Raw genomic sequence first — 55269 nt, 5'->3', positions numbered from 1 at the left:
GAAAATGTTTTTATGGTACAAAAGGAACTAGCCCTCACACCCAAAAATAAGGAGAGGTACCGTCAGCATTTCGGAAAAAACCACGCTAATTACAAAATACAATAAGCTGTCCATATGGACAGCTTATTTACACAATTTTCGTTAGCGGAAGTCATTTTAAAATCTTACATGTGGACTTTTTCCTTATTCCAACGATAAACCACCAAACTAAGGCTAGAAGTAGCATGAGAAGCGGTATTCCCTGAATACAGAAGAATCCTTTCCAAAAATCAAGTTCAGTACTGTCTGGGGGAGCTGTTGCCATTCCACCTATAAAAAAAGCCGTTGGAATTGCGAGTATATTTATCCCTAAACAGATCATTACGAATGACAGGTTTTTTTCCTTGATTTTTTGTAAATCAGACTTGATAATTACAAATATTCCAGTGCCAAATATAAGAAACAGTATTCCATAAAATTTAATATAACCCATAATACCCCTCCATGACTTTAATTGTACCATCAGTAAGGACGATTTTGTACAAAATTGGATGAATAGGATATTCATGTAAAGTATCATTATCAGCAGTAACCAACTCCCAGAAAACCCTTCATACCAAGAGTCTTCCAGCCTTTCGTTCCTCCGCTGTATGCGGAATTTCATACATACCTGTCACAACAGCATTTAGTAATTTAAACGGTTCTCGTAGCCTGCATGAAATCCTGTATATCTTTAACGTATAAAATCCGTGTTTGGTTGTCAGTACCCAACAGGTTATTGTTGGAAATAAAAGTAAGTCTATGACCTGTTTTTACACGTTATCTCAGCTGTACCCCTTTATAAGGGTTCAACTCATCTTTTCTATTTTGGATACTTTGCTTCTTTACGAAAAAAATAATCAAATGCTTTTTTCAAACGTGCAAAAACTTCTTGCAACAGCTGAGAAGGCATTTCCTTTAGAAAAAGATACGTATTCTTGTCTAATGTAAGTTGTCTTTGTTTTGCTTAAATTTAGTTTTTATAAAAAAGAGCTGTATAAACAGCTCTCAATTCGAAACAAATGTTACTTTTTAAAAATGGATTATTCTTCTCTTGCCTATTTTTAATAACCAGTTCCCTCGTTCTAGAAAAGAAAAAAAGGTGAGTTGATCTTTTTCTGACAATAGTCTTGTATATAACTCCCCTTTTAAATCAGTCATATTCCAACCTCCATTACGCGATACCATATGCCCAAGTAATGCCCATTGTATTTCTGGGTATCGGCGGTAAAAACGATAATAAACGTGCGTTCGCGTCACATTATTTTTGTTGTGTCGTCTTGTTTGTTCTTTTATTTTATGAATTATCATTGTTTCTTCTTCTGTTAACTTCCATGTTTTAACGGGAAGTTGTTTGTTTTCACATTTTTTCTTTAACTTGTTTTTCACATCTAAAAGAGAATGCGGCATTGTTTTGGAAAAGTCGTTCCATTTCTTTTTCCGATCGTTGTAGTGCATTCCTCTTCCTCCCGTTAACATGAATGTTCTTGTATCATTTTATTACGAACGCTTTGAATAAATAATGACTGTTTCTTATCGCTATGAAGGGGTCACGTCACCAAAAGTAAAAAATCGTACATTATCAAGACTTAAATTGAAAAAATCCTAATAAAAAAGGACAATACATGTTTTATATAACTAATATGTATTGTCCTTTTTTCAATTAAAGATCCCTATTAGTGAAGTAACACAGGCAACACCTATATATTATTCAAATCAATTCGGAATCTGATGACCAAAGTATTTACCGATTTTCTCAAATTCAGACATTCTACGACTTATCCCAACTTCGGACAAAAATCAGTTTTCTTTGGTTATTCCATACCTGTCGATTACAGGCGAGACGAAGAAGTCAGTTTACTATTTTATGGTAGAATTTAGTTGTTTTTTGAACTCTTCCTAAATTAATTATAGCATTTAAAAAATGGTTAATATAGACTTTTTATTCTCATTTACTACTGCTAAAATCAATAGAACATTAATGATTAGGAGAGATGTAGAATGAGTTCTTTGGTTCTCGGTTTTCAGGAAATGGAAAAAACGCAGCTTTTGCTCGTTGGTGGAAAAGGGTTGAATTTAGGGGAATTATCAAAAATTGAAGGAATACAAGTACCAGAAGGATTTTGCGTTACAACAGTGGGATATCAAAAAGCCATCGAACAAAACGAAACGTATTATGCTTTGTTGGATCAACTAACAATGCTAAAATTAGAAGATCGAGATCAAATTGGTGAAGTCAGCAGGAAGATTCGACAAATCATTATGGAAGTAGAAATTCCTTCCGATGTTGTGAAAGCAGTTACTCACTATCTCTCCAAGTTTGGTGATGAGCATGCTTATGCAGTGCGTTCTAGCGCGACTGCTGAAGATTTACCACATGCCTCTTTTGCTGGTCAACAAGACACCTATTTAAATATCATCGGCAAAGAAGCAATCATGCAGCAGATCAGCAAATGTTGGGCTTCCCTATTTACGGATCGAGCGGTAATCTACCGTATGCAAAATGGATTTGACCACAGTCAAGTTTATTTATCCGTTATCGTTCAAAGGATGGTTTTTCCGCAAGTTTCAGGGATTTTATTTACTGCTGATCCGATTACTTCTAACCGAAAGCTGCTATCAATCGATGCCAGTTATGGGCTTGGAGAAGCACTGGTCTCTGGCTTGGTATCTGCCGATTGTTATAAAGTACAGGAAGAGGAAATCGTCGATAAGATGATAGCAACCAAAAAATTGGCTATCTATGGACTAAAAGAAGGCGGAACAGAGACCCAGCAGATCAATCCCGATCAACAAAAGACTCAAACACTTACTGAACAACAAATTTTACAACTAGCACGCATAGGAAGACAGATCGAAGCTTATTTTGGTTGCCCACAAGATATCGAATGGTGTTTAGTTGATGATACATTCTATATTGTCCAGAGTCGTCCAATCACTACTTTATACCCCATCCCTGAAGCCAATGATCAAGAAAATCACGTCTATGTATCTGTTGGTCATCAACAAATGATGACCGATCCCATGAAACCACTGGGAATGTCTTTATTCCAGTTAACATCTTTTGGACCCAGGTTTAAAGCTGCTGGAAGGTTATTTGTTGATATCACGCATAATCTGGCTTCGCCTGTCAGCAGAAAAACGATAATAGATACATTGGGACAATCTGATCCGCTCATAAAAGACGCACTCATGACTGTAATAGAGCGAGAAGATTTTATAAAATCACTACCAGATGATAAAAAAGAACAGAGTCCCAGTAAGAGCAATAAAAGTATATCGTCTTCAGGTTTTCAAGCAAAAATCGAAAACGATCCAACAATCGTTTCTAATTTGATTACGAGTAGTCAAATATCGATAGAAGAGTTAGAACAAAACATCCAAACGAAATCAGGATCAGATTTATTTGATTTTATTCTAGAAGATATCCAGAAATTAAAGAAGATTTTATTTGACCCACAAAGTTTGGGTGTGATTATGGCTGCTATGGATGCTTCAACATGGATCAATGAAAAAATGAACAAGTGGTTAGGTGAAAAAAACGTAGCAGACACGCTTTCTCTATCTGTACCAAACAATATTACTTCAGAAATGGGTCTGGCGCTATTGGATGTTGCAGATGTGATTCGTCCTTATCCAGAAGTAATTGATTATTTACAACAAGTAAAAGATGATAACTTTTTGGATGAACTGGTTAAGTTTGATGGTGGACAGGAAACACAAGACGCTATCTATGATTATCTCAGCAAATACGGCATGCGATGTACCGGAGAAATCGATATTACTAAAACTCGTTGGAGCGAAAAACCAACTACACTTGTCCCAATGATTCTTAGTAATATCAAAAACTTTGAGCCTAATGCTAGCAATCAGAAATTTGAGCAAGGGCGACAGGAAGCTTTGAAAAAAGAACAAGAGTTATTAGATCGATTAAAGCAATTACCGGATGGTAAATTAAAAGCCAAAGAAACAAAACGAATGATCGAACTAATCCGGAATTCCATCGGTTATCGTGAATACCCAAAATACGGCATGATTAATCGCTACTTCGTTTATAAGCAGGCTTTACTAAAAGAAGCTGAACAACTCGTAAAAGACGGCGTTATTCATGAAATTGAAGATATATACTACTTGGCTTTTGAAGAACTTCAAGAAGTCGTCCGTACAAATAAACTTGATTACCAGATCGTTTGCAAACGAAAAGACGATTACAAACTATATAAAAAACTAACGCCTCCACGTGTTATCACGTCTAATGGTGAAATTATTACGGGTAAGTACAAACGAGAAAATCTCCCAGCCAAAGCGATTGTAGGTCTACCTGTTTCTTCCGGAGTTATAGAGGGGCGAGCACGTGTCATCTTAAACATGGAAGATGCGGATTTAGAAGATGGAGATATATTAGTCACCTCCTTTACTGACCCTGGCTGGACACCATTATTTATATCCATAAAAGGTCTAGTCACCGAAGTTGGTGGACTGATGACCCACGGAGCAGTTATCGCACGGGAATATGGCTTACCAGCAGTTGTCGGAGTAGAGAATGCTACCAAACTGATAAAAGATGGGCAACGAATTCGCGTGCATGGAACAGAAGGGTATATCGAAATGTTGTAATCGCCGAATACGTCCAGATTTAATTAGTGGAGGTAGTACTAGCGTTCTTACAACTAGGGGCAAATTAGCATTCCATATAGGAGAAATGCTAATTTGCCTCTTCATAATGAATTTATATAGTTAACTTTACGAAAAAGGTCATTCATTGTTTAATTGAAGGATTATAAGTATGTCCACATTATTTATAATCCTCATGTAAAACACTATATATTTCTAAATCAACAATCCCCTTCCCAGACCATAATGTAGCTTGTCTTAATAATCCTTCTTTTATGAACCCGTTCTTTAAAAGTACCTTCTTTGATATATCATTTACTGGCATTACTTCAGCTTGTATTCGATTTATATGGACATCCTCAAATAAAAATTTTACAACTGTTTGAACCGCCTCAGACGCAATCCCTCTCCCCCAGTATTCTTCTGCTAAAAAGTATCCGATTGTGGCCATATTTACCTTGCGATTAAAATCTAATGTTTCAACAATTCCAACTAATGTATCACTTTTATTCTTTTGAAAAATTCCCCATTTAATTCTACTCTGCTTGTCATAGTCTCTCTCAAAGTGTTGAATCATTTTACTTACCGTCTTTATATTATGCTTCGGTATTATTCCACAGTATTCAAATACTTTATCGTTACTATAGATTGCATATAGGTCCTGCAAATGAACATCTTCAATTTTCTTTAATACTAAATTCGTAGATTCCAACATCGGAAATTCTTCAAAAACAATTTCTAAATCCATGTTATCCTCCTTCTTTACAAGAATTAAACTTTACTTTTGAAATATTTGATCACTAGGATAAGTAGATGGTAAAGAATTGATATAATCCCAGCTTATAATCGTCGCACTATCTCTTCCTTGCTGCTGATGTACATGCTGTAATACTTTTTCAATACAATCCGTTAGTTGTATAGTCTCTCTATTTGCATAGAGATCAGTATATAAGTTGCATGGTTTTTCGTAATATTGTTCACCGCATTCTAATACACCATCCGTCACCATTACAATACGGTTATGTCCAGTACGCAATTCTCGAACTCCAGATGAATAACAAGGAACTGGTAATGAAAATGTATTGATAAAGCCAATCCATTCATAGAAGTTTCGTTGATTCAAAGTATACTGACCTAATTTATGTAATTCATCATGCAGAAGATATACGAGACAATCTCCAATGGATAACCACCAGAGATAATTTTCTTTTCGTACACAAATTAAACAAGCTGTTTCTCCTTTTATACGCCGGCAAGATTGTTGAAATGATTCAGATTGAAAAATAGATAATATATGTTTTTCTACAGAGTTAAATACCGTTTCTATCGGCTCATTTAACAAGACTTTTAGATTAGAAAACTCATTTTGCATCGTTTTTACTAATAATGCTGTACTTTCCGCGCTATAGTGTGCATCTAAAATCATAGCAAGTTCCCAATCGTTATACGCCCACACTAATGCTCCGTCTTCGTTCTTTTTAGCACCAGCGATTTTGTTCCCGCCATATCTCCCAATTATTACATCACCGCATTGATCAATATTTACTTCATCGATACACATCTCTTCATTCCCTATCCATGTAAACTGCTGAGGTTTATCCATTATATTCATATACATTCACCAAATACATTTTAATCCTTTCACATAATTGTTCAATTTCTTTTTCTCTTCCTAGAGGCGCCCCTGGCCATGTTGCAATTTTTGTTGGAGACCAATATTCTTTTGGAGTGTTCGGATAGCGCGGAATAAGATGCATATGCATATGTGGTACGCCATTTCCAGATACAAATGCATAAATATGTTCCGCACCCTCGCATTCTTTTAAAGCACGGCTTACTCTACTAACAATGAGCCCGAATGTTTGCGCTTCTTTTTCATTTAATTCCGCCAATCCTGGTGTATGTCTTTTCGTATCGATCATCAAATAACCTAAATATGTTTCCTCTCCCTCCCAATACACATGTCCAACATAGACAAAGTCATCTTCGTAAATGACACCGCCTGGCACAGATATACTTCCTTCGTGTTTGTTACAAATAAAGCAATTTTGATCGTGAGAAAACATATATACTCCCCCTATTTGTATACTCCTAACAAAACTGGATCAAGTTTGAACAATCGTGCCTTTTTCATAAAAAAAAGAATACTTAAAATTACTCATTCATATGTGATTTGGTTCCCGTTACAGTTGATTCTAAAGCTTCGTTTCTCATCTCCAATATATATTCCTTTAACACACGCTCTCTTCCACCGTGTTTTTCGTACCAGTCATGAATCCGTTTAAGATGAGCCTGATCACTTCTAATTTTGGATTCAATTTCTACATAATCCTCATAACTATCATATTCCCATATAGCAAAAACTTCGGCGGTGCCATCACCATTATCTTTCATCCATCGCCCTATTAGCCGTGAACCGCATTTTAATTGATTAGGTAAGTTCGTTTCATTAAAATGAGTGTTAAAAATTTCAACAAACTCGCTTTTTACAATATAAAACTTCCTTCTATAAAACATAAAGGCCCCCTGTCGATGACAATACATTACCTAGTTTAAGATTTTAAGATTTCTACTAACTTGTCTAACGGCAATGCATGTACTTGTCTCTCTTTTTGTCCTGTTATCGTTTCTGCCATACACATAGAATTAACAATTGCTTCTTGAACAGATTCAATCGCCGCCTCAAAAATAAAATCTAACTGTTCTGATGGAAACATATCGAGAGGATAAGGAGTTTCATTATCGTAAGAATAGCAATTCCCCGTTGAAAAAGTTAGGAAGAAATCCCCACTACCTTCTTCTCCAATACCACCTAATTTAGCCATTGCTAGCGATGCTCTTTTTGATATTCTTTCACATTGTGAAGGTAATAACGGCGCATCTGTTGCTACTGTAACGAGAAGAGAGCCTGCATTTTCCGGAGTGCTCCATGGTAATGGAATTTCCGTTTCATTTAAGATACTGCCAACGGGTTTATGATTAAGAACAAAATCTTCTCTTCTACCAAAATTGGTTTGTACAAGAGCCCCGACTGTATAAGTCCCTGATTCACATTCAATAACGCGAGAAGAAGTGCCAATGCCACCTTTAAATTCAAAACAAATCATTCCTGTACCGCCGCCGACATTTCCTTCTTCGACCACGCCAGATTTGGCATGAGAAATCGCTTCTTCTAAATCCTCATATGTCATGGATGTTTTTTCTAAATCACTTAACCATCCATCCCACGTCTCTGCAACTATCCCATTTGAGAAAGGCTCTAAATTTTCGATTCTTCTTGTAGCACGTGACAGAAAATGATGTGCTAATCCAAGCAAATGACTACCAGTAAAAACAATCGGAGTTACAAGAGTACCTGTTTCATCAATCCAATGACTTCCTGTGAATTCACCCGTTCCATTAAAAGAGAAAAAACCTGCTGGAAAATGTGATCCAGCTAGATTCCCGTTGTTAGGGAGAATGACGGAAAGTCCAGAACAAACATCTTTATCTAAAATTGTTTTGTGACCGACGATAACACCTTCTACATCTGTAATTGCATTAAATGTTCCTGGTTTTAATTTTCCAATATGAATATCTAAATTTCTTAATCTTTTTCTTTGCATAGTAACCCCTTAAACAATATGTATTTTATATATTAATAAGGAAAAATATATAATATTTTCATTTTATTCCATGAATTGAGAAAATTCAATTGTTTATTATTCAAAAAGAGGTTATTGAACAATACCTTTCAATAACCCCTCTTCAGCTTTAACCGATAATCCCATCTACAATACCGTATGTTTTTGCCTCTTCTGCACTCATAAAGTAATCCCGTTCTGTATCTTTTGCTACTTTCTCAACTGGCTGTCCTGTTTTATCGGCAATAATTTGATTGATATGTTCTTTTAATTTCAAAATCCGTCTTGCTGAAATCTCAATTTCAGTTGCTTGCCCTTGCGTTCCGCCGAGTGGCTGATGAATCATAATTTCACTATTTGGCAAAGCAAATCGCTTCCCTTCTGCTCCCGATAGTAACAATAATGCTCCAAACGAAGCTGCTAGACCGATACATATGGTTTGCACATCTGGCTTAATATAATTCATCGTATCTAAAATAGCAAAACCTGCAGAAGTTGAACCGCCAGGACTGTTAATATAAATAGATATGTCCTTCTCTGCATTTTCTGCCGTTAAGAATAATAACTGCGCTACAACACTACTGGCAACTTGATCATTAATTTCTTGCCCAATCATAATAATTCTATCCTTTAATAACCGAGAATAAATATCATATGAACGTTCTCCAAGTTTCGTTTGTTCTATCACATAAGGAATCGCATTCATAAAAATCCCTCCATCATTTTTTGTTTAAGCAGCACATGAGAAACAGTTGTAAAAAGATTTTTTGTGTAATAAAAGGAATGGTTGTTGTTGTGAGATTTTTGAAAATTTCAGTGTTGGCATGAGTTCTATTAATAACTCTGGCCTTTGTTTCCGAATCGCTTTTACGAGTATTTCCATATCTTCTTCCATGTCTTTTGAAATTACAAAACGTTCCTCTTCTTTTATCGTTTTCAGTTTGTTACGTGTTCGAAACAAGGAAGCTTTTACCGCTCCTTCTGACATAGAAGTAATAGCTGCAATATCAGCTAAGCTATATTCAAACACATCCTTTAATAAGAAAATGACCGTTTGCATTTCATTTAAACAAGATAGTATCGTTTCGATTAAATCATATAATTCAGCAACATTTTCATGCGGTTCATAAGAAGCTTCTTTATCGCTTTCTGTTTCATATGCTTTTGTTCGCATTTGATCCAGCCATTGATTGCGAGCTACTTTGTACAGCAACGTTAAACAAATACTTTGCTTCCATTCCATATCCGTATATTTTTTTAACACTTTACATATTGTTTCTTGTGCGAGATCTTCTCCATCCCATTTGTTTTTCGTTAAAAACGTACAATAACGCTTTAGTTCTGCATAGTGTTTAATAATGATTGATCTATTAGATTGTTGAATTTCTAAATTAGGTTGTAACATCGACTTTCTTTTCGTATTCAAAGTGATCACTCCTTTTAAGCGCGCTTATTTAATAAACGATCCAACAAAGAAAAAAGTTACGGAAGTTTTGAAATTATTTATAATAAATTTTATTGCTCTTACGTTTACCTTTTACAGGGTAAGGTGATAATTATGTTATTCATATTTTATAGAAGGAGAGTATAAAATGCCAAAAATAACCGTTCTTGGAAGAGGTACTTTTGAAGTAGAAACAGGAACAAAATTAGTATTGGCGCTAGAAGACAATGGTGTAAATATTCTTCATCACTGCGGCGGTAAAGCTAAATGTACAACTTGCCGATTGGAAATATTAGATGGTGATTTTTGTGAGCCTGGTAAGGTTGAAAAAATTGCATTTGCGGAAAAAGGTGTAGAAGATCACTTACGCTTATCATGTCAAGTATATATAAATCCAGACATGACAGTTCGTCCTGTTTTAACAGTAGAAAACTCAGGAATGGATGCAGGACCACGACCTGCTGAGTAAACATGCTTTTTAGAACAATTTATAAAAATAGCTATAACGCTAAAAGTAACATGAAACATAGCGTACTTTCAGAGCCATAGCTTGTAATTTCATTTCCTTCTTAATTAAACATCGATCCTTTCTTCGTACAACTCTTTTGGAATTTGTTGAATTAAAGGTGAACATGTCCCCGAATAAAAAATCCATAAGTCATGTAGCGAGCGAGTACACCCGACATATAACAATTTTGCATCTTGCTTTGTTTGTTTATAATGAGTTTCATCTACATCCATAAGCAGTACTGCGTCAAATTCTAATCCTTTCGCTAAATAAACAGGAACGACTGAAATACCGCCTTCATATTTACTTTGATTCGCTTCTATTATATTTGTAGAAATACCAGCTTCTGTGAGTTTCCCATATATTTCACGGCATTCTTCCTCTGTACGTCCGATAATCGCAATCGTTTTTACATTTTGTTCTTGCATAGTCTTTACAGTAGATAGAATAGATTGCAATTGATCTTTTGTTGAGACGACTTTTACATTTTCACCACTGCGAAACACAGGATTAGCAAGACCTACTGGAATATTTGCTGTTTGAATCACTTCATTTGCAAAATAAATAATTTCTTTTGTTGAGCGATAACTTCTCGTTAATTCAAAGTACTGTGCGTTGTGATCAAATACATCTTGAAACTGTTTCCAATCATCGATACCTTGATACTCATGAATCGCTTGTGATAAATCACCTAAAATAGTAAAAGAATTACCTAGCGTTATTTCTTTTAAAACGGAAAGTTGAAATGGTGAGAAGTCTTGCGCCTCATCAATTACAACATGATGAAATTTCTGTCCAATCTTTATGCCTTCTAAATAGTGATGAATATAAATAAGCGGTGCTAAATCTTCTAGTGCCACTTCTTTTTTTCGGCAGTTTTTCGCTGTTTCTTGTACGAGTTCAGCTGGCAACACACTTACAATATCATCTTGTTTCATTAGCATACTGTAAAAGGATAATGCAGTCATCTTCGGCCAACATTTTAAATAACTATTCAGTCTTTGGGTTCCTTGTTTCTTAAGTTGTTTCTTTTTATTTGTATCTGAAATCATTTTGAGTTCCATCTCAATCCAACGCTTCATGCGAGCAACAATTCGCTCTCTTCGCTTTCCAACTGGATAATGTTTATATTCTGCTTCAAACCATTGCTGAATGATTTGTCCATGCAATACCGAACCATCCCAAGGTTCAAAATTATTCGTTGGCACTATACTTTTCTCGTAGTTGGGTAGACTTTGCTTGATATATAGTTGAAACGTGATTGATCCTTTTAATTTACCAGCCATGATATCATCTTTATTTTTATGAATGGAAAATGCTTGTTGTAATTGTTTATCGGTATTTTTTACAAGCGCACTATTTTCTAAAGTATGTAATGCCCAATCTTGAAACGTAGTTTGATAAATGTCGCCAACACCAAGCTCTGGTAACACGCTGGAAATATAATCGAGAAATATACTATTTGGTGCAAAAACAATCATTTTCTCAGCCTTAATTTGCTCTTGATATTGATAAATTAAAAAAGCAAGACGATGCAGAGCAATCGTTGTTTTCCCACTACCTGCAACACCTTGAATAATAAGAGGAACATTTTTTTCAGCACGGATAATATCATTTTGTTCTGCTTGAATTGTTGAAACAATATCTTTTAATTTGTTATCCTTATTTTCTCCTAAACGATAGAGAAGAAAATCATCTGCTAGTGAGAGATCCTCACTTCCTCTTACATATGTATCCACAACACGTTCGAGTGTTTGTTTCCTAACAGAAATATTGCGTTTTAAGTGAACAATTCCTTCAACGATTCCTTCTGGAGAATCATAAAAAGCTGCATCTTCTCCTCCTGTAAATGAATAAAACATACTGGCAACAGGCGCCCGCCAATCAACAACGATTGGTTGCTGCGTTTCTTCGTCAGAAGCACCTACTTTACCAATATAAACTGGTGCTGGCTCTGCATGCCCTTCTTCTTGAAAGTCTAATCGTCCAAAATAAGGTTCTTCACTGGCAATACGAAATCTTTGACGATTAGATTCTCGCATCGTTTCAAGCACTTGTTCTGTAAAATTTTCTCCATGGTAAACTGGAATACTCTCTAGTTTCTTCAATTGACGATTAATTTGTGAAAGCGTGTGATTTAATTTCCCTAACTCTAGTTCATAAATGTCATTCATTTTGGAATTCCCTCCCATTCGTTGGAATTTTCAGTCGAAGATTAATTGTATTAAAAATGGAAGCTATAAGTCAAGTATTTATAAAAGGTTTATCAAAAAATTCACATAACCGAGGTTATGTTTCACCTTCTTCAGGCCCAACAGACTAAAGCCCATAATCAAAAGGAGCTATTCTCAGAGAGATAGCTCCTTTTGAAATTCACTAAATTATTTTTCGTACTAATTCTTTACTCATGCATGTTCAATAATACGCTTCATTGCTTGAATTTGTCCTAAGTGATTTGCTTCATGCATTAACGTAAGACCTGCTAATTCTCCAAAAGTTTCAAGTCCCATAAATGGTTTTTCCAGCGTTTCATTTAACCGTTCAGCAGGAATTTGTTGAAGACGAACTAACTGATCTTTCAACTCTATAATAAGTGTATCTACGGTAGGTACATCATCTTTCCAATCAGCCGGCTTTGTACCGTTTCCAAATAATTCGATATAATTTGCAGGAAGTTGGGTCGTTTTATGTGGAAAGCCAAGCATAAACTGTTCAGCGACCGTTAATACATGGCCGATATGCCATTGAATCGTGTTATTAAAACCGTTTGGCTGCACACTTACTATTTCCTTCGAAAGTGATTCTACGTTTTTAATAAAATAACCTCTTGTCATCTTAAATTGTTTAAATACTAGTTTATTCATACCTTACTCCCCTTTCAAATTCCCCTCAATCCTTAAATATATGAGAAATCTAGATACATTAGAATAGATATAAAACAAATATTGATTCTACTTTATATAAATCAGTCATTACTTGTAAAGAAAAACGGGTTCATACATGTTATTCCCCCTTTCTATCACACTACTATTTCTTCATTTGTAAATAAGCGCGAATCATAAAATAACTTATATAATCAGGAAGTTGTTCTTTTATAGCCTTCAATCCACCATCAGCGTTCTTAATTGCAGTTGCAATCATAGATTCATATTCTTTCGGAACAAAACTTGGCCAATCTACTTCCATTCCTTCTTCAAAACAACGAATTAAATGACTTTCTACAGTTTGCAAAGACAACTCACGTAGTTCAGCAATATGAGAAAGTTCTTTCCCTTGTTCATACATTTCATATGTTGCATGATGAGAATTTTTCATTGCCTTTTTTGACTGCTTACGTTCAGTTATCACTTCCGTTGTAATCATTACATCTATATCAGGATGCTGTTCAATGAAATTTGTGATAACTTGTAAAAATATATTTCCATACTTATTAAGCTTATGTTCCCCGATTCCTTTTACTCCTAACATTTCCTCTGATGTTTTTGGTAGTTTTGCACACATATCTTGCAATGTTTGATCGGAGAAAATAACAAATGGCGGTACTCCTTCTCCTTGAGCAATTTCTTTACGTACATGACGTAACTCTTCGAATAGTGGATGATCTTTCACTATTTGTTTTGTTTCTACTCTTTCTTTTTGGAAAATAGGTTGGTTCCCAAGTAAAACATCTTTTCCTTTTGCCGTTACCTTTAATGTCGGATACGTACCATGTTCAACTGCAATCAGTTCTTCTGAGATTAAAAACTCAATGAACTCACTCACTTCTTTTACACTTTGATTTGATAGCAGTCCGTACGTTGGTAATGTATGAAAATTAAATTCCATTACCTTTTTATTTTTTGATCCTGTTAATACTTGCGCAATCATTTGCTTACCGAAACGTTGATTTGTTCGAATCATGCATGACAGTACCATTTGCGCTTCTTTTGTAACATCAACACTGTTCCGGTTGTCTGTACAATTGCCGCAGCGGCCACAATCTTGCTTCGGCTCTTCACCAAAATATTGTAAAACGAATGATTGCAAGCAATTCTCTGTATGGCAATAATCTGTCATATGTTGCAGTTTCTCTAATTCATTAGAAAATCGAGACGCTCCTGTTGATTGATCAATTAAATAACGTTGTACTTGCACATCTTGCGGTGAATATAGCAAGATACATTCACTATCTAATCCATCACGTCCAGCACGTCCTGCTTCTTGATAATAACTTTCCATGTTTTTTGGAAGTTGATAATGAATCACGTACCGAATGTTCGATTTGTCAATTCCCATACCAAACGCAGACGTCGCAATCATTACATTTACTTCGTCTCGTAAAAACCGTTCTTGTTGTTCATTTCGATCATTATCATTCATACCAGCATGATAACGTGCGACAGAAACGTCTTCTTTATTTAATTTTTCATACAGCGCATCAACAACTTTACGCGTCGCTGCATAAATAATTCCCGCTTCTTTTTTGTTTTGACGAATATACTCTGATAAAAAGGCATCACGATCCTGCCCCTTCACAACAGAAAACGATAAATTTTCTCGTTCAAAAGTTGTCATAATGGTATTTTGTTCTGCAATTTCTAAAGCATTACAAATATCTTGTCGTACTTGCGGCGTTGCTGTTGCTGTTAATGCAAGTACAATTGGCTGAACCGGAAGATAATCAAGAACTCGATGAATATGTAAATAGCTTGGACGAAAATCATGTCCCCATTGTGAAATACAGTGTGCCTCATCAATTGCAATTAACGGGATTTTCATATCAATGAGCTGATCGATAAAGTCAATCGAATCAAGGCGCTCCGGCGCAATATATAACAATTTATAATGGCCTTGTTTCGCTAACTGAATGCGCTGATTTGCTTCTGTAATTGAAATAGAACCGTTAATATATGTTGCCGGAATACCATTTTGGGTTAAGGTATCAACTTGATCTTTCATTAGAGAAATAAGTGGAGAAATAACTAATGTTGTTCCCTCTAACACTAATGCTGGAATTTGATAACATAAAGATTTCCCGCCGCCTGTTGGCATAATACAAACGGTATCTTTTCCATCCAATATATTTTTAATTGTGTCATCTTGCCCTCTACGAAATGACGAATAGCCAAAATAGGAAGCTAAAAGTTCTTGTGCTTTTGTAAACAAAAAAGATTCACCTGCTTTTCTTAGTCTTTCATCTATTAGCATTATATCATTTGTTAAAAGTCATTGTACTCTATACTTCTCCAACTAAATTAACAGATTCTTCTCTAAATCCACCTTACCCCTTTACATTTAGCATATATCGATATATTTTATTAGTATCTTTCTTTATACCGCATTTATAGGCAAAGAAATTAGTTGGGTGAAGTACTGCCCGTAAAAGTCCGTTTGTTGAAGGCTGGTTAAAGTTTCACTTTATATTTTATAGGAGGCATCATATTGATTAACGCAATAGGTATCGCTTTTATTCTTTCTAATAAGCCTGAAAAAAAGAAAAAAGTTTATCTTAATGATAGATTTGCACTAATAGACATTTTTGACTCTAAAGATGTATATGATTCTGAAGGTAACCCACTAGTAGAGCTAACATGTAAATATAGTATTTATTTAGATGAAAAATATTATTGTAAATCTCTTGAAGACTACACTGGGCAAGTATTTCCTTTCCTAAAAGAAAAAATCGGAAAAGGACTTGTTAGAAATTTAAATTATTACTCTTCACATATTGATATATACGATAAAAAACCACCAGTGAAAGAGATCAGAAATCTTATGGAGCAAGTGATAAACTATTACCAACATTTAGAATGATCTAAATAAAAATTCTCTTTAGAATAAAGGGGTTCCCAAATGCCCCTTTTAATAACTACTTATTAACCTTCCCCGTAAATCAAACTTTTTTACATTTACTGAATCTCATTATGATTTTCAACTGCCTTCTTCAGCCTCTGCAACATATATCCAATTCCTTTACAGCCTTCTAATGGGTAAGAAATGATTTCTTCTGGATATAACTTTGTCACTACTTCTTTATGCTTCTTACCTGCAAGCAGAACAATCTCATCAAAGTCTAGTAAGTCTTTATCCATCATCTGTTTTTTTAGTTGTTCTATACTAATAATCTCACTACTTTTCGAATTAAATGCAAGATCATAATTTTCTTTCACTATATCGGTTGGCAGTAAAAATCCATGCTTTGCGGATAAAATAACCCAGTGTGTAAAAAATTGAGAGGCATACATTTGGCACGCTTTTCCGAATGGACTAATGTATACTTCTCTCGCTTCTGTCGGCCCCATATCAGGGCACTTATCCCAAATCTTCTTTTTCCCACATGGAATTATGCATAGTCTTTTCATTATTACGTTCTTACCTCTTTTCTCTATACTCTGTAATAAAATCATAACAGTTTTCTTACATAGATAGAAATATCAGCTTTCACTTTTCTTTCTACTCAATTTCTATTTTTCTTTATGAAATATGGTAAAAATAGACTTTCATATCCGGGATTTTATCCTTCCTAAAAACAAAAAAGAACAAGCAGACTGTATATCTGCTTGTTTTTTTAGATCCAAAGTTACTCTTATAGAGCTTGGAATGTTTCTGTTAATACAGGAACGATTTGTTTTTTACGTGAAACAACACCTTTTAAAGTAGCTGTGTTGTTTTCTAAAGTTACCTTGTATGCTTTCTCAACAACTTGTGCTGCTTTACCAATTGCAAGGCCAACAGAGTCGTTTGTTAAAATATCTGTTACAACGAATAAGAATAGGTCTAAACCTTTTTCTTCAACTACTGCAGAAATTACTTTTTCTAATTCTGCTTGGTGTACAAGAACGTCATTTGTATCAACAGCGTTTACTTGTGCAATTTCAACTTTTGCAGTGCCCATTTGGAACTCTTTTGCATCAAGAGAAATTAATTGTTCCATTGTTTTACCGCTTAGGTCTGCACCAGCTTTTAACATTTCTAAGCCGTAGCTTTCCGCATCTACACCAGCGATTTCTGCTAGTTCACGAGCTGCTGCTACGTCTTGATCTGTGCAAGTTGGAGATTTAAATAGTAAAGAATCAGAAATGATTGCAGATAACATTAATCCTGCAACTTCTTTACGAACTGCAACGCCGTTTTCTTTGTACATTTTATTTAAAATTGTAGCTGTACAACCAACAGGCTCACAACGGTAGTATAAAGGATCGCTCGTTTCAAAGTTAGCAATACGATGGTGATCGATTACTTCTAATACACGAACAGACTCGATATCATTCGCACTTTGTTGACGTTCGTTATGATCAACTAAAATAACATTATCCACTTCGTTTGCTACTGTCTCAACACAACGTGGTCCTTCTACTTTGAAATAGTCTAAAGCAAATTGTGTTTCTCCGCTGATTTCACCTAAACGAACAGGCTCAGCATCCATTCCTAATTCTTTCTTTAACTCTGCATATGCAATTGCAGAACAAATTGCATCTGTATCTGGGTTTTTATGCCCGAAAATAAGTACTTTTTCCATGATTTCACCTCTCTACAAAAGGATATCTTAAAGGGCAAGATATGACAATATTTTAGGCGAATTTTTTTAGAAATAATCAAAGTTTCTTTTGATTTTACGCAAAAAATAGAGATTTCTGTACTATTGTGTAAATTTTCCCCATTCAAATACCCCAACATAAAAGAGGATTTTTAGATTTATATAAGAAACTTTGAATACACAGCTGAAATAAAACATATTTTCGAATATATTAACTTATTTTTTGAAAAGGAGACTTACGTACATGCCTTATTTAAAACTTGATAATGATGTGAATATTTATTATGAAGAGCAAGGAAAAGGAACCCCAATTATATTTATACATGGAGTTTGGATGAGCAGTCGTTTTTTTCATAAACAACTGCCGTACTTTAGTGAAAATTATCGCGTGATTTCACTAGATTTACGAAGTCATGGCCGTTCTTCACGCGTTCAATCCGGGCATACCATTGCAAACTATGCTCGCGATCTACAGGCATTTATCGAAAAATTATCCCTTGAGAACGTTATTTTAGTTGGCTGGTCTATGGGAGCATTTGTTGTTTGGGAATATTTAAAACAATTTGGAGAAAGCAATGTGATAGCCTCTGTTATCGTAGATGAACTAGCCTCTGATTTTAAATGGGGTGATTTTCCAATTGGGGCTTTTGATCTTCCGGCCCTTATTCATATTATGCGAGAATTGCAAATGAATCGAGTTGATTTTCTAAAAGAATTTATATCATTAATGTTCAAACATCCTCTTTCAAAAGATGATTTTGAGTGGATATTAAAAGAAGTAACAACGATCCCAGAATCTATCGCAAGTGCTATTTTGTTTGATCAGTCTGTTGTAGATTATCGGGACTTCCTAACTCAAATTACGATTCCTACTTTACTTTGTTTTGGCAGAGAAGAAAAGCTCATTCCTGTTGCAGCAGGCGAACATTTACACAAGCACCTCCAAAATTCTCAACTTATTATTTTTGAAGATAGTTGCCATTGTCCATTTTTAGAAGAAGCGGACAGTTTTAATAAAATAGTAGATCATTTTATTCAGTCTATAGATAGAAATGAAACACCGCATACTTTTAAGAGTTCCTTATCAAAACATCCTTAATCAATGCAACCTGTATACTCTTTTACAAACATAAAAACAGCTACTGAGATTGTTACATCTCAACAGCTGTTTTTCAATTACTCATATGATCTATTTAAATTCGCCAAAGCGATAATACCTTCTTCATCATGTAATTCAAGCTGTAATCTTACAGCAAATGGATTAATGTTATATTCCATATCAAGCCATAAGCGAAGTGCCTCAATTAAATTTGCTTGAATTAAAATTTGCTTACGACCGTTTACTTCTACTTCAGCTGAGAAACCATAATCGTCATCGTACATCAGTTCCACCGATACTTGTTCCGGAGCAACTTGACGTTTTTGTGCAATATATACACAAAGTGCGTTAATCAGCTCTTGTTCAGATATTTTCATCGTTTCCATGCTGCTTCTTCCACCTGTTTCTTACGTTGGTTTTTAAAATATTTAAATGCGCGAACTGCTAACATTACAATTCCAGCCATTACTAACATATTGACCATAAATGCTAATACAGAGCCAAGAGCTCCCATGTTAGCAAATAAGCTTCCCATTAATAAACCACCAAGACCACCAAGTAAAAGACCTTTCATAAAGCTTCCTTTATTACTTTTTGGTGCCGTATTTGTTGCTTTTGTTTTTGAATCTGTTGTTTTATTTGCATTTACATTAGAATCTTTTTTATTCAAATCTACTTTTGATTTTTGTGTTTGACTTGAACTTGGACTATATGATTTTTTACCAGATTTGTAGCTTTTTGCGTAAGCACTATCTACTGAAACGAAACTACTAGCAGCAAAGACAAACATAAATGCTGTCAATATTGTAACTATTTTTTTAAACATTTACTATTCATTCCCCTTCTTCTATAAATGTATATAATATCTATCCTTCTCTTAATTTATGAAAAAGATAGATGTTTTTAAAAGTTAATTAAAAAGTTCTTATGAACTTATTATATGAACTTTTATAGAAATAATCAAGAGTTATTTATTAAAATTATTAACTTAATTAACTACAAGAGCAATCATGAAAATAGAATTGACTTTATATAGAACAATGCATAATATAAGTTCATAAGAACCTTTATATTATTGGAGGTGAAAAGATGGAAACATTTCATCTCACACGTAGCGAAATGGGGATGCTCCTTCTTTCTCTTAGAGGATGGAATACAAAAAAGCCTCTTGTAATTTTACAAGAAGCCTGGGCAAAGTCACATAAAGAAGATATTGAAAGCGGTCAAAGTTTTACAGCCATTATTACAACTGCATTAGCACCTATTTTTGAAAAACTGATTAAAATTGAAGAAACGGATATTGGATTCTCATTAAACGAAATTGTAGCTCTAGGGAATCAAATTGAACATACTAACTTTTCTATTACAGCACTCCAAAATTGGGTGAAACGTGATATAAAAGAAATGATTGGTTCTCCGCAAAAAGGAAAAAAATATTCAATTGAACAAGCGGCCTTATTATTTATTGTAGAAGATTTAAAAACAACGCTCGATTTTGACTCTATCCGAAAGTTGTTAAAGCTTATCGTGAATGACCCTGCAGATCGCACTGATGATTTAATTAACCCTATACAATTATATGTTTTTTACTCTTCTTTATTTGAAAAATTAAATCAACGAGGTTACATTCAATTCAATACAACGAATACGATTTTTACTATTGAACAAACAATAAAAGAAAATGCGGATGAGTTAGCAGCTAAAATTGAGCATATAAACAAGGAACAGCGCGAAGCTATTCGAAATGCAATTGTTATTGCAACGCTATCAGTTCATACTGCGTATGTACAAAGATTAGCAAAACGATACGTATCAGCTACGCTGTTTTTACAGCACTTAAATGTAAATTAAACCTCTGCAAACCGCATATAACCGAAAACAAATGTTATCGGTTATATGCGGTTTTGTTGTTTGTTCGGCAAAGTACAAAACCACTTATCATATAAAGAATAGAAGCGACATAAAAAATCGTTCCAATCGTTAAAAAATCTACTAAATACCCAGTTAAAATAATGGCTATCGCTGCTCCTAAAGATGTCCAAACATGATATTTTCCAATTTCATACCCAGCCTCTTGACGTTCTACTTTTCGTGCAAGAGATGTTTTTTCTGCGTTTTTCTGCATAGCCCCTAACAATCCCATCATAATTTGCAAAATATATACATGCCAAACTTCTGTCGCGATTGGGAAACATAACATTAACACAGCCATTGACCAAGAATATACAATTAACAGTTTTTTATCACCAAACCGATCAGAAACCTTACCGATTAAAGGATAGGCAAGTGCTGCTGTTAATGCAAATAAACCATATGCCCATCCAAATTGTGAAAAGCTATTTCCTACGTTTCTTAGCAATAATACATAAAAAGGAAATACCATACTTCCTGCCATCATAATGAGACTTTGTGAAACTACAAATCTTGTATATGTCATTGACCATACTCCTTGTAAAATAAATTAACAAACCGTTCTTGCGGATCATATTCCCTCTTTTTTTGAAAAAACTCATTTGAACGTGAATAAGCTTTTTGTAACTGCTGTTTTTCCGGATATTGATAATATGGCAAATAGTAGCTGCCATCATGTTGTAAAGTAACGTTTATCATCTTCTGAATTACTTTTTTTGTTTTATCTATTTCTTCTTCAGAACGCCCTTGATTAATAAGAAGAACAAGAGCAAACATATCCTCTTTCGCATATGATAAAACTGCACTTTCGTTTTTTGTCACATATCGAATTGTAATATTAAGAAGATTTAGTTCTTCACGTTCTAATACGTCTCTTAAGTCATCTATATAGGTAGAAAAGTTATCAACTGGAATAAAGTACTCTTGTAAAATTTCAGTACGATTCGGATTTTCATATTCCATGAATGCACTATCTGATCTCATAACATTATTACGAGTTTCATAGGAGCCATCCGTATGTTCAAAATATTTCTTTTGGGTATCCCAAAACATTGTTTTTCCCCAGTCACTATATCTAGATAATCCAAGAAAAAACTTTGGCAGGGCAACATTTGTCTCTTCTTTTAATGTACTATATCGCTCTCGCTGTTCTTGATCCGTAGCGAGAACGTAATTCGTCACGTACATCTCACGTAAAAATGAATCTGGTGCAACAGAGATACGTGCTAAATGCATACGCACCCCTTCATCACCTTCTACATGTTTCTTAAAATAGGAAGTATATTCACGGTAGTCTAACGTCTTGGTTCGTATTTGATATAGTTCATCTTCCGTTAATTTTAATGTTACATCTAAAATAACCCCGAATAAACCATATCCACCTATTACTAGAGAGAATAACTCTGCATTTTCATTTCTACTGACATTTTTAATATTACCGTTTGCCATTAATAACCGAAATGAATCAACTGTATCTATAAGTGCATCATGCCGTATATCTCGTCCATGTACATTTGCACTTATAGAACCACCTATCGTAAAGATATTTTGCGATTGCATCACTTGAATCGCAAGACCATATGGATTAATCACCTTTTGAATATCATTCCATGTTGCGCCGCTTTGCACTCTTATTCTTTGTTGCTCTGGATTGAACTCCACTATTTTATTGTAATTTTTCATATCCAAGACAGTGCCACTTGGATAATATGTATGGCCACCTTGCGTATGCTGCATCCCCGCAATAGAGAGCTTTTCATTTGAAGCACTTGCGTCCTGAACAAATTGTTGTAATTTCTTTTCATCTTCAACACTTTCAATTCGTTTAACTTTTGTCGGAAGTAACCGTCCAGCATCTGCTATAACAGGCCGAGCTTGCTGTTTTATATATGTATGTATAGAGACCGTTAGTAAGCTCGTGTATATTACTACAGAAATTATTATTTTACTGCTTTTCAATTTATCCTCCCCCTCCAATTAAAGTGTAATATTACACTTTAATTGGAATTATATCATTTATTTTTACGTATAGAAAGCTATATTTTTCGTTTTCTTGTAGCGAACGAATAGCGGTATAAATAAAAAATCAGCACTTCATTATAAAGTACTGATTTCCCTTAAAAATTCACTTCTTTCTTCTGTAAATTAAAATGATGTTCTTCGCCATACCGTATCACTTTTCTCATATTCCAGTCTTCTTTCAACGGAATACGCTACTTCAGAACCTACAAAACGTTCAATAATCCATAAAGCTAAACATTTTCACATCGAAATTTGCTCCAAATTCATTTGCACGTTTTAATACTTAATAGGGCCCTATCGAATCTAGCTCGTCAAATCCATCAAACAACACAAGTTGAATATTCATTGTTATCCCTCCATATATATCATTCATATTAAATGTATTAGCAGGATAATCACATAACATTTTCTTTATAAAGATGTATAAAGAAATGCTATCTATTCTACTTAATTAGTCAGATCATAAAATTATTATGTAAACTAAATGTAAATTAATTTCACTTCAAAATATAACCAAATCAATTTAAGGCTTCTATAAGTCTCTTTTCGGATCTGTATATAAATCAAACCTTATTATATCACTTTATAGATTGTATCCTCTTAGAAAAGAATCTGAAAGGTCTTTTTTAGACATTTTGGATATTTTTGTATACTAAAAGACTTATCAATAACATGATAAGTCTTTTAGTATTTCATTGTATGGCGCTCTAATTTTTCACGAATTGCAGAAGTAATAAATTCTTCAATTGACATCTTTTCTTCAGTTACAATGTTTGAGATAGATTGATACTCTGATGAAGATAGTACAACGCTTTTCGTAACACTATTGCTATCAATGTAAATGTTATTATTTGGCCGTTTTACTAATTTCCCTTCTATTATATAGGGCATAAGAGAGTCAATCCACTCTTGTTGAATTTGCATAGGAACTTGAATGAGCGATTGGCGAATTTCAATAATCCAGAAATTGTGTTCTTCAGAAATTCGAAGGTTTCGTGGTGAGACATATTGCAATAAAAAATCAATTCGCTGAAAAACATCACTTCGTAAATTGTGTGTTTTCAAAAAACGAAACTTCACGAATTTTTGATGATGACTTCTCGGTTTGTCTGATAATTGATATGCTGCTAAAAAGCCGCTTTCCTTTGACTGCTGTAATGTCATCTCATTTCCAAATTCATCTGTTACGATAATGTCTCCTCTTTTTGGAATAGAGGTTATGCGGGCAATTGTATTCCCTTGTATAAATTTTTGAAATAAAACAACATTATATTTACGAGAATATGTATAAAGACTATTGGCATCATCTAATTTTTCAGCCAAATTCTTTACATCGCCCTCTTGAACAAACTTTGTTTCCTTGTTTCTATGCATTTGAATTGTATACGATAACTCTCCCTCTTCAATCCATTTCCATAATTGATACATACTAATATGAAACTGTTTACTTGCTTGGTTTAATGTCATACCTTCTATATGTAATTGAGATTGTAATGCAGTAACCTGAGTTTTTTGAAACAAAAAACTTCCATCTAATCGCCACGTGTCTTTATTAATTGGCGTCAATTTATTTTCTTTCATTAATTTCTTAAATGTGAAATTTGAAATACGTAAATATTCTTTTACCTCATTTGTATCCATATATTGTTCGTATGTATGATCGTACATAAATGAAATCCTTTCTAATCAAAGCTAAATATAATTTATATAAACATAGAATGTAAAAGATAATTATAATAAAACATAAACTTATTATATCATATAAAAATACAAAACTATAATTATATTATATAACACATTTGATTTCTTTTTATTTTTAAATTAAATTACATATTATTTTAAATCGACTCACTAAAAAAAATTTATATATGAATTCTTAACCATAGAAAATGTGTGATTTTCTATGGTTACTAATAACTATTGAATTTTACATACATAAAATTTAAAATAAAATATAGTTATAGTTTATTTTCTTTCATTCATGAAATAAGCGAAATAAATAAGGATATGATATAAAATGAAATTTAATTTATTACCACTTCAAAATCAACATTCGTTATTACACAATAAAAATAACAAAGAAAAATTTGCAAATACAATCGCGATTTGGAACGAAGACTTTTTAAAGTCAGCTGAAGATCGAAAAGAACAAAATGAACGTCAATATACATATTCATATGAAGGTTTTTCTGACGAAGAAATTTTGTATTATTACTTAAATCGACAAACGCATTTTGATAAGGAAAAACGAGTCAAAGATACATCTCGTCTTCTCTATTCTAGAGATTTATCACAATTTTATTTTTTTATTAAAGAGCATATGGAATTTTTACAAATGGATGTGGAACATTTTATAGAAGGTAAAGTTTGGATGAATTTACGAAAACGACATATTCGTAATTATCAAAAGTGGCTTGCTGAAGAAGCGATTTCCTATCAATCAAAAGAAACTTATAAACCAGCAACAATAAGTAGAAAGTTACGCATTACACGTTCTTTTTTAAAGTGGTTATATGAAATTGAATATATTAAAGAGCCTTTGTACATTGAGATATTAAGTACAACAATAACAAAAAAACATAAACCAAGAAGAGAGCTATCTTATGAAGAAGTAAAAGAATTGCTTTCCTATTATAAAAATAATCCTATCAATTATGCCTTGCTTTCGATATTGGCAACAACCGGATTACGTGTTGCCGAAATTGCGCATGCAAGGTGGGAAGATTTAGAATATGATGTATTACGCGATCGTTATTATCTTTATGTAAATACAAAAGGAGATTCTGAACGAATTGTACCCATTAATAAAGCTGTGTTTGAGAGAATCATTGCTTTTCGAAGAAGACGACGCTTGCCAATTGAATTAGGAATTAAGCATGGCGGTACAATTTTTCAAACAAAAAATCATACAGCGTATAAAGAAAATTATCTGTCTCAATATATTACAAAGATTATAAAAGAAACTAATTTATCTTTTACAAAGGATGAAAAAATAACTCCCCATTTCTTTCGGCATTTTTATGTTCAATATTTATATGACTATAAACAATTACCACCGCATATCATCGCCGCAGCTGTTGGGCATAAAGATGATCGAACAACAAAAGAAAATTATTTGAAGCAGCGATTAATGAAAGACCATGATGCCGGAAATTTAATTAGTGATGATGAATTTTAATTATAAAAGAGAAAGAGCATATTTACAGCTCTCCCTCTTTTCTGTTGACGATAATTTAATTATATTAAACTATATCTATTTTGCTTGCGGCCTTTTCCAGTTTTCTTTGTTATATACGATTTCATAACAAGTGTTGTTAAAGAATCTACTAATGTTTTATACGATAAATTCGATAAAACAAGTAAATCATTTGTATATAATATTCTATGTTTTTCTAATAGCAATAAAACAAGTCGTTCTGATGGCTTTAATCCCTCATCACTTTCAAGAATAAAGTCTATGTTTTTCATGAAATACCATCCTTAAAACAAAATTTAAATGTCCAAATTTCAATATTTATTGTATTAAAATTATATAATAAAATCGTTATTTTGTCTTAAAAAATATTTGTTTTGGTGTGGTATATTTATAAAATACTTTTATGTTTTCACACTATTACTTCTAAAATTTTAGTAATTGATATGAATAAAAAAGAAACAGTCCCTTATTTTAAAGAGACTGTTTCTTTTTATACTTCATTTAAGAAACAAATAGCTAATGTTCCCGGACCAGCATGAGCTCCAATAGCTGCACCAATTGAATTTACTACAAATGCTTTGCATCCAAATTTCTCAGTAATCATTTCTTTTAATATGTCGACACTTTCTAAATCATCACCGTGTGAAATTCCAATTGTTTGATTTTTAAAGTCCTTACCCCTTGTTTCCATAATCTCAACTATACGTTGAAATACTTTCTTCCGCCCGCGTATTTTTTCCAGTGGAATAAGCTTTCCATCTTCTACATTTAAAATAGGCTTAATATTTAATAAACCACCTATAAATCCTGCCACTTTACTTAGCCGTCCACCACGAACTAAATATTGTAAATCTGCAACAGTGAATACATGTTCCATATGCTCAGTCAAAAATGCAATACGGTTTAAAATTTCTTCTTTTGTTGCTCCGTCTTGTGCCATTTTCGCAGCCTCTATTACGACTAATCCTAGGCCAGTTGATATACATTTTGTATCAATAATTTCTAAAGAAGAATTAGGGTAGGCTTCTTTTACTTCCTCTTTTACAAGTACAGAGGATTGATATGTGCCGGAGAGCTCAGAAGAAAAAGCTAAATAAATACAGGTGATATCCTGTTTTGCATATGTAGTAAATACTTCTTGAATTTTTTCTAAAGAAGGTAATGATGTTTTATATACTTTTCCTTCTCTCATATTTCGTAGTAAATCAATAGGATCTAGTGTTACACCATCAACGAATTCCGTTTCTTGTTCATCATATACACGAAGAGGAATAACTTCTATATCATAATTTTGGAGCAAGTCCTTCGGTAAGTCCGCCGCACTATCTGTAATAATTTTTATTGTCATTGTTTGTTAAACCTCAATTCTTTTATAAATAGTCCGATTCGTCTCTTTTAAATTATATATGTAATATAAAGATTAAGAAAGTGAAAAAATTTTATACATCATATTTCTACTATATTGTATTCACCTGAAGAAGTAACAATGACTTTTTTCTCAAGTATAACTAGAAAAATCGATAAAAACTTATTAAATTATAGCATTTTTTCATTTACTGACATGTTACTGTTTCATGTTTTTCATAAAAAACGTTATAATAATATATAGCCTCTTAGATTAAGAAATAAAGGAGAATAGAATATGGCAAAAATTAAAGTATATCAACCAAAAGAAGAGCATGTAAATGCAGTAAAAAATTTAATTGATGTTGAGGAATTAAATCCATCAGCTACTGATTTACAAAATTTATATGCATGTGTATTAGAAACTGAAGATATGTCTTTACCTGAATCCTACGTTGAAGAAGATATTTTAATCGACTCTGTTGAGGGAATGGTAAATGCTTCAGCAAATAAAGTGAAAAATTTAGGAACATATGATGTAATTGAAGTACATAACAAAGGTAAGAAGTTACAAATTTTATTATTGGCAGATGAAGAATACGAGATTATTGAAGAATAATTTCAATTTAGGTTTCTAAAACAATAAAAGCACTCTCTTCATGAAGGGAGTGCTTTTCATCAATTTCTAAAAACTTTCCTCTAAATCTTGAAGTAAGACACGGGATAAAGTGGCTCTTATATTGTGAATTTCAGTATTCATCTATACTTGTTTATATTCTTTCACAAATGATTGATTCTTGTTTTTGTATGTTTCATGATATTCTACTACTCCAATTTCACAATTTGGACCAATCGCAACATTGTTTCCTCGAACGATATCAGCTTTTGTATATTCAAGATAGATCTCATCGCCTTCAATTATATTCGCATGAAGATATCCACTGTGTTTCAAAAAAGGAAAGAATGATATTTTTTTTTGAATTGTAATTTTCTCTCCTCCTATTTCTTCTACATTACTGTGTTCATATCTTAAAATAATATTAATATTTCCAGCGTTCAGCATACCACCGATCGTAAAGCCGCCATTTACTGTAAAATTCTCCGCTTCTAGATTTCCTTTCACATTTATTCCACCTGTTATATCGACCTCTTCACCAGTAAAACTGCCACCAATGTCAAACATCCCTCGTACTTTTGTATGCTTCACTTCTGCCGTACCACCAAGTTCAATGCTGCCGTTAACTTTTACATTTTCTGAATGCAAATCATCACGAATCTTTGTTTCTCCAAACACAGTTACGGTTTGTGCTTTTATATTACCTTGCACTTCACTCGCCCCATACGTCTTAAACACATCACAATCAATGTCATCCAAAATTGTTCCTTCTCCGCGAATTTTGACATTGTTGTAGATACCGCCTGATGAATTACCAGAACCGTTTAGGCTAAGGTTATACTGTTCTTTCATTCCGTCTTCCCCTTTCTATTTAAAAATTAAATTTTTCGACTTTCTTTTACGTTAGCACTTTTATCAATTTCACAAATCCCAGTATATTCAACAAGATTAATTTCACAATTTGGACCAATCGTAACATTGTTTCCTCGAATTATGTTCGTGTTTGTATATTCAACATTAATATTGTCCCCTTCTATTAATTCTGTTTCTAATCGAGGAGTAAATATTGTTTTAAAGAGCCAACTTAAAGGGGATTTCCTATATTTTATGTTAATCGTTTGACCACCTATTTCTTTTGCTTTGCATTCTCCGTGAATATCAATATACATATTATCTGCACTTAATAAGCCGCCCACAATAAATTGTCCTTCTGATTTGAAAGTATCTACCTCACAATTCCCATCAATGACTGCTTTACCGCGAATATCCATGTCCTCACCGAATACATTTCCTCCGACCGTTCCTTTACCAGAAATCTTCATTTTCTTTACAGTTGCATCTTGTTGTATACTACCGCTACCTTCAATACTCATATGCATGGTGTCTACTTTTCCAGTTATCTTTCCGGAACCACTTATTTTTACTGTCTCAGCTTTTATATCTCCATTTACATGACCAGAACCATTACACTCAAAATCCACACATTCTACATCCCCATTTACAGTCCCTTTTCCGTTTAATTGCACATTGCGAAACTGTCCTCCGTTTGACGTTCCATATCCATTAATTAATAAATCACCGGTTTTCACTACTATCCCTCCTTCATAATAACTTTGTTTTTAATTCTTCTGTACAAATCATTAAAGGTAAACGTATCGCGATTTTCGTGCCTTGATCGAAGTATAAATCCTCTGCACTCGAAAGTAAGAGGCATGTTGAAATACCTAATTTTCGAATAAAAATGAGCTCACCATGTTTATTCTTCATCGTTTCATAATGTTCATTTAAAACATGTAGCAGCATTTTTCCTTCTTCGAGGCTAATCTCTCCAGATTGAAGTGCTTTTTCTAAAATATAAATAAAAAGGATTTTTACAAAACGAAATTCAGTCATTTCCTGATTTTCTTCTATAAAAAAATTGACCACTGACTCTGAGGCAATCCCCCGTTGTATAATTCCTTCCTTTGTTAAACTAATCTCATTCACATTTGGTGAGAACATATTTGCCAAATCATCAAGGGACAAATTTTCTTTCATCGTCTGAATTTTTTCGATTCTATCTAAAATCTTTTCTTTTGGGAAAAACGTCTCTTGCCCTGTAAACGTTGATTTTCTCACAAACCAATCTTCTGGTATTAAGTTTTTTCTTTTCCATCTATATAGCTGACCATAGGAGATTCCGGCTAGATCTAACAAATCTTTTTTCGAAATTAAGTCCTGACTCAAAATTTTGCTCTCCCTTCTTTTTATTCAATGTAACATAACATTGTTACGCTGTAAAGATGCATTTTTCCATTTGTATGAAAAATAGAATGAAATGGTTGCTATGCTAAGTATCACTTTATCTGTTCTATAAGTAATAAACCCATCATTTCATCGTAAAACGGTCGAAGAAATGATGGGTTGCACTTTGTTCTACTACATTGTTACGTTATGTTGTTGTTTAAACCATATATGATAAAAATTAATCCATCCCTGAGAGTTAATTGCTACATTTTGTATTGTCTCTTGCGCATGTATCGTCATATAATTTCGATACAAAGGAATGATATGAATATCTTCTAACAGCTCCTGTTCTGTTTCCCCTAACAATTGCAAACGCATACTCCGGTTTTGTTCCTTAAATACACGTTTCAACTTCTCATTTAAATTGAAAGAACTATGCTGATGAAGAAAACTATTTTTCGTTAGTAGTAAATATAGATAACTTAATTCCGTGTGCTCGCTTATTGTAGCACTATCATGAATCAAATCAGCTTCTTGTATTATCCGAGGTGTAAGAAGTTCATGTGCATCTAAAAAAGATAGTTCTATCTTAATTCCATACTTAGCACATTCTTTTTGAATCCAATGTGAATCCTCAGCGTGATCTTGCTCTTGAAAGGTATATAAATATAATGTTTCCCCTCTATACCCACTAATCCCTAATAAATCTTTAATTGAATTTCCGTTCTTTATTTCAATTGTTTTTCCTAATAACAGATTCGTCGCTGCTTCTCCGCGTTCACCTTTTAAATCGTTTATTATTTGCATACCGTTGATAATTTGTTTTAATACTTGTCGAAAAGCTACATGTTGCATAGGACCTCGTTTTTTAGTATTGAGTGTTATATATGTTACATTCGCTTCTAATTGAGACGTTTCTTTTTGGGCGCTCTTTCTATCATGTTGTATAGAACCAGATAATACTTCATAACCGCTATAACTACTTAAATCTTGTGAGTACCAAAGCTCAATACGATCAAGAAATGGGCGCTCGCGAAAATATAAAGGATTTACTTCTAAAACAAGGAGTTCATCATCATTTTTAACAAGTTTGAATGGACCTGTTCCATTTAATAAGTATTGATTAGTCTCTGTATTATATGATTCGGATACGATAGAACAATGTTCCCCTCCTAAAATGTATAAAAATAATTCATTTTCTCTTTGTAATTGAATTTCAATTGTATATTCATTGACGATATGTATTCTTTTAATATCTTGTAGCATCCAGCGATAGGGATTGTTTTTTGTACTTAAAAAACGATTGAAAGTATACTTGACATCATGTGTAGTAAGCACTTTTTGATTATGAAAATGAACGCCCTTACGGAGATAAAATGTCCAAATTTTATGCGTATGATTGTATTCCCAATAAAAAGCGAGGCGAGGTTCGACTTCATTTGTCTGTTCATTATAATGAACAAGCGTATCACAAACGTGCTTAACAATGTGACACTCAGAGCGAAGCGTTACATACATAGGATCTAAACATGTAATTGGCTGCATGCGCATGTTTAGACGTAAAACATCGATTCTTCCTTGAGATGACTGTTCAATGTGGTATCCAAAAAGTGTGTCAACCCATGTTTTGAATTGTTCTAATACATAGGGAAAATACTCTGCATATGTGTGAATAAAAGCTTTTCCACTTTTAATTTCGCCTTGTTTCACTAGGGCCTTTCCTTTTTCAAAAATAAGCGTTGCTGGATCTTGTAAAAAAGAGATTTTAGATCGATTTCCTCTTCCCCGTCCTGGCAACCAGCAAATCCATTTCATTTCTTCCAGTTTTTTTATTGTGAATTTACTATTTCGATCTGTACAATATAATGATTTTGAAATGTCTTGCATTGATATTTCTATGCTGTCTCCAAGATTTCTCCCTTTTGCATACTGAAACCAGAGCTGTATGTAATGATCCAAAATTATCATGCCTATCCCCCTAAAAGATGAAAAATTTCTTTGCTTCATTCTACTCTTTTTCCTCTTTCCTTTCCATCATAAAATTTCCATATAGAAAGGAGAGAATGAAATGATGACATTCGCAAAACGTTATAGTAAACCGATATGGATCCGGTTATTTGGAGAACTGTTAACAAGTATAACCGGGGCAATGCTCGCACTTATTTTCATCATATATGTAAACAAAGCTTTAAATGGAAACGCCTTGTTTACTATGTTACTTTTTGGACTACAACCACTTAGTGAAATTCTCTTTACACTTTTTGGTGGTAGCATTACAGATCGGTATGGGAGAAAAATAATTATTCTAACTGGACTACTCTTACAAGCATGCGCTATGACTGGTTTTATTTTCACCAAATCTGTTATACTATTCGCTTTTTTCTACATTATGAATGGTCTAGGGCGTTCTCTTTATATTCCTGCACAACGAGCACAAATTGCAGATGTAACAGAGAAAGAAAAACAAGCCGAAGTATTTGCTCTCATTCAAACAGTTGGAGCTGTTGGAGCAATCGCTGGCCCAGCGCTTGGATATTTCTTTTATAAAGATGATCCAACCATACTTTTTATCCTAGAGGCCGCTGCTTTATTTTTTTATTCGTTTATTGTATGGACGCAGCTGTCAGAAACAGCTCCAATCCTTCAACATAACGAACAAAAAAACACCTCTATAAAATGGAAGCATTTTCTCACACAACATTATAGCGTGTTTGGACTTATGATTTTTATGCTGCCTATTAGTTTTTTCTATGCACAAATAGAAACAAACTATCGACTATATGCCGAAAAAGAATTATTCACTAATTTTATGTTTGTTTTTACATTTATGGCGACTTGCAAAGGCATTATGGAGATTATTTTACAAGTCGGAGTCGTAAAATGGACAGAGAAATTTTCAATGCAAAAAATTATTGTTATTTCTTATGTTTGCTATACGATCGCTGCGATTGGTTACGGCTACTCCAATACATTATGGTTATTATTTTTCACACTATTAATTTTAACAATTGGAGAAAGTATAGCTTTAAATCATCTATTACGTTTTGTTTCTGCATTAGCACCAGAACATATGCGAGGGATTTATTTCTCTATATACGGTACACACTGGGATATTTCACGAATGCTTGGTCCAGCAGCTGGAGCATTATTATTACAACACTTTAGCGGGAGTTTCTTATTTAATATGTGTGCCGTTTTTCTCATAATTGGCGGCGCTTGCCAATACCTCTTTATCACTTATATTCTTAAACAAGACAAAACAAAAAGGCTGTCCGCATAAGGAGCAGCCTTTCTTATGTAATTAAGCTTCAATCTCTTTACCATCTTCTACGATGTGATAAAGTAAATGTGCTAAATGATGAATTGGACCATGTTCTTCCTCTTCTTCATCCGTTTCACCTTGGAATTCAAGATCATTTAAATAAAGGGCTACAAATTGATAAAATAGTTTTAAATCAAAACCGTAGCACGCGCTTGGTTCTTCATGATCCCCTTCATATTGAAGCATTAAATATTGCTCATTACCTTCAGCATCTTCCGCATCAAAGAAGACAAAAAAACCTACATTAGTATCTAAATCAAACAGATGACGCGTACCGCCTTCTGTTGCTTTGTTAAAATCATCTTCATTTAATTTATAAACAGTCGTTGCTTTTGCATTATCTTCTTGATGGAAATTAACTGTAAATTCTTTCATGTTGACACCTCCAAATATTATGTCCTTAGCATAACAGATTTACAAATATAACACAAAATTAACGAAAAAGGACTGCTTACATAAGTAAACAGTCCTCCTACTTTACTTTTTCATCATCCGAAGCAAAAAGCTAACAATAAAAATAAGAATAATGGAACCGATTAAAGCTGGGACTATCGAAAAACCACCAATCACAGGACCGAATTTACCAAGAAGTGATGTGCCGATCCAAGATCCAATAATACCTGCAATAATATTTCCAATTACCCCACCAGGAACATCTCTTCCAATGATTAAGCTAGCAAACCAGCCTAAAATGCCTCCAATAATTAATGACCATAATAATGCCATGCGCTATTTCCCCCTTAAAATTGTTAACATATCAAATGTGTAATTACTTACGTTTAGTTATGCTACATTTTTATGGAAAAATACGCTAAAACGTTCATATAGAATAATTATTTTTTATCATGAAGAATAATAAAGTTTGATTACTCAAAAAACTTCTCTCTTTCTACAGAAATCCAAGGTTGTAAATTATCCTTACTTTCTTGCATTAATCGATTCACTAATACATCATGCCATATGTAATTCTCTAATAGAGACACATGCACAGGGTCATCTGTGAAAAAGGTATTTCCATTTTGTTCTACAGGGTGACCATAAATCATTTCTTTGCCATCAATAGAAATAATAAACCACTTTTTTTCTCCGATGTTATCTACGTAATCGGTTTTACGATGAATCACTAAATTTGGTAATGGATCTTCAACTTGAAAGACAATTCCTTTTAGACTGCAAGTTTTTTGCATCTTTCGCAAGTCTTCTTCAAGCTTTTCATACATCGTATTCCACATAGATATGATAATTCTACTTTTAGCTCGGCGAAGAAGAATGCGACAAAATGAAAGGATTGTTTCTTCTCCCTTTATCGTTGTAACACGCGGATCAGCTTTTGGTCTTTGACTCTCAACTTCTTTTAATTCTTGTTGTACAGATGTATACGTATCTTCCCATTTTTGTTTAATTGATTCTAAAAATACATCAACAGGCAAAGGAGAATATTGTGCGGCTTCATTCACTTCTTCTTTCATCACTACACCCATTTTTTCTAATCCTTCTAACACTTCATAAATCCGAGCGCGAGGCACACCAGATTGTTTACTTACTTGATAAGCACTTGATGTCCCTAAATATACTAGGGCCACATACGCTTTAGCTTCGTATTGATTAAAACCTAACGACTGAACTTTTTGTAAAATTTTTTCCATAATGACCTTCCTATATATAGGTTTAAATAACGATAAATTTTAAACTACTAAGACTAATAGTATCGTTAAACAACGGTTTAGTAAATGGGTTCTATTTTGTTATCAATTGCTAACATCTATATAAATGCAAATAAAAAAAACGACATAAAAACCCCTTTGTTTTTTGGGGAGGATGAGAGCATCTGGCCGTGCATAGGAGAGGTCAGGGCCTTTTCCTTCCGCATTCGAGGTTAAAAACAAAAGGAGAAAGCAAGTTCAGAGCACTTGTTTTCTCCCTGCCAGCGACTTATATGAGATGGGTTTAAATAATTAAATTTATCAACTTCCCCTATTAGTAGTTATTTTCAAATTTCTCATTCACAAACACATGTAATTTTGCTAATATATATTTAGTCACTACTTAAATAGTGACTAAATGTCGGAGTCTTTCACTAAAAACAAATTTATATTATAGGGGTAGTTATTATGGAAGATATAAACTTATACACACTAGTTTTTTTAGTACTCTTTGGTTTTTTAGCTGCATTCATCGATTCGGTGGTTGGAGGAGGCGGGTTAATTTCTATTCCAGCCTTACTGTTTACAGGATTACCAGCTTCAACTGCAATTGCTACGAATAAATTAGCAAGTTCAATGGGAGCTTTAACAAGTACGATATCGTTTATTAAATCAGGAAAAGTAAATTTTCGCCTTGTATCTAAATTGTTCCCTTTGTCTGTTTTGGGTTCTTTTTTTGGGGCATATGTGGTAAAACATATTTCCTCGCAAGTATTACAACCGTTAATGCTCGTATTATTAATAATAGTTGCTATCTATACCATTTTAAAAAAGGATTGGGGTAAAGATTCTAAATATGAAGGGATGAATTGGAAAAGAGGAGCGGTCTTTGTGGTCACAGTATTTATGATTGGATTTTATGATGGATTCTTTGGAGCAGGTACTGGTTCGTTTTTGTTATTTTCTTTTTTAATAATTGGATTTGATTTTATTCAGTCAGCCGGCAATGCAAAAGTTCTTAATTTTGGTAGTAATATAGCCGCTCTCATCATGTTTTTATACTTAGATGTCGTGAATTTTTCATATGGTATTCCGATGGGGATTGCTATGATTTTTGGAGCTTTTGTAGGTTCAAACTTTGCAATTAAAAAAGGTGTCTCGTATGTGAGAATACTGTTTATTGTAGTTACGCTTTTATTAATTGGAAAAAACGTCTTAGATTATCTACATATTATTTAATTTATCCAACAAGGTCACTCCCACTGACTCATACAAAATTAAATAACCAATCCTAAATAGGTTTGGTTATTTTCGTTCTTCTTTTTGCTTATATGTGAGATATGCTAAAACACTCTTACTATTTGTATACTTTGGATTATTTCCTTTTCGCGGCTCACGTGAATATGTTCTTTCATATCCAGGTACCTCTGGCATCTCTTTTAAAAATTGCATTACTTCCGTTTCTGTTCCTTCAATACGTACACGAATCATTGTTATTGCTCCCTGCTTTATATATTCCACTCTATCTAGTATATCGAATACTATGAATCTCACAAGTATGAATTAACATTTTAAAGTGGATGATTTTCTAGCAACAAACAATGTCATCTCTGTATGGAAAGACTGCACTTCATTATTTTCGATTGTGATATGAAACCATTCTTGTATTTCTTGAGAAGCTTTTATCATATATTGTGTTAATTCAGTCCTTTTTCGCAGCATTTTGAGCTGTAGTTAAAATTCCGATGAAAGAATAGAGAAGAGTACGGTTTGATACGACAATATAAAAAGAAGATAGAAACATATAAAATGCATAATAGTGTAATATATCAGCATTCCAGCCAATTATATATAAGAAAATCCCCAAAATTAATAGAAAGAACGATCTCCTCCAAATTTTTTCTGCGTGGAGATTAATTGGACTTCCCATATATTTATCTAGCCCTTCGACAACTAAAGTGAGTAATTGTGCCTTCGCTTCAATATTTTCATTTTTTAGGACTCCCAATTCAACTCCAAAGTGTAAAATTCCGATAAATCCTTCTGAATATTCTTGCAATACTTCCTGTAACCAGTTTTCGTACTTTTCTTCGCGCATGCTCAACACAACATATTCATTTAATATCTTGGAGTAATAAACGTCTTTTTCTTGGACTTGTATCATAAGAATGCCGTCATGAATAAGCTGCGTTTCAAAATTTTCTTTGTTATATTTGTGCATTGAAAAAAATCTAGAGAAATTAATTTCTTTTACAATTACTTTAAACAATTCTTTAATTAATTCTTCCTTTGAAGAAAAGTAATAATAAATAGCAGGTTTAGTCACCCTCACTTCTTTTGCAATTATAGATAAACTGGTTTTTTCAAATCCATTTTCGGCAAATAGTATATAAGCTCTTTCTAATATTTGTTCGTATTTTGTTGACATGAGGTACACTCTCCTTCTTATTTACTTACCGGTAAGTAAATAAGAAGGAGATTTTTTCCACACTCAATAGATGAAATAACAATTTATTTTCTTCTGAGAAAAAAGGTATATATACAACGAAATTAGCTTCTAAGTCAAAACATTTGAAATTCTTCTTTTAAACCCTTAGTATATACTCTGACTCAAAATATAAAGTTATACGATGTAATGAAAAAAGGAGGTTTTATATACGATTTTCACTACAATTAAAGACTGAGAGGTTTTCCTATGTGGCGTAATAAAAATGTATGGGTCGTTCTCACCGGTGAATTTATTGCCGGAGTAGGGTTATGGCTAGGAATTCTAGGTAATTTGGAGTTCATGCAAAAGTATGTACCATCAGACTTTATGAAATCCATTATTATGTTTATTGGTTTATTAGCTGGTGTCCTTGTTGGGCCCATGGCCGGAAGATTTATTGACCAATATTCTAAGAAAAAAGTTCTTTTATATGCAGGGTTAGGCCGTGTATTAAGTGTTATTTTTATGTTTTTCGCTATTGAGTACAAAAGTATTTCATTTATGATTTTATTTATGATCGCCATTCAAATTTCTGCAGCTTTTTATTTCCCTGCATTACAATCTGTTATCCCACTTATTGTTCAGGAGCATGAATTATTACAAATGAATGGAATTCATATGAATATCGCAACAATCGCTCGTATTGTCGGTACTTCACTAGGCGGTCTCCTACTCGTTGTAATGAGTTTGAACTATATGTATGCTTTTTCAATGGCTGCATATGCACTATTATTCTTTGCTACTTTTTTATTAAACTTTGAAGATACAAAAACAATTGAAAAGAAACGTCAAAATACAAGTTTCATGGAAGTATTTCGGATTTTAAAAGAAATTCCAATTGCGTTTCGTGCTTTAATTTTAAGTATTATTCCACTTTTATTTATTGGCGGTTTCAATTTAATGGTTATAAATATTAGTGAAATGCAGCATGATACAACAATTAAAGGATTTATTTATACAATTGAAGGTTTATCTTTCATGCTTGGTGCGTTTGTCATAAAACGTTTATCAGAGCATGTTTCTTCATATAAATTACTATATATCTTTTCATTTTGTATTGCTTTTTCTCACTTATCACTCTTTTTCAGTGATATAAAATGGATGACGCTTGTATCTTTCGGTATGTTTGGATTTAGTGTTGGTTGCTTCTTTCCCGTTATGTCAACCATTTTCCAAACGAAAATTGATAAAAGCTACCACGGACGTATATTCTCATTCCGTAATATGTTTGACCGTGTCATGTTCCAAATTGTCTTACTCGGAACTGGCTTTTTCTTAGATACAATTGGATTGCAATATATGGTGCTTATCTTTGGTGTTCTTTCTTTATTTATTATTCTCATTTCAATATTACAGCAAAAACAACTAAGCAAAAATACTTCTCAAACACCGAATATGTAGGAGCCATCTCATTTTTGAGATGGCTTTCTTTATGATAAAATCAGTTCACCGAAATCTCCAGTTTTTATATTTCCGCTGTTTGCTTCATCAGTGTCGATGTGCATGTCTAAAGCATACGTATCCTTCACTCGGATTAACACTTGATGAAAAGTTAATCCTCTATCACCTTTAATTTTAACACTTACATATTGTCCATCACTCACTTGAAACTGCATTGCATCTTGTGGCGTCATATGAATGTGCCGCTCAGCAACAATTACCCCTTTATCAATTTGAATTTCACCATTTGGACCAATTAAGGTAATACCAGGTGTCCCATCAATGTTTCCCGATGAGCGAAGCGGAGCGTTTATACCGAGATTACGAGCATCAGTTTTTGAAATCTCTACTTGTGTAAATTTGCGAACAGGTCCGAGAATTCGTACTTTCACAATTTCAGCTTTCTCTGTTTTGATCGTAACTGTTTCTTCAGCTGCGAATTCTCCTGGCTGGGAAAGCTCTTTCGCTACCGTTAACTCATAGCCATTTCCAAAAAGCATTTCTAAATCTTCCTTTGTCACATGAATATGACGATTTGATACACCTATAGGAATTTGCTTCATTTCTATTTCTCCTTTTGTCGATATACACTTTTATTATTTCCTGCTTTTAAAAAATTAGCTATAAAATAGCAGATCCCCTAACAAATTGAGTTTTTGTATAAGTATTGTTTTTATTAAAAAATATACGGTAAAGGAAATTTTACCAAGCATTAACGGGCAGTAATACTCCCACCTCAAAATTCAGCAAAAGCAAAGAAGGTAGAGGGGAGATAAACTGCCCGTAAAAGCCCGATTGGTTCAACTAATAATCAGTGGGGGATGAAGAAAACCCCCACTGATTAAAGTTTCACTTTATCATCACTATTTTTATATCCCCACTAAAAATGGTAAAATATATTTGTGTGTGTTTTCAGAAGAATAAAATAATAAGAATACCAAGATAAGTTTTAATAACAACCATTGTATATTAGGAGGCGTTATTCATGAATTATAGGCTAGCGAATCGCATGGAAGCATTTCAATCATCAATTTTTAGTGAACTAGCAACATATAAAAAAAAGAAAGTAGCAGAAGGTCATGAAATAATTGATTTAAGTATTGGAAACCCGGATATGCCCCCTGCTGATATCGTCATAAATACACTTGTAAAGGCAGCAAACGAAAAGAATAATTATGGTTATACATTAACAGGTACACAAGAATTTCACGAAGCCGTAACAGAATATTATGAGATAAATCACCATGTAACTTTAAATGCTGACAATGAGGTCTTATTATTAATGGGATCGCAAGACGGACTTGTTCATTTACCGATGGTTTTTGCTGATTCAGACGATATAATTCTTGTTCCAGATCCAGGATACACTGCGTATGCAACAGGACTTGCAATGGCAGGAGCAACTCCATATTTTATGCCGTTAAAAAAAGAAAATCATTTTCTTCCTGATTTACATACGATTCCAATAGAAATTGCTCAAAAAGCAAAAATGATTATTTTAAACTTCCCTGGTAATCCTGTACCAGCAATGGCTACGAAGTCATTTTTTACTGATGTGATTGCCTTTGCAAAAAAACACAACATTATTGTCGTGCACGACTTTGCTTATTCTGAATTTTATTATGACGATCAAAAACCTATTAGTTTTCTATCCGTTCCTGGAGCAAAAGACGTTGGCGTAGAAATTAACTCTTTATCTAAAAGTTATAGTTTAGCCGGCAGCCGTATTGGTTACATAATTGGAAATGAAGAAATTGTCGGAGCGCTTAAGCAATTTAAATCAAACACAGACTACGGCGTCTTTCTTCCCATTCAAAAAGCAGCAACCGTTGCTTTAAAAAAGGGTGCTACATATTGTGCAGCAAATCGGATAATTTATCAAAAACGAAGAGATACACTTATTAATGGGCTAACAGAAGCTGGCTGGCATGTTGAAAAGCCACCTGGAAGTATGTTCATATGGGCTGAAATTCCAAAAGGCTATACTTCTTTAGAGTTCGCATATGCATTAATTGATCGTGCCAATGTCGTTGTTACACCAGGTCATGCATTTGGTCCGCATGGAGAAGGTTTTGTTCGCATTGCTCTTGTTCAAAATGAAGAAAAATTAAAACAAGTAGTTAACAACATTAAAAATAGTGGCATTTTTTCTAACGAAGATGCTTTAATCAAAAATTAGTTACATTTTTCTGCTCTTTTCTATATACAAGTAAAAAAACGGCATGTCCTTTTAGAAGAGACGAGCGAAACAGCTCGCTAGTGTGTTAACTCCACTGACGTTAATCATCCAGGTCGAAACGTTAGAAACCCCCACTTCCAGCTTTGGTAAGTGGGGGAGTATTCATTAAGATCCTTTTGCTCCATAATCTTTAATGTTTATTTTTACGCTATATTTAATTGGAACTTTACTAAATGTTTTATCCCAATCTTTTTTGACTTTTTCCCATACTTTTGGATTCTTAATTCTTAATCTGTTTCCAAACCCAGCAACGTCAACCTCATATTCTTTTTGTATCTTTTTTAATGTGTGCTCTACTAGTTGATTCACTTCTTGTATAGCAGCTTTTTCTGCTCTTTTTAGAAATTTATTATTAAAAAGATTTCCCGAAGTAGCCCAATTTTCAGATATTCGCCCCTCTGATTCGATTTTTACATCAAAAGAAATTTTGTTTCCTTTAACATGTGGGGTGATTGTACTTTTCATAGACGCTACTTCATACATAATCGGTTGGCCTGTCTCTTTATCAATCCCTTTTACTAAACCACCTTTCCCTTTCCCTGTTATCCATGTTAAACCTTCCAATTCCTTTTCAGACAAAAAACCATGCAATTTTTTTGTCTTTCCTTTTATAATAGCAGCCCCCGAAAACTTTACTTCTCCTTTTGATGAAATAACATTTTGCAAAAGAAAACTGGATTCTGATTGCATTTTTCCTGGCAATTTAGCAAGAGGAACAGGAGGCAAGATTCTTGACGTTCTATATTGATTATCTGCAATTCCATAAAGGCGAAGCGCTGGAATTTCTCCTGTTTCCTTCATTTCTAGCGCCTTACTAGCTCGGCCTTTGCTAATTAACATGAGGCAACTTGGTCGAATTTCATTATCACGAAGATAAATATCCAGTATTTTTTTCAAGCTATACGTACGCGCCAGATTTGCACTAATAACGATCACCTTCGTATGATGGAAAATTACAGGACGATCTCTTCTCAATGAAACTTCACGAATCATTTGATGCAGAGAATCTCCGGTTTCGGAAACATTCGTATAAGCTTTCCCTTGCGATGCCCCGCCCTTCCCACCTCCACCTGATGCTTGCGGTTTAACGAATTGATAAGTGGAGGTAATCAGGTTCTTTTTTGCATATCCCCCGCCTTCTTCTTCTAGTCCTTTTTCAGCAGCCGACTCCTTTCCTTTATCGAATGCTAGACCGACTTCAAAACCAAGCTCTTCAATTTCATGACTGCTCCAGCATCCTGTAAGAGAAAAAAGTAAAAGTACCGACGATAAAATAAGGAGGAATCGTATATTTTTATGATTTTGTTTCATATTTTCGTTTCCTCCACCTCACAATCATCAGAAGAAAAATTGGCAATACACCAAATAAACACAAAGCAGCATTCCCAATCATATCCCCAAATTTGAATAGATCATTCGTATTTTTAGGAATTAAAGCAATTATATAAACGATTGGCAGTAATGCATACAAAAATGAGTGAATGTTCTTTTTAAAAAGTTGAGCCAAGCCAAGTGCAGCCGCATAGTAACAAATTGTATAAGTTGAAAAGATTTGCATAATCCATATTACAAGTAATAAAGATTCAAACCTTTCAAATATTAAACCAGGAATTTCAAAACTTCTCATAAGATCAAAGGTTGGCCATGTTCTCGTTACTACTCCATCAATAGAAAAAGCTCCAATTACCATCACAACAGTAATTACATAAAAGATCAAAGGAATAGTAATTCCAACTAGTACAACCTTTACACCTTTGTTTGGCTGCTCCATAAACACCAACAGGAGCAACATGATTTCCGCACCTGAATAAGCGAGAGTTGTTGTTTTGATCCCTTTTAGTACTGGCATAACACCTAACCCTAACACTGGACGGAGATTATCTATCTCAAATATTCCGATACTCATAAAGGCGGTTAACAAAAAAATAAAGATTGTAATCGGAAATATAATCCCAAACATACGCGCCATCGGATTGATGCCACCCATCATCAAATAGAGTCCCACCCACATAAACGTCATGATAATAGCCCAGCCAGGGGTTCCTTCCAGTAAAAAGAAACTTGTTACTTCCTCCAATATTCTTACTTCAAATGAAGAAAGCGTAAAAAAGTAAATGATAATAAATAGACTAAGTAACCCGCCTATCCATTTTCCTACAATGTCTTGGCTATACTGATAAAACGTTTTATCGGGAAATTGTTGGCTTAATTTGACCATGATTACTCCCGTAACCATCGCAATCAACCCGCCTAAAATAACAGTTATCCAAACATCTGGTGTCTCCACTTTTTCGGCAGCTGTTCTAGGCAAGGTGAGAATACCTGCCGCAAGTACATAATTGATCATAATAACAGCCGCTTGCGAAGTCTCAATTCGATCTTTAGGATTGGTAATCATCGCTAGTCACTTCCTTTTCAAAGTAAGCTATCCTTTTCGTATTGGATCTTTCGGATGCAGCATCTTTGGGCGACGTTTCATCATTTGAAATGGAACACGAATGATAAAGTCTTTCCAATCACTTGATCGATAAGGAACAGCTGGACTAACATAGGGCACACCAAAACTCTTCAGCTTCACTAAATGACTACATAAGAAGAGAAAAAACAAAATGAGGCCGTACAATCCAAACAACGCAGCGCAAAACATGCCCACAAACCGCAGGATACGAAGTGGAATCGCTGTACTATAAGGTGAGAGAGCAAAGGAAGAAATGGCCGTTGCAGCTACTACGATAACCATCATAGGACTAACAATCCCCGCTTCCACCGCAGCTTGTCCAATGATCAGACCGCCAACGATCCCCATTGCCGAGCCAATTGGTTTTGGCAACCGCAGTCCAGCTTCTCGTAAAATTTCGATAGCTATTTCCATAAGAAGTGCTTCTATAAATGCAGGAAATGGAACACCTTCTCGTCCTCCTAAAATAGAAATAGCTAACTTGGTCGGAATCAATCCAGGGTGAAACGAGATAAAGGAAATATACAAGGCGGGTGTAAAAAGAGAAACGATAGCTGCTCCAAAACGTAATAAGCGGATGAGAGTTCCTGGAATCCAACGTTCATAATAATCTTCTGGCGATTGCATCATCATACTAAATGTAACAGGAGCAATTAATGCAAAAGGTGTTCCGTCTAATAAAATTGCAACCCGCCCTTCCATCAATGCTGCAATGACCCGATCAGGACGCTCCGTACTCTGCACCTGCGCAAAAGGGCTAAGATAATTATCTTCGATGAGCTGCTCTACATAACCTGATTCTGGTACATTATCAATGTCAATTTTTTGAATTCTCCTCTTCACCTCTTCTACTAACTCCGAATCAGCAATCTCTTTCATATAAGCGACGACAAGTTCTTTTTTTGCCCGTTTTCCTACTTGGAATTTCACTAATGATAATCCTGTATTTTCACCATGACGTCGTAAAAGAGCAGTATTATCGCTTAAAATTTCTGTGAAACCGATCCGCGGACCCCTTACTGATACTTCTGATATAGGTTCTTCTACGTTCCGGGTTCTCCCTTTCGTTGTACTGAGAATCAACACATATGATGAGCCATCAATCAAAAGTGCGGTTGAGCCTGTTAGTACCTTTGACATTAAACCTTTTATCTCATGAACTTCTTTTATTTCACTAATAGAAAGGACTTGCTCTTTAATAAACTCTTTTGAAACCGTACCTTTCTTATAAGATGAGTCATGTTTATATTCTTTATAAAAATCAATCATTAATGATTTCATAATATGTGTGTCGATGAGCTCTTTATCTGACAAACCCTCCACAAAAATGATTGCTGCCCGAATACCTGTACGTCCAATGTTAAACTCCCGAAAGTGTACATCTGAGTTTTCACTAATTTCTTTCTTTACAAGTTCCAGATCTACCGTAAAGTCGCCTGTGAAGTTTTCAGATGTGGTTTGAATGGACATAATCCCTTGCTTATTTTCATTTATATTCGCTGTCTTTTTCATTTGTTGATTTTTTGACTCCCGCTCTCTCATTCATATCACTCTTTCTCTTAAAAAAGCTTATTATATCCGCCTAATACGAAACTTCACTAGCAATCACCGGCTTTGGTATCCTACTACGGTACATGTTTATCAGACTGAGAGGTTGTTGATAAAGCTAGCCTATTGTGACTGACTTCAAAATGGATACAGTAAATCATTCATTCCGCTACTTTCCCTCTAATGTATGGATCCAACTAAAAAATTTTGAAATCACATATGGGACGAACAATACAATAAAAGCTTGTCCAAATACTTTCCATTCCGGAAGATAGGCAACAATTGTTTTCCACATTTTAACCATCCTATATCATTGGAATTTCATACGTAATTATTATGTGTGATGTACGGAAATTTAATCCAATGAATACAATATAAAAATGCAAACGAAACAGAGGTCACGCTATGAAGCATGACCTCTGTTTCGTTTATTTATCCTGGGTATAAGTATTTACATTGAGTGTTGATAAAAAAGGGCTTAGTTCTTTTTTATAATAAATATATAACTCGTGCATAGCACGTGTGCAAGCAGTATAGAAAAGCTTACGTTCACTTTCTTTTCTATATTGTTGATTTGAAGCATTATAAATAATAACAGCGTCAAACTCTACACCTTTCGCTAAATATGAAGGTATAATAAGTACTCCCGAATCAAACGAAGCTGTTTCTTTTTGAATGAGATGAATTTGTACATGTTGCTGTAGTAAGTCATATACCAATTTACTTTCCTCAGCAGTTTTACAAATAATCGCTATCGTTTTGTGATTATTTTTTTGCAAATATTTAATCCGATTTACAATTTTTCGATGTAATTCCTCATCTGATTCTACTGCTGTTATAACAGGTTTTCTCCCCTCGCGTTCAAAGGGTTCAATACAGTTTCCGCCTGAAATCAGTTGCCTTGTGAATTCAATAATTTGTTTCGTTGAACGATAACTACGTGTAAGTGCAATTCTCTTGCTTTTTCCCTCTCCATACAACGCATATAATTGCGAAAATCCATTTTCAGCCGCATGTACATGTATCGTTTGATTAAAATCACCAAGTACCGTCATTTTACTATGTGGAAATAATCGCTTCAAAAAGGTGAATTGAAAAACAGAATAATCTTGTGCTTCATCAATAAATATATGCATTACAGATGTGTTTCGTTGTAAGTCTTTCAACTGATCTTTTAAATATAAATAAGGCGTCGCATCCTCATAAGTCATATAATAATCCCGTATACGACTAACTGTTTCTTCACATATTTTTTTCCAACATGACGGTAAGTTGTTATGATCTGTGAATTGTTTTACAAATAACGGATCAGTAAATAACTGTAAATAAATAGCGGTCATATTAATAAATTGAAACTGTTTCACACGTTTACGAAGTGGTTTAAAATGTTTTTTCACAACCATTGTGGCTAACATTTGTTGTTCACGTTCAAAATCATCAAATGTATTCGTGGCATTTTGTCTCTCTTGTTGCAGTTTTTTATGGATTTTTGCATACGTTTCTTTATCAAATAGCTGTATTTCCTCTTCAACCCAAAGTTCTTTTCGCTCTAACTGCTCTCTTTTCTTTAATTCTTTCAGTAACCACTCAGAAATTAATTTTATTCGATTCGGAATCCGCATAGATTCAGGAAAAGAATAAAATTTCTCTAGAATTTCTTCTTTCGATATTAAAACTTTCCTGCGAAATTTCACGTCTTTAAAAATCATTCCAGCTTGTTTCAAATATGCCACATAACTGTCTACAACTTTAACAAAATGTGCACTTGCTTTATATTGAATACCTTGCATACGTATTAAATATTCTGCGTCTTCTTTCTCTGAAAGTACATATTCCATTTGCGTAAACGGATCTTCTACATGAAACGTTTTTTCGATTTGCTCCTCTATATACTCTTGAAATGTGGTTTGTCTCATATTCTCTTCTCCTAATTCAGGAAGAACAGTCGAAATATAACTATTAAACATTGGATTAGGAGAAAAAAGAATGATTTGATCTGCATGTAATGTATCTCGATATCGATATAATAAATAAGCCACACGCTGCAATGCAGCCGATGTTTTTCCACTCCCTGCTGCTCCTTGTACAATGAGTAGATGACTCGTTTCATTACGAATAATTAGATTTTGTTCTTTCTGAATCGTAGAAACGATACTTTTCATTTGTGTATTTGCATTCTTTCCTAACACTTCTTGCAATAATGCATCACCAATTGTTACTCCAGAATCAAACATGCTATCCATATGACCGTTACGAATGATAAATTGTCTCTTTAAAGTTACTTCTCCTGTAATCATTTCATTTTGCGCCTTATACATGGCTAATCCTAACGAAGAATCATAATACAAACTGGATATTGGCGCCCTCCAATCATAAACAAGAAATTGTTCTGTACTCTCATCAAAAAACGAATGAATGCCAAGGTAAATTTGATCTGAACTTCTTTCACCATCTTCTAAAAAATCAATTCTCCCAAAATACGGGGATTGCTCCAGTCGTTTTAACATTGTAAGCTGCTTATCTGCATGATAGTGACTGCGTTCTCTTTCAGCTAACAACTCTGCTTGTTGCTTTATACTTGCCGCTGTTTCAACGGCCTCTTCAGCATTATCGAAGTTAGTCGTTACATCGTTCCAAAAGTTTTTTCGAATTTGAACTACTTCTTTCTTTCCGCTACTTACATATTGTTGAAGACTATTTATGTGTACTTTAATTTTCTGTACAACTTCCTCTATTCGTTTTTGTTCCCTCTTCCACTCTTGTTCATACTGCTCCATATTGTCACTCCTTATCGACAAAAAAATTTGACCAAAAGTTTGACAAACATAGGTGTTTTTGATAAAATTAAATTGGGTAATTATTGAATAAAATAAAATATTTTCTAATGATCATTTTTTTATTTTAACATATACATCTTTCTTAGTTCAATAAAAATTAATGCAATTATCTAAACAATTTAACTATATATGAGAGATCAAATAAAAAATCGATTCCCTATTTAGGAATCGATTTTTTTGACGTATTCAATTACTTCTTATCCTTTTATCTTATTGAATTCCGATTACTCTACTATTTCCGTTCTTCGCAATTTGGACTTTTGCATACATCCCTCCCCCTTTCACAAGGTGAACAGGAACTCCATGTGTACTTCCAATCGTAACATATCCATAATTCATAAATCCTTTAATCCAAATTCCTTTTTCTTTCGGGTAGTCACCGAGCTTTATTTGATCTATATGATAATTCTTTTCTTGTTCTTTTTTCAATTTTATATACACAGGTGTTTTTGTTTCATTTTTTATTTCACGTTTCAACATCATTTCATTTGCTTCCGCTTCTATTTTGAAAGAAAACCATACTTTTTTCATATCCCCTAATTCTGTAACCGGATTTTCCAATTCTAGCAATACAATATTACTGTTATAATAATTCATTTCTTGTTGTGTAACAGTACCTAGTAATATAAACACAGAAAATATACCTACTAACCATATATGTTTTTTCTTATATGTTCCGTTATATTTTATTATGTTCTCTTGTTTTTGCTGCTTATTTGTTAATAACAATACAATCCCTGCCACAAACAACATCCCGCTCAATCCGTAGTTTCCAATATAATTTGTCTCATACATAATAAAATTCGTAAATAAATAGATTACAATGCCAATCCGCTTCATTACAATATCTCTTACATACAACACGCCTAATACAAGAAGTAATATATATCCACCATGTGCGCTTACAATAAACCAATAATCAACTCCTTCGTATTTCCCTAACAAATAGAAAAATGCATATACCATTCCAAATCCAATACTATGTCTGAATAAAAATTTGTTTTTCCGTACAATCGCAAAAATGAAAAATCCGATATGAATGAATACGAGATAACTCATACTTGTTGTATATTCCGCATCTCTCATACATTCACTTACTATAATTCCTTCCAATAGCCACCATAAACTATGTTGTTCTGCCTTATGCTTTGCGAATAACCAATACCCAAATATACAACTAGCATACAACAATCCCCATATGTAATGGTGATCTGTTACAAGCGTTGTAATCCCCGACATGATAGCGAAAACAAATAAAAATATCCGCAAAAATTTTGCTGTTATTTTTTTATATCCCAAAATTCCAAGTACACTTAGCGTAGCGCTTACAATCATGATTATGCTGCTTTCTCTTACTGTTTCCCATAAAATGAAGTAAAGACTCGCAAGAAATAGAATACTACCTATTGAGCTTACGAAAACATATAGCACGTACTCTCCTATTCTCCGATGGTTTATGTTCGTTTGATTCTTTTTTTCTCGCCAAGAGAGATATTGCTGTGAAATAACAACAAACAAACCAACAAGTCCCATCAATATATAAGAAATATTCATAGTTAAATTTACAAATAGATTTGTAATGTCTACCAATGCATACAATGACCATGCTGTTAAGATTGCACCAGTTGTTATTTTATACAAATTTTTTTCTTTTACTTTTTTGAATACCGTAATGTATACAACTGTCATGAAAATTGCACACACTACTTTTATCAAATAATTCGGTTCTCCTCCATCGTATAATCGTTCAAGGTACACTGTCCACAATCCTAATAAACTAGTTGTATAAAATACAAAACATCCTGCCATTCCCCTTCCGAATCGGTACCATATAACTGAAGCAACAGTTATCATAGTAGATTGCCACTTGTCCGTGAAAGCAAACCATGTTATTTCATCGATATTTAATAAAAAGAAAAACATTGCTCCGCCGCTCAGCACATACCACTCCGCTTTTTTATCAGTTATATACAAATATAACACCGGGAGTAACCAACTAATTGAAAGCCATAACTCTTCATTTTCTATACCGTAAATGTTTCGAAACATCCAACATGACCATCCATAAGCCAGATAGATCGTTACACCCATACCTCTTATAAATAACACATTTGCAAACATTACTTTTCTTATTACAAAATAGCCCCCAAGCGCAAGAAGAGGTACCCCTAGTACGGCTAAACTTTGATAAACCGTCGCCCACGAGTAACGCATCGTCATCATTAAAACGATATAAGCACCAAGTAAAGACCATACTCCAAGTATTCTAACAATATCATCTTTCCAGTCCCTCATTCCCCATCCCTCCTTCTATAAGTGTATTCTTTTTATACATATTTTCCGCTTAGAATTTGTATATTTCCCCATTTGTAATTTTAGTTGCGAAATCTATGAAAAAAAAGCTCAATGTTTCTCCTTTTTCATAGAAACATCGAGCATCTTACACACTCTATGCTAAATAAATTCATTTTTATTCCTCGACATATACATCGCTGCTATGCAGAACAAAACATGGCTGCTACTTGCTGTCTATCTTTGTTTTAAACTTTGCACGTGGCAGGAAAAGGAACTGACCGCCTCTATGCATGGCCAGTTGCTCTCGTCTCCTCCCCTAAAAAATTGGTTTTTATGTCATTTTTTCAATTTGTATTTATATATAGACAACCGTCTTAGCTTTTCTATTCATACTATAATAATTCCTTTATAGCGTTTATCACGACCTTTGGATTCTCTAATTGAATCGAATGACCATTCTCTGTTTGAATATGCTTCATACAGTTCGTTAGTTGACATAAAAGTTGCTGCTGCTCTTTCCATATAGGATCTGAATTATTAGAACTTATGACAACTACCGGCAAGTTTTCACGTAAATTTTCTGCTCGTTTTACTTGTTTTGCTGATTCTTCACTGTACAACATTTCTTTATAAACCGCTTCATATGCACCAGGAGTATATCCCACGTGTTTTACATGATTTTGAACTTGCGCCGGAAGACTTCTTCCTCCTACCGGTATTTTTAATAGGCGCGGCAAACCAATGGTAGAGGTGATATATCCTAATCTCATCTGCTTTAAGCTTTTTACGTATTGCTGCGACCTATCTGTATGCATTTCCTCTTTCAAGTATCGATTTTCATGTACCGCATCAACTAATACAATTCCTGCTACTTCATTAGGATATCGACTTGCAAATAAGCGCATATTTAGTCCTGCAAATGAATGTCCCACTAAAATATAAGGAGGAGAAATCCCCATTTTGTCTAAAGCCATTTTCAAATCATTCACTACTTCTTGACTAGTCGATAAACCACTTCTCGTATCACTCCAACCATATCCAGCCCGGTCAAAAGAAACTACTCTTGTAAACTTTGATAATTCAGGCTGGACAAGACACCAGGCTAAACAATTACCACTTAAACCTGCATCTAAAATAACAGTAGGATTTCCATTTTCTTCACCAGAAACAATAGAATGAACGCTGCGACCATCGACTTTCACGATACTTCCAGGTTCTTTCGTTTCATTCTTTTTTCTTATGTACAGATTTCCCGCTGTAAACGGAAATAGTACTGTGCTAATTGCTGTTTTTATAAGATAATCAGTTTGAAAAGCCATAACAATAATTGTACCCCCATCCAACTTTTTGAAAATTGCTGTTACTCTTATTAACTAGAGTTCATCCTCCGAAAATAAGCAAATTCATTTTATTCCTCTCCAAACTAATTATTCGTCGTTCATTATGAAATCTCTTTTAAACATTGTTTATTTTCACCAAAATTCAAAAAATTTATCCTATTTTTAAATTTCAGGGTTTACAAACGGAACCCAACTGTATATACTTACTTACATAAGAAAAAATTTCCAAAGGAGGTCGAATGATATGATGAAAGTAACTGTATATGTAGCACTTGTTTCACAATCAAATAAATATTCGACCATCCATATGGGGAATTGAAAATCGCGTTTACTATGATTTAAATTATTCTGCCACAGGAGGTCGGATGCCTTCCTGTGGCTTTTTCATGTCTTGCCGCAGGAGCACTATGTCTCTCTGTGGCTTTTTTGTGCGATTTTCATATTCTTACAATTTTACACATTTGAAGGGAGTTAAAAATAATATGACATTTCACGTATTCTTTTTAACGATAACGATTCAAAAAAACCGTCTATCTGAAGATGAACTTGAACATAAACAACGTGTTCAACAAATCGTGGACGAAGTAAAAGATCGTCAAATATCGTTTTATAACCATCTGTAATTTTAAATACCCAAAAACGATGAAAGGAGATATTTAAAATGTTTTTATCTAAGTGGAAAATTATGATTTGGATTGTAGAGGTAGACTCCGCATAACAAAATGCGTATTTTTTAGGATTGGAATATGAATAAATGAAATTTTTGAAAATTCCCTCTGTCAAGCTTGCAATATGCAGGAATACAATTTGCAAAATCTAAAAAACTACTGTTTGAATAGTTCGAGAGAAATCATTTTTTAAATTAGAAACATGCTCTCATCAATTGACCTTTTATCGGTTAAAATCTGATATGCAAACAAAAACAAGGTTGCTATAAATAATTATAAGCAACCTTGTTCACAATTTTTATTCATTACTTCTTTAAAAATCTAATGCATTTACTTTATCTTTTACTGTATTCACTTTCTGAGGTTGATGAGAAAGTTGGCTACATTCACGAAACGCAAAATGTTTACAGCCTATACACTTTTTCGTATCTAAATGTTCTAAAGCGTAGTTAATTGCATCTCCTGTATGCTCAAAGAAGTTCTGTTCCTCAATCTCATCATATAGTCCATTTCTAACTAAAGTTGTTTTTAGTTCAGATTGAATTCCTGAGACTAGAAGTATTCCATCTTGTTGTTTAAAAGAATGAACAATACTTCTAAAGTAAGACTCTCCTGTCGTATCAATAAAAGGAACTTTTCCCATTCGTAATATTAAAACCTTAGGTTTATAATGAATGGTTGCTAATATATTTTGTTCAAATGTTTGAGCGGCTCCAAAGAATAATGGACCTTCTATTGTATAAATACTAATTTGTGGACAATCATGAGCTTTATTTACCACATGTGGTAACAATTTTTCATTCTTTTTCGAATGATCCGGAAGTACTTTAGATATAACTAGCATGTTGCTCATACGTTTTGTAAATAAAATAATAGCTAAAATAAGACCGATTTCTACAGCTGTTGTTAAACTTGTAAATACAGTTAACAAAAATGTTACAACTAATACAAGCGAATCTCCACTCTTCATTTTAAGAATATGAGCAAAATGTTTTTGTTCACTCATGTTCCAAGCTACTACCATTAAAATGGGAGCCATACTTGCAAGTGGAATATGCGAAGCATATGGAGCTAATAATATAAGTATTAATAAAACAAAGATTCCATGAATAACACCTGATATCGGCGAAGTAGCTCCGCTCTTAATATTAGTTGCTGTTCGAGCAATTGCTCCAGTTGCTGGAATACCTCCAAATAATGGTGTCACAATATTAGCAATTCCTTGACCAATAAGTTCTTTGTTACTGTTGTGTTTACTATTTGTCATACCATCTGCCACGACAGCGGATAGAAGAGATTCAATACCACCGAGCATCGCAATTACAAATGCCGGACCCATCAGCTGTTCGATGCGCTCGAACGTAATTTCTGGTACATGGAAACGCGGAAGTGTATTAGGTATCGTACCATATGCTGTACCGATAGTCGGTACATGGTCTGAGAAAAATACCGTCGCAATTAAAGTTGAAATTACAATAGCTACTAATGAACCAGGTACTTTGGGAAAGATTTTTGGTGTTACAAGTATAACAACAAGGCAAATGAAAGCTGTTATAATGCTATAAAAATTAATGGTATCAATATGAATAAAGATTTCGTTCAGATTCGCTATAAATGCCTCATGCTTTTTTATACCGGTTAAACCTAAAAAGCCAGCAATTTGTCCCGTGAAAATAGTAACAGCAATACCTGATGTAAAACCAATTGTTACAGGACGGGGGATAAACTTAATTAAAGATCCCAATTTAAAAATCCCCATTAAACATAAAAGAATTCCAGCTAATAAACCCGCCAGTAATAAATTTTCATATCCATAGGTAATTACAATACTTAAAAGAATCGGAACAAAAGCACCTGTCGGCCCTCCTATTTGATATTTTGAACCACCAAATAGCGCAGTAAGAATTCCAGCAATACATGTAGTATAAATTCCATACTCGGGTTTAACTCCAGAAGCTATAGCAAAAGACATAGCAAGTGGAATTGCAACAACTCCGACAATCGTTCCTGAAAGAAGATCCTTTTGAAAGTGCCCCAATGAGTATCCTTCAAATCTTCCTGTAAATAACCCTTTCATTATAAACCCTTCTTTTCTGTTTTAATAAATCTTACTTTTTCCGAAAAATTAACTACCTCTTAATAAATTTGAATTGTAAATACATTGTTGAATAATAACTTCTTTCTTAACTTCGATACTCAACCCCCTCCTTAACTATTGTTTTATCATCTTCTTCTAACATTGAAATCGTATCAATTAGATGGTTGTTAAAAATGGCACGTGCAACTTCAAGTAAATTCATAATCATCGGATCTCGAAGAGAATATAAAACTCGTTTCCCATCTTTCGTACCAACAACAATGTTTTTTGCACGTAATACACTTAGTTGTTGTGAAACAGCAGAACCTTCCTTATTAAGAATGCTTTGGAGTTCATTCACACTTTTTTCACCCTCTGACAGTAATTCAAGAATACGAATCCGTAAAGGATGTGATAAAGCTTTAAAAAAATCAGCCTTAAACTGTTGCATTTCATTTCCCATTCAAACGCCTCCGTTACTTACTTATCATTTTAAAGAATTTAGCAGTATTCTACACATCTTCAAATGTTTGAATATGTATAGAATACTGCTATCGTTAATAATTTTCAATACAAATTTTAAATATAGGGAATGAATAACCCATACGTATTCATGCTTAGAACGAAAGAAGACCGGTTACAGTCTGTAACCGGTCTTCTTTCTCAGAGTGTTGGGAAACCCTTTGGGTTTCCCAACCTCTGATGACCTTTATTGTAACTATGTATAAAAAAATTGTACGAAACAATAAAAAATAAGAAAAACAGCCCTTCAACTGA

51 protein-coding genes and 1 pseudogene are annotated in these 55269 nt (G+C 33.8%); 12 read left to right on the top strand and 40 right to left on the bottom strand.

From position 1 onward, the window contains the following. Window positions 1-151: 151 nt before the first annotated feature. A complete protein-coding gene (locus H280_RS0114465) occupies window positions 152-472 on the bottom strand; it encodes a hypothetical protein (protein WP_020061853.1) in 321 nt (106 codons plus the stop codon). Window positions 473-1083: 611 nt separating this feature from the next. Then, window positions 1084-1497 (bottom strand): annotated as a pseudogene (locus tag H280_RS0114460) (DUF2515 family protein); the annotation flags it as partial. A gap of 522 nt (window positions 1498-2019) precedes the next feature. Here H280_RS0114460 and ppsA point away from each other — a divergent pair. Then, a complete protein-coding gene (gene ppsA, locus H280_RS0114455) occupies window positions 2020-4635 on the top strand; it encodes a phosphoenolpyruvate synthase (RefSeq protein ID WP_020061851.1) in 2616 nt (871 codons plus the stop codon). Between the two features lie 178 nt (window positions 4636-4813). On the opposite strand, the gene H280_RS0114450 is transcribed toward ppsA, so the two are convergent. From H280_RS0114450 to H280_RS0114420, 7 genes are all read right to left on the bottom strand, one after another. Next, on the bottom strand, window positions 4814-5380 hold the full coding sequence (locus H280_RS0114450) for a GNAT family N-acetyltransferase (protein ID WP_020061850.1): 567 nt from the start codon (window positions 5378-5380) through the stop codon (window positions 4814-4816). Window positions 5381-5410: 30 nt separating this feature from the next. After that, the gene (locus H280_RS0114445; RefSeq protein ID WP_020061849.1) at window positions 5411-6244 is read right to left on the bottom strand and encodes a protein phosphatase 2C domain-containing protein; all 834 of its coding nucleotides are present in this window, start codon (window positions 6242-6244) and stop codon (window positions 5411-5413) included. After that, window positions 6228-6698, bottom strand: coding sequence for an HIT family protein (locus tag H280_RS0114440; RefSeq protein ID WP_020061848.1), 471 nt, complete (start codon window positions 6696-6698; stop codon window positions 6228-6230). Before H280_RS0114440 ends, H280_RS0114445 begins: the two co-directional genes overlap by 17 nt. Before the next feature lie 88 nt (window positions 6699-6786). Next, window positions 6787-7149 (bottom strand): NIPSNAP family protein, encoded by a 363-nt coding sequence (locus tag H280_RS0114435; RefSeq protein ID WP_020061847.1) that lies wholly within the window; start codon window positions 7147-7149, stop codon window positions 6787-6789. A 35-nt stretch (window positions 7150-7184) separates the two neighbouring features. Next, window positions 7185-8237: a P1 family peptidase gene (locus tag H280_RS0114430; protein ID WP_020061846.1), complete on the bottom strand. Its 1053-nt coding sequence runs from the start codon at window positions 8235-8237 to the stop codon at window positions 7185-7187. Between the two features lie 148 nt (window positions 8238-8385). After that, window positions 8386-8961, bottom strand: coding sequence for an ATP-dependent Clp endopeptidase proteolytic subunit ClpP (clpP, locus tag H280_RS0114425; RefSeq protein ID WP_020061845.1), 576 nt, complete (start codon window positions 8959-8961; stop codon window positions 8386-8388). Window positions 8962-8985: 24 nt separating this feature from the next. Further along, window positions 8986-9681, bottom strand: a complete 696-nt coding sequence (locus H280_RS0114420; RefSeq protein ID WP_020061844.1) for an RNA polymerase subunit sigma-70 — start codon at window positions 9679-9681, stop codon at window positions 8986-8988. Between the two features lie 166 nt (window positions 9682-9847). Between H280_RS0114420 and H280_RS0114415 the strand changes: the two genes are divergently transcribed. Then, complete coding sequence (locus tag H280_RS0114415; RefSeq protein ID WP_020061843.1) at window positions 9848-10168, top strand: 2Fe-2S iron-sulfur cluster-binding protein; 321 nt, start codon at window positions 9848-9850, stop codon at window positions 10166-10168. A 104-nt stretch (window positions 10169-10272) separates the two neighbouring features. On the opposite strand, the gene H280_RS0114410 is transcribed toward H280_RS0114415, so the two are convergent. From H280_RS0114410 to recQ, 3 genes are all read right to left on the bottom strand, one after another. Then, the gene (locus H280_RS0114410; RefSeq protein ID WP_020061842.1) at window positions 10273-12381 is read right to left on the bottom strand and encodes a HelD family protein; all 2109 of its coding nucleotides are present in this window, start codon (window positions 12379-12381) and stop codon (window positions 10273-10275) included. Window positions 12382-12612: 231 nt separating this feature from the next. Continuing rightward, window positions 12613-13071, bottom strand: coding sequence for a DinB family protein (locus tag H280_RS0114405; RefSeq protein WP_020061841.1), 459 nt, complete (start codon window positions 13069-13071; stop codon window positions 12613-12615). A 163-nt stretch (window positions 13072-13234) separates the two neighbouring features. Further along, a complete protein-coding gene (gene recQ / locus H280_RS0114400; protein WP_020061840.1) occupies window positions 13235-15352 on the bottom strand; it encodes a DNA helicase RecQ in 2118 nt (705 codons plus the stop codon). Window positions 15353-15628: 276 nt separating this feature from the next. Here recQ and H280_RS0114395 point away from each other — a divergent pair, with 276 nt between their 5' ends. Continuing rightward, window positions 15629-16000, top strand: a complete 372-nt coding sequence (locus H280_RS0114395) for a hypothetical protein (protein ID WP_020061839.1) — start codon at window positions 15629-15631, stop codon at window positions 15998-16000. Between the two features lie 95 nt (window positions 16001-16095). Here the strand turns inward: H280_RS0114395 and H280_RS0114390 are convergent, their stop codons facing one another. Beyond that, window positions 16096-16548: a DUF6884 domain-containing protein gene (locus H280_RS0114390; protein ID WP_020061838.1), complete on the bottom strand. Its 453-nt coding sequence runs from the start codon at window positions 16546-16548 to the stop codon at window positions 16096-16098. A gap of 224 nt (window positions 16549-16772) precedes the next feature. Then, on the bottom strand, window positions 16773-17705 hold the full coding sequence (gene ppaC / locus H280_RS0114385) for a manganese-dependent inorganic pyrophosphatase (protein ID WP_020061837.1): 933 nt from the start codon (window positions 17703-17705) through the stop codon (window positions 16773-16775). Between the two features lie 262 nt (window positions 17706-17967). On the opposite strand from ppaC, the gene H280_RS0114380 reads away from it, so the two are divergent. Next, window positions 17968-18822: an alpha/beta fold hydrolase gene (locus H280_RS0114380; RefSeq protein ID WP_020061836.1), complete on the top strand. Its 855-nt coding sequence runs from the start codon at window positions 17968-17970 to the stop codon at window positions 18820-18822. 77 nt (window positions 18823-18899) lie between these two features. Here the strand turns inward: H280_RS0114380 and H280_RS0114375 are convergent, their stop codons facing one another. Together H280_RS0114375 and H280_RS0114370 are read right to left on the bottom strand one after the other, a co-directional pair. Continuing rightward, window positions 18900-19208, bottom strand: coding sequence for a YxcD family protein (locus tag H280_RS0114375; protein ID WP_020061835.1), 309 nt, complete (start codon window positions 19206-19208; stop codon window positions 18900-18902). Beyond that, window positions 19196-19648, bottom strand: coding sequence for a hypothetical protein (locus H280_RS0114370; protein ID WP_020061834.1), 453 nt, complete (start codon window positions 19646-19648; stop codon window positions 19196-19198). Before H280_RS0114370 ends, H280_RS0114375 begins: the two co-directional genes overlap by 13 nt. Before the next feature lie 263 nt (window positions 19649-19911). Between H280_RS0114370 and H280_RS0114365 the strand changes: the two genes are divergently transcribed. Continuing rightward, a complete protein-coding gene (locus tag H280_RS0114365; protein ID WP_020061833.1) occupies window positions 19912-20673 on the top strand; it encodes a DUF1836 domain-containing protein in 762 nt (253 codons plus the stop codon). Between the two features lie 34 nt (window positions 20674-20707). Here the strand turns inward: H280_RS0114365 and H280_RS0114360 are convergent, their stop codons facing one another. From H280_RS0114360 to H280_RS0114350, 3 genes are all read right to left on the bottom strand, one after another. After that, a complete protein-coding gene (locus tag H280_RS0114360) occupies window positions 20708-21259 on the bottom strand; it encodes an MFS transporter (RefSeq protein ID WP_020061832.1) in 552 nt (183 codons plus the stop codon). Beyond that, window positions 21256-22692 carry an FAD-binding oxidoreductase gene (locus H280_RS0114355; RefSeq protein ID WP_020061831.1) on the bottom strand — a complete coding sequence of 479 codons (1437 nt, stop codon included), beginning with the start codon at window positions 22690-22692 and terminating at the stop codon, window positions 21256-21258. The genes H280_RS0114360 and H280_RS0114355 overlap by 4 nt, the downstream gene beginning before the upstream one ends. Before the next feature lie 747 nt (window positions 22693-23439). Next, window positions 23440-24423, bottom strand: coding sequence for a hypothetical protein (locus H280_RS0114350; protein ID WP_020061830.1), 984 nt, complete (start codon window positions 24421-24423; stop codon window positions 23440-23442). A gap of 349 nt (window positions 24424-24772) precedes the next feature. On the opposite strand from H280_RS0114350, the gene H280_RS0114345 reads away from it, so the two are divergent. Next, on the top strand, window positions 24773-25933 hold the full coding sequence (locus H280_RS0114345) for a tyrosine-type recombinase/integrase (RefSeq protein WP_020061829.1): 1161 nt from the start codon (window positions 24773-24775) through the stop codon (window positions 25931-25933). A 59-nt stretch (window positions 25934-25992) separates the two neighbouring features. Here the strand turns inward: H280_RS0114345 and H280_RS0114340 are convergent, their stop codons facing one another. Continuing rightward, complete coding sequence (locus H280_RS0114340) at window positions 25993-26223, bottom strand: hypothetical protein (protein WP_020061828.1); 231 nt, start codon at window positions 26221-26223, stop codon at window positions 25993-25995. A 218-nt stretch (window positions 26224-26441) separates the two neighbouring features. Continuing rightward, window positions 26442-27299 (bottom strand): DegV family protein, encoded by an 858-nt coding sequence (locus tag H280_RS0114335; RefSeq protein ID WP_020061827.1) that lies wholly within the window; start codon window positions 27297-27299, stop codon window positions 26442-26444. A gap of 294 nt (window positions 27300-27593) precedes the next feature. Between H280_RS0114335 and H280_RS0114330 the strand changes: the two genes are divergently transcribed. Next, the gene (locus H280_RS0114330) at window positions 27594-27914 is read left to right on the top strand and encodes a hypothetical protein (protein ID WP_020061826.1); all 321 of its coding nucleotides are present in this window, start codon (window positions 27594-27596) and stop codon (window positions 27912-27914) included. 141 nt (window positions 27915-28055) lie between these two features. Here H280_RS0114330 and H280_RS0114325 read toward each other — a convergent pair whose 3' ends face one another. From H280_RS0114325 to H280_RS0114310, 4 genes are all read right to left on the bottom strand, one after another. Next, a complete protein-coding gene (locus tag H280_RS0114325) occupies window positions 28056-28763 on the bottom strand; it encodes a hypothetical protein (protein WP_020061825.1) in 708 nt (235 codons plus the stop codon). Between the two features lie 26 nt (window positions 28764-28789). Then, complete coding sequence (locus tag H280_RS0114320; protein WP_020061824.1) at window positions 28790-29500, bottom strand: polymer-forming cytoskeletal protein; 711 nt, start codon at window positions 29498-29500, stop codon at window positions 28790-28792. Between the two features lie 13 nt (window positions 29501-29513). After that, the gene (locus H280_RS0114315) at window positions 29514-30137 is read right to left on the bottom strand and encodes a YhbD family protein (protein WP_020061823.1); all 624 of its coding nucleotides are present in this window, start codon (window positions 30135-30137) and stop codon (window positions 29514-29516) included. A gap of 192 nt (window positions 30138-30329) precedes the next feature. Further along, a complete protein-coding gene (locus tag H280_RS0114310; RefSeq protein ID WP_028411243.1) occupies window positions 30330-32144 on the bottom strand; it encodes an SgrR family transcriptional regulator in 1815 nt (604 codons plus the stop codon). 61 nt (window positions 32145-32205) lie between these two features. Between H280_RS0114310 and H280_RS0114305 the strand changes: the two genes are divergently transcribed. Further along, window positions 32206-33417 (top strand): MDR family MFS transporter, encoded by a 1212-nt coding sequence (locus H280_RS0114305; protein WP_020061821.1) that lies wholly within the window; start codon window positions 32206-32208, stop codon window positions 33415-33417. 21 nt (window positions 33418-33438) lie between these two features. Here the strand turns inward: H280_RS0114305 and H280_RS0114300 are convergent, their stop codons facing one another. The 3 genes from H280_RS0114300 to H280_RS0114290 form a co-directional block, all read right to left on the bottom strand. Then, entirely contained in the window at window positions 33439-33834 is a 396-nt protein-coding gene (locus H280_RS0114300; RefSeq protein WP_020061820.1) for a hypothetical protein, read from the bottom strand. A gap of 102 nt (window positions 33835-33936) precedes the next feature. Further along, the gene (locus tag H280_RS0114295) at window positions 33937-34185 is read right to left on the bottom strand and encodes a GlsB/YeaQ/YmgE family stress response membrane protein (RefSeq protein ID WP_020061819.1); all 249 of its coding nucleotides are present in this window, start codon (window positions 34183-34185) and stop codon (window positions 33937-33939) included. Window positions 34186-34325: 140 nt separating this feature from the next. Next, complete coding sequence (locus H280_RS0114290) at window positions 34326-35105, bottom strand: TrmB family transcriptional regulator (RefSeq protein ID WP_020061818.1); 780 nt, start codon at window positions 35103-35105, stop codon at window positions 34326-34328. A gap of 465 nt (window positions 35106-35570) precedes the next feature. Here H280_RS0114290 and H280_RS0114285 point away from each other — a divergent pair, with 465 nt between their 5' ends. Continuing rightward, window positions 35571-36341: a sulfite exporter TauE/SafE family protein gene (locus H280_RS0114285; protein ID WP_020061817.1), complete on the top strand. Its 771-nt coding sequence runs from the start codon at window positions 35571-35573 to the stop codon at window positions 36339-36341. 66 nt (window positions 36342-36407) lie between these two features. Here the strand turns inward: H280_RS0114285 and H280_RS0114280 are convergent, their stop codons facing one another. Both H280_RS0114280 and H280_RS23650 read right to left on the bottom strand, forming a co-directional pair. Further along, window positions 36408-36593: a DUF3970 family protein gene (locus H280_RS0114280; protein WP_020061816.1), complete on the bottom strand. Its 186-nt coding sequence runs from the start codon at window positions 36591-36593 to the stop codon at window positions 36408-36410. A gap of 211 nt (window positions 36594-36804) precedes the next feature. Then, a complete protein-coding gene (locus tag H280_RS23650; RefSeq protein ID WP_020061815.1) occupies window positions 36805-37530 on the bottom strand; it encodes a TetR/AcrR family transcriptional regulator in 726 nt (241 codons plus the stop codon). A 267-nt stretch (window positions 37531-37797) separates the two neighbouring features. Here H280_RS23650 and H280_RS0114270 point away from each other — a divergent pair, with 267 nt between their 5' ends. Then, a complete protein-coding gene (locus H280_RS0114270; RefSeq protein WP_020061814.1) occupies window positions 37798-38991 on the top strand; it encodes an MFS transporter in 1194 nt (397 codons plus the stop codon). Window positions 38992-39020: 29 nt separating this feature from the next. On the opposite strand, the gene pduL is transcribed toward H280_RS0114270, so the two are convergent. After that, complete coding sequence (gene pduL / locus H280_RS0114265; protein ID WP_020061813.1) at window positions 39021-39593, bottom strand: phosphate propanoyltransferase; 573 nt, start codon at window positions 39591-39593, stop codon at window positions 39021-39023. 422 nt (window positions 39594-40015) lie between these two features. Between pduL and H280_RS0114260 the strand changes: the two genes are divergently transcribed. Continuing rightward, on the top strand, window positions 40016-41209 hold the full coding sequence (locus H280_RS0114260; RefSeq protein WP_020061812.1) for an LL-diaminopimelate aminotransferase: 1194 nt from the start codon (window positions 40016-40018) through the stop codon (window positions 41207-41209). 165 nt (window positions 41210-41374) lie between these two features. Here the strand turns inward: H280_RS0114260 and H280_RS0114255 are convergent, their stop codons facing one another. The 7 genes from H280_RS0114255 to H280_RS0114225 all read right to left on the bottom strand — a co-directional run bounded on the left by H280_RS0114255 (window position 41375) and on the right by H280_RS0114225 (window position 51726). Next, a complete protein-coding gene (locus tag H280_RS0114255; protein WP_020061811.1) occupies window positions 41375-42580 on the bottom strand; it encodes a Ger(x)C family spore germination protein in 1206 nt (401 codons plus the stop codon). Next, window positions 42564-43667, bottom strand: a complete 1104-nt coding sequence (locus tag H280_RS0114250; RefSeq protein ID WP_020061810.1) for a spore germination protein — start codon at window positions 43665-43667, stop codon at window positions 42564-42566. Before H280_RS0114250 ends, H280_RS0114255 begins: the two co-directional genes overlap by 17 nt. A 27-nt stretch (window positions 43668-43694) precedes the next feature. Continuing rightward, window positions 43695-45197: a spore germination protein gene (locus tag H280_RS0114245; protein ID WP_442852827.1), complete on the bottom strand. Its 1503-nt coding sequence runs from the start codon at window positions 45195-45197 to the stop codon at window positions 43695-43697. 247 nt (window positions 45198-45444) lie between these two features. After that, the gene (locus H280_RS26750; RefSeq protein ID WP_020061808.1) at window positions 45445-45570 is read right to left on the bottom strand and encodes a hypothetical protein; all 126 of its coding nucleotides are present in this window, start codon (window positions 45568-45570) and stop codon (window positions 45445-45447) included. Window positions 45571-45703: 133 nt separating this feature from the next. Continuing rightward, the gene (gene helD / locus H280_RS0114235; RefSeq protein WP_020061807.1) at window positions 45704-48052 is read right to left on the bottom strand and encodes an RNA polymerase recycling motor HelD; all 2349 of its coding nucleotides are present in this window, start codon (window positions 48050-48052) and stop codon (window positions 45704-45706) included. A gap of 270 nt (window positions 48053-48322) precedes the next feature. Further along, a complete protein-coding gene (locus tag H280_RS0114230) occupies window positions 48323-50407 on the bottom strand; it encodes a hypothetical protein (RefSeq protein ID WP_020061806.1) in 2085 nt (694 codons plus the stop codon). Window positions 50408-50799: 392 nt separating this feature from the next. After that, the gene (locus H280_RS0114225) at window positions 50800-51726 is read right to left on the bottom strand and encodes an alpha/beta fold hydrolase (RefSeq protein WP_020061805.1); all 927 of its coding nucleotides are present in this window, start codon (window positions 51724-51726) and stop codon (window positions 50800-50802) included. 503 nt (window positions 51727-52229) lie between these two features. On the opposite strand from H280_RS0114225, the gene H280_RS0114220 reads away from it, so the two are divergent. Beyond that, a complete protein-coding gene (locus H280_RS0114220; protein WP_020061804.1) occupies window positions 52230-52370 on the top strand; it encodes a YrzI family small protein in 141 nt (46 codons plus the stop codon). 358 nt (window positions 52371-52728) lie between these two features. Here the strand turns inward: H280_RS0114220 and H280_RS0114215 are convergent, their stop codons facing one another. Both H280_RS0114215 and H280_RS0114210 read right to left on the bottom strand, forming a co-directional pair. Next, window positions 52729-54492 (bottom strand): SulP family inorganic anion transporter, encoded by a 1764-nt coding sequence (locus tag H280_RS0114215; RefSeq protein ID WP_020061803.1) that lies wholly within the window; start codon window positions 54490-54492, stop codon window positions 52729-52731. Between the two features lie 106 nt (window positions 54493-54598). After that, entirely contained in the window at window positions 54599-54955 is a 357-nt protein-coding gene (locus H280_RS0114210) for an ArsR/SmtB family transcription factor (RefSeq protein ID WP_020061802.1), read from the bottom strand. Window positions 54956-55269 lie beyond the last annotated feature (314 nt).

It is taken from the genome of Bacillus sp. 123MFChir2, from assembly GCF_000383235.1.
Classification (GTDB): Bacteria; Bacillota; Bacilli; order Bacillales; family Bacillaceae_G; genus Bacillus_A.
The sequence above is the reverse complement of the archived record's forward strand: the minus strand, read 5'-3'. Positions and strand labels throughout refer to the sequence as shown.

Coding starts and splice junctions, on each gene's coding strand:
- H280_RS0114225 (WP_020061805.1), bottom strand. CDS start 51,726: ATGGCTTTTCAAACTGATTATCTTATAAAAACAGCAATTAGCACAGTA.
- H280_RS0114230 (WP_020061806.1), bottom strand. CDS start 50,407: ATGAGGGACTGGAAAGATGATATTGTTAGAATACTTGGAGTATGGTCT.
- H280_RS0114370 (WP_020061834.1), bottom strand. CDS start 19,648: ATGTTTAAAAAAATAGTTACAATATTGACAGCATTTATGTTTGTCTTT.
- H280_RS0114270 (WP_020061814.1), top strand. CDS start 37,798: ATGTGGCGTAATAAAAATGTATGGGTCGTTCTCACCGGTGAATTTATT.
- H280_RS0114445 (WP_020061849.1), bottom strand. CDS start 6,244: ATGAATATAATGGATAAACCTCAGCAGTTTACATGGATAGGGAATGAA.
- H280_RS0114380 (WP_020061836.1), top strand. CDS start 17,968: ATGCCTTATTTAAAACTTGATAATGATGTGAATATTTATTATGAAGAG.
- H280_RS0114260 (WP_020061812.1), top strand. CDS start 40,016: ATGAATTATAGGCTAGCGAATCGCATGGAAGCATTTCAATCATCAATT.
- H280_RS0114410 (WP_020061842.1), bottom strand. CDS start 12,381: ATGAATGACATTTATGAACTAGAGTTAGGGAAATTAAATCACACGCTT.
- H280_RS0114345 (WP_020061829.1), top strand. CDS start 24,773: ATGAAATTTAATTTATTACCACTTCAAAATCAACATTCGTTATTACAC.
- H280_RS0114250 (WP_020061810.1), bottom strand. CDS start 43,667: ATGATTACCAATCCTAAAGATCGAATTGAGACTTCGCAAGCGGCTGTT.
- H280_RS0114280 (WP_020061816.1), bottom strand. CDS start 36,593: ATGATTCGTGTACGTATTGAAGGAACAGAAACGGAAGTAATGCAATTT.
- H280_RS0114440 (WP_020061848.1), bottom strand. CDS start 6,698: ATGTTTTCTCACGATCAAAATTGCTTTATTTGTAACAAACACGAAGGA.
- H280_RS0114300 (WP_020061820.1), bottom strand. CDS start 33,834: ATGAAAGAATTTACAGTTAATTTCCATCAAGAAGATAATGCAAAAGCA.
- H280_RS0114375 (WP_020061835.1), bottom strand. CDS start 19,208: ATGGAAACGATGAAAATATCTGAACAAGAGCTGATTAACGCACTTTGT.
- H280_RS0114255 (WP_020061811.1), bottom strand. CDS start 42,580: ATGAAACAAAATCATAAAAATATACGATTCCTCCTTATTTTATCGTCG.
- H280_RS0114290 (WP_020061818.1), bottom strand. CDS start 35,105: ATGGAAAAAATTTTACAAAAAGTTCAGTCGTTAGGTTTTAATCAATAC.
- pduL (WP_020061813.1), bottom strand. CDS start 39,593: ATGAAGCAAATTCCTATAGGTGTATCAAATCGTCATATTCATGTGACA.
- H280_RS0114335 (WP_020061827.1), bottom strand. CDS start 27,299: ATGACAATAAAAATTATTACAGATAGTGCGGCGGACTTACCGAAGGAC.
- H280_RS0114245 (WP_442852827.1), bottom strand. CDS start 45,197: ATGTCCATTCAAACCACATCTGAAAACTTCACAGGCGACTTTACGGTA.
- H280_RS0114305 (WP_020061821.1), top strand. CDS start 32,206: ATGATGACATTCGCAAAACGTTATAGTAAACCGATATGGATCCGGTTA.
- H280_RS0114220 (WP_020061804.1), top strand. CDS start 52,230: ATGACATTTCACGTATTCTTTTTAACGATAACGATTCAAAAAAACCGT.
- H280_RS0114405 (WP_020061841.1), bottom strand. CDS start 13,071: ATGAATAAACTAGTATTTAAACAATTTAAGATGACAAGAGGTTATTTT.
- H280_RS0114430 (WP_020061846.1), bottom strand. CDS start 8,237: ATGCAAAGAAAAAGATTAAGAAATTTAGATATTCATATTGGAAAATTA.
- H280_RS0114325 (WP_020061825.1), bottom strand. CDS start 28,763: ATGAAAGAACAGTATAACCTTAGCCTAAACGGTTCTGGTAATTCATCA.
- H280_RS0114285 (WP_020061817.1), top strand. CDS start 35,571: ATGGAAGATATAAACTTATACACACTAGTTTTTTTAGTACTCTTTGGT.
- H280_RS0114330 (WP_020061826.1), top strand. CDS start 27,594: ATGGCAAAAATTAAAGTATATCAACCAAAAGAAGAGCATGTAAATGCA.
- ppaC (WP_020061837.1), bottom strand. CDS start 17,705: ATGGAAAAAGTACTTATTTTCGGGCATAAAAACCCAGATACAGATGCA.
- H280_RS0114465 (WP_020061853.1), bottom strand. CDS start 472: ATGGGTTATATTAAATTTTATGGAATACTGTTTCTTATATTTGGCACT.
- H280_RS0114295 (WP_020061819.1), bottom strand. CDS start 34,185: ATGGCATTATTATGGTCATTAATTATTGGAGGCATTTTAGGCTGGTTT.
- H280_RS0114210 (WP_020061802.1), bottom strand. CDS start 54,955: ATGGGAAATGAAATGCAACAGTTTAAGGCTGATTTTTTTAAAGCTTTA.
- H280_RS0114450 (WP_020061850.1), bottom strand. CDS start 5,380: ATGGATTTAGAAATTGTTTTTGAAGAATTTCCGATGTTGGAATCTACG.
- H280_RS0114360 (WP_020061832.1), bottom strand. CDS start 21,259: ATGACATATACAAGATTTGTAGTTTCACAAAGTCTCATTATGATGGCA.
- ppsA (WP_020061851.1), top strand. CDS start 2,020: ATGAGTTCTTTGGTTCTCGGTTTTCAGGAAATGGAAAAAACGCAGCTT.
- helD (WP_020061807.1), bottom strand. CDS start 48,052: ATGGAGCAGTATGAACAAGAGTGGAAGAGGGAACAAAAACGAATAGAG.
- H280_RS0114340 (WP_020061828.1), bottom strand. CDS start 26,223: ATGAAAAACATAGACTTTATTCTTGAAAGTGATGAGGGATTAAAGCCA.
- clpP (WP_020061845.1), bottom strand. CDS start 8,961: ATGAATGCGATTCCTTATGTGATAGAACAAACGAAACTTGGAGAACGT.
- H280_RS0114365 (WP_020061833.1), top strand. CDS start 19,912: ATGGAAACATTTCATCTCACACGTAGCGAAATGGGGATGCTCCTTCTT.
- H280_RS23650 (WP_020061815.1), bottom strand. CDS start 37,530: ATGTCAACAAAATACGAACAAATATTAGAAAGAGCTTATATACTATTT.
- H280_RS26750 (WP_020061808.1), bottom strand. CDS start 45,570: ATGTGGAAAACAATTGTTGCCTATCTTCCGGAATGGAAAGTATTTGGA.
- H280_RS0114390 (WP_020061838.1), bottom strand. CDS start 16,548: ATGAAAAGACTATGCATAATTCCATGTGGGAAAAAGAAGATTTGGGAT.
- H280_RS0114435 (WP_020061847.1), bottom strand. CDS start 7,149: ATGTTTTATAGAAGGAAGTTTTATATTGTAAAAAGCGAGTTTGTTGAA.
- H280_RS0114310 (WP_028411243.1), bottom strand. CDS start 32,144: ATGAAGCAAAGAAATTTTTCATCTTTTAGGGGGATAGGCATGATAATT.
- H280_RS0114215 (WP_020061803.1), bottom strand. CDS start 54,492: ATGAAAGGGTTATTTACAGGAAGATTTGAAGGATACTCATTGGGGCAC.
- H280_RS0114350 (WP_020061830.1), bottom strand. CDS start 24,423: ATGTACGATCATACATACGAACAATATATGGATACAAATGAGGTAAAA.
- H280_RS0114415 (WP_020061843.1), top strand. CDS start 9,848: ATGCCAAAAATAACCGTTCTTGGAAGAGGTACTTTTGAAGTAGAAACA.